Here is a 57,671-nt window from a genome sequence, read left to right as displayed (position 1 = left end):
AGCGCTTCCCCAAAGTCATGGAACGAGCAGAAGAAAACCTTTTGATCCTAGTGATTTCGTCAATTATGGCGGTGTCTTTTGGTCAGGTCATCGCTCGTTATGGGTTTAATACTGGCTGGGATGCTGCGCTCGAATTCAACATGGTGGCTTTCTCTTGGCTTATTTTATTGGGCATGAGTTACGGCATCAAAACCAATCTTCACCTTGGCGTCGACATTGTGCTGAACGCGGTTCCTAAGCGTACAGCAAAAGTGTTGTCTTTAATCGGTGCCGCGGCGGCGATGCTCTATGGTTTAATCTTGCTTGATTCAACTTGGTTGGCGATGCTTGGCGTAAATGTCAGCGGTGGCGCAATTGAATACTGGTTGAAGATGTTCAAAATTGGCATAGGTTCAGAAGAATTGCGTTATCCAGAGTTCGTACAAGAGCTGTTTGGTTTACGTCCTCGCGTGCATCGTTGGCTCGTGCTGGTTGTTCTGCCTATTAGTTTAGCGTTACTTTCCTATCGTTCTTTACAAGCGTTTATTGATATTGCTCGAGATAAACGCAGCATGCTGATCAGTGGCCATGAGGCACAAGATCTTGTTAAAGAAAATCAAAACGTCTTGAAAGACTAACGCGGGAGCTTCATTGTGGAATCACTTATTCTCTTTTTATTGGTAATCGTCCTGCTGTTTATCGGCTTGCCGGTCGGTATCTCATTGGGCTTATCGTCCATATTGTTTATTACTTTTTTCTCACATGACTCTCTGTCATCTGTCGCCATATCTCTGTTTGGGGTTGGTCAACATTATACTTTGTTGGCTATCCCGTTTTTCATCATTGCCTCGTCTTATATGTCGACGGGAGGCGTGGCTAAACGACTAATCAACTTTGCAATCGCCAGTGTCGGTCACTTCCGTGGTGGCTTAGCCATGGCGTCGGTTTTGGCGTGTATGATGTTCGCTGCTTTGTCTGGCTCTTCTCCAGCAACGGTTGTGGCCATCGGTACGATTGCGATCGCAGGCATGGTGCAAGTGGGTTATTCAAAAGACTTCGCAGCCGGCATTATCGCCAACGCTGGTACATTAGGGATTTTGATTCCGCCTTCTATCGTGATGGTGGTATACGCGGCCTCTGTAAACGTTTCAGTTGGGCGTATGTTCCTTGCTGGTGTTATTCCGGGTTTGATCGCAGGCGGCATGTTGATGCTGGCTATTTATGTGGTCGCTCGTATTAAAAACCTACCGGCAGAAGAATGGAAAGGCTTCAGTCACATTGTTAAGGGTGGTAAAGAAGCGGGCTGGGGCTTGTTCTTAGTAGTCATCATCATGGGGGGTATTTACGGTGGTGTCTTTACGCCAACGGAAGCCGCTGTGGTTGCCGCTGTTTACTCCATGTTCATCGCCTTGTTTGTTTATCGCGATATGGGACCTTTGAAAGGCAAAACCTGGACCAATGACGAAGATGCCCCTCATGCACGTGTTGGCTTTAACGGCATGGTGTACGGTGTATCTTTCTTCCTAGTGTGGGAAATCATGTCTTTCTTCGCTTTCGCAAGCAGTGAAACCGTGACTGGTGGTGATCGTGCATTGTGGGGCGCTATTATGTCCGTGATCATCGCCATTTTTTACGTCTATAAACGCTCAAGCAAATTGGAAGCGTCCGTCGGTGCTTGTTTGGCCGCTGGAACACCAATCTGGGGACGTAACTTGTCTATGATGCTGCGTGGTTTTTTCCCTTCTTTGTTTGGTGAAGAATCTCGTAAGGTTATGCTTGAAGGCACAAAAACAACCGTTATGCTGATGTTTATCATTGCCAACGCTTTGTTGTTTGCCCACACGCTATCAGCAGAACGCATTCCACAAGCTATCACTGAATGGATGCTTGATGTTGGCTTTAACTGGTTTACCTTCCTAATTGCCGTCAACATCTTGTTGTTAATTGGTGGTCAGTTCATGGAGCCTTCTGGTCTATTGGTTATCGTGGCCCCTATCGTGTTCCCTATTGCGATGGAGCTAGGCGTCGACCCTATTCATCTAGGTATCATCATGGTGGTAAACATGGAAATCGGTATGATCACGCCACCTATTGGTCTCAATTTATTTGTGACTTCCAGTATCACTGGCATGAGTTTAGCTCGCGTAGTGAAAGCTGCGATGCCATTTGTCTTGGTATTGATGGTGTTCTTAGTGATGGTCACTTATATTCCAGCACTTTCTACCGCTCTACCATACAGCATAATGGGACCAGAGATTATTCAGTAACCCTCTCTGATCTTCTCAGCGTACTCCCTACTGTACGCAAAAAGTTTATACAGTTTAGCGCCCTTCGGGGCGTTTTTTTTGCATAGGATTAGAAGGACTGAGAAAGGATATGGTAGCCACTTAACGCCGATCATTCTCTTATCAACCGCTAAGTGACTTATCTTAAGAAGGAAAAGCTTACGTTATGAATCAAAAAACACCGAAGCGTGTAAATCATTTATCCTCAAAATGACCGGCCGTCGCAAAAACGCCACCTTGATAAAGCAACACAGGATCATCTGAACGTAATAGCGGATCATTGCGCAGCACTTCTTCTTCAAACTCGGCAGAGGAATCCTGTGGTTGCCACCCAATAAAATTAGCATGACTATTATCCCACCATGACCATGGATTATTCGAAGCACCATAAATCATGGTGCAACCTAAGCGATTGACTACAAACACTCTTTTAATCAAATTCGCCAAGTCCCTTTCACTTAGCCAAGTGGCTAGCATACGACGATTCACCGGTTTAGGCAGACAACTGCCAATTCGAATCAAAGCAGACTCAATACCAAATTTATCAAAATAATATTGGGCAACTAATTCCCCAAAACCTTTTGACACACCGTATAAACTGTCTGGCCGCATTGGACTTTTATTATCTAACCGCTCTTCACGAGAATGGAAGCCTGTAAGATGGTTTGAACTCGCAAAAATAATGCGCTTCACCGACTGTTGGCGAGCCGCTTCGTAGATATGATAACCTCCTTTTAGATTACCATTCATGATGTTTTCAAAGCTTCCTTCGACAGATACACCACCTAGATGAATAATGCCATCGCAGCCTTTAACAAGCGCGACAACGGACGCTAAATCCCCCAGATCACATTTAACAAAAGACTCACCTTTGTTTAGCTCTGTGATTGGCACTATGTCTGATAAAACCAGTTCGTCGGCCCAGCCCACTAGCGCTTTTCTCATCGCTGAGCCAAGCGTACCCGCTGCGCCAGTTAATAAAATACGTTTCATTTACGCCCCCTTAACACGTTGAGCTTTAAAGACCATTGATCCAATTAGGCAGAGTCATTGATACCGCTGGAACAAATGTTACCAACATCAGCGCGGCTAAAATCGCCAAATAAAATGGCCAAATACTTTTCACTGCTTTTTGAATCGACACGCCACCTATAGCGCAGCCTACGAACAGACACCCACCAACCGGAGGCGTACAGAGTCCCAACCCTAAATTCATCATCAGCATTACGCCAAAATGGATCGGATCCATGCCTAGACTAATTGCCACTGGAAGGAAGATAGGTGTACAGATAAGAATTAACGCAGCCATGTCCATAATCATGCCCAACAAAAGCAAGATTAGGTTCATCATTAGCAAAATAACAATGGGGTTATCAGAGATGGAGGTTAAAGTCTCAGCTAATACTCTTGGCACTTCGTATAGGGCTAACATGTAACCAAATGCAGACGCACAACCCACTAAGATCATCACTAAACCTGTGGTTCGAACAGAACGTATCACCGCAATCCAAAAATCTTTTAGACTTAAAGAACGGTACACTAACCCTGTGATGATGATGGCGTATATTGCACCAATAGCACCCGACTCCGTCACTGTAAACACACCAGATAGCGCACCACCGACAACAATCACGGCGGTAATCAATCCCGGAACAGAAGCCAAAAAGGCTAAAAATACCATTTTAAATCCGGGAAACGTCTCCGTCGGAAAATGCTTTCGAATCGCAATCCAACGCGCCACTAATCCCAAGAATAAACACATAAGAATGCCAGGTACCACTCCCGCCATAAATAAACTGGCGACAGAAATACCACCACCCGCTGCCACAACGTACAAGATCATATTGTGACTAGGTGGGATCATGATACCGGCAATGGAGGACGTCACCGTTACGTTGACGGCGTAATCATCATCGTAGCCTTTCTCTTTCATCACAGGAATTAACAAGGAGCCTAATGCCGAAACATCCGCAACCGCCGATCCGGAAATCCCCCCAAATAACATGCTAGAAAACACATTTACCTGACCTAAACCACCACGCATCCAACCCACTGCAGACGAAGCAAGACGGATTAACCGTGCGGCGATACCGCCATGTAACATCAGTTCACCAGCAAAAATAAAAAAAGGAATTGCGAGAAGAGAAAACGTTGAAGTGCCCGCGACAATACGCTGAAAGCCGATCATCAAAGGCAAACCTTCGTACCAAAAAGCCGAAATGGCTGCCATCCCCAAAGCAAACGCCACAGGAACACCAATGAAAGTAAGTAATGCAAACAAACCTAATAAAATCGCCAATCCCATGTTACTGATCCCCTTTTACGCGTGAAGAAAGTGAATCAGTCGCTTCAGACTCAGGTTCTACAATAAATAACGCCATCACCCCCATTACGACCCGATAACCAGAAAACAACGACATCAACACCCCACAAGCAACCACGGGGAAATAGCGAACACCATCCGATATACCCAATAGAGAAATTGTTCGCAGCCAAGCAAAATCGACTAAGGCTTTGCCATATACCAACATCGCCACACCAAAAGCCAGTAACGTTAGATCAATCACAACATTAATGATCTGGTTAAACCGCTTTGGCACACACAATGACAAGATATCAACACTTAGATGGGTACGTTCATGTATACCAACAGCGGCGGCTAAAAAGGTGATATTCGTCACCAACAATAAAGCCATTTGCTCTACCCAAGTCGGCGTATCATTCAACACATAACGACCAAATACCAACCAGCCAAAAGAGGCAACAAGCACGACCAAAAACACCCCAGACAATGCCATAGCAAGGTAAGCAAGCGCATCTAAAAAGGTTTTGATAGGAATCTGTTTAGAGTGAAAAGAATCCATAGAGCTACTCATTCTGTCAAAATCATCAAACAAAGCTTATTGATAGACCATCATCAAATAAGCTTCGCCAAGAGAAACGCAAGACGTATAAGGTCAGCCTTACACGCCTTTAATCGCCATTACTGTGTATTTTGAATTTGCTCGATGAAGCTCTTGAGAGTGGGATTGTCTTTTACCGCTTTAGCATAAACGGGTTTCATTGCATCTTGGAAAGCAGATTTGTCTTGGATTTCGTTGAACTTAACCCCTGAGGCTAAAACTTTTTTACGGCTTTGAGCATCGCCTTCCGCCCATAACTTACGTTGTAATACGGAGCTATCACGTGCTGCTTTTTTCACAGCGACTTGATCGGCTTCAGACAAACTATTCCATGTTTTTACGTTGACACATAAACACTCCGGCAAAATTAAATGCTCGGTTAATGAATAATAAGGCGCCACTTCAAAATGGTTACTCGTGTCATACGATGGCCAGTTATTTTCAGCACCATCGACCACACCAGTTTTCAAAGATTGATAGACTTCTGAATAGGCCATAGGGGTTGCATTGCCACCTAAAGCTTCTACCATGCCAACATATAATTCATTGTTCATAACACGAAATTTTTCGCCTTTCATATCCGCTGGCGTTTGTATCGGCTTAGATGTGTTGTAGAAAGACCTAGCACCACCGTCGTACCAAGCCAAAGAAATAATGCCTTGTTTCGCCATCGCCTCACTTAATTGATCACCAACGGGGCCATCCATGACACGATGCATATGATCCAAATTTTTAAAAATGAAAGGCAAAGAAACCACGTTAACCTCAGGTACCGCCTCCCCCATTGGCCCTAAATTAAAGCCCGCAAATTGGATCGCGCCCACTTGCAACATTTGAATAGAATCGGACTGACTTCCTAGTACACCGCCGTTGTAGACACGACCACTAACACGACCATCTGTCACTTTATTGGCTTCTTTAATGAAGGATTCCATGGCTACCGTAACAGGGTAATCGGCGTTGTGGATATTCCAGCCTTTCCATTCTGCCTGAGCCAGAGCGGAAAAAGTGACAGAAGAAACAGCAGTAACAAGTGCTAAGGTCGTTCTGAGTGTTTTAGAGTGAAGCTTTATTATCATTGTTATATCTCCAAGTGCTAACGTTTAATTTTTCCCACCAAATAGTTAAGAAACAGCTTTTCAAAAAAAACGCATAAACTTAACAAATTTATTTGTAACACAATGGCTATCAAAGAAACAACAGTCATACTATGAATTTTAGACTATTTTTTACTCAACCATGGCAATCACCTATTAAGCCAACATCAAGGCATGTGTTACATTAACAACAACCTAATTTCAGCCCTACAGCAGAACACTGACACTGAGTCTTCAAAACATGCCACCGATCAAAAAAAGCAAAACAAGTTTACCTCAACAAACGGCTGAAAAAATTCGTCGTCGCATTCATACACAAGGCATGAAAGTAGGGGATAAATTACCCACCGAACCAAATCTAATGGTTGAGTTTAATGTCAGTCGTACCGTCCTTCGTGAGGCTATCGCGACATTGAAAGCAGAAGGCTTAGTTGAAGCAAAACAAGGCATTGGCGTCTTTATTGCGCAACCTAAGGCAACCCTTTCCCTGTTGCTGCAAAAAAGTACCCAGACCCTTACGGATACCATAGAGTCTCTAGAACTCAGGACTGCTGTGGAAGTAGAAGCGGTTGCATTAGCGGTGGCTCGTTGTTCCCTTGCCCAAGAAGCAGATCTTTATCGTTGCTATGATGCCTATGAGAAAAAAGCTCAAAATGGCGAAATCGCAGAACAAGAGGATTTTGAGTTCCATCTTGCGATCGCCAGAGCGACCAACAACCAACACTTTATCGACTTTTTGGAGCTATTAGGAAAACGCACTATACCGCGAGCTCGACTAAGGGAAGAAGCTGGCTTGCCACGAGACCCCGCCATCGAAAAAACGCTAAACAGCGAACATAAAGCCATTCTGGATGCCATCGTGGCACGTGATACCAAGGCCGCACAACAAGCAATACGCAAGCACCTTCACAATGGCTGCGAACGTTATCGTGCCTTAATGAGAGAAATCGAACGCAGCAAGTCATAGTATGACCTACGGCGTATTTGCATTTTTTACATCTTCATGGCATTGATTAGACTTCACTCTGTGGCGTTTTTTTGTTTTGATGGTAAGAACAATTTATATTGCATCAATAAGGATTTTTATGACGCCCAAAAAACGCTGGTTACCCCATTTCTGTTTACTGAGTTTATTCGTTACCGGACAAATGGCGTTAGCAGCGGGACAAGCTGCCGATGCGGTCGCCCCAGAAGGGGCGAGTGGCATTCAACAAAAGACGCTCGTGCAAGCAAAGGATTTCATGGTCGCCACAGCCAACCCAGAGGCAAGCAAAGCCGGTTACGATGTGCTAAAAGCAGGCGGCTCAGCAATAGACGCACTGGTTGCTGTACAAATGGTACTGGGGTTAGTCGAGCCACAATCTTCAGGTTTAGGCGGTGGCGCTTTCGTGGTGTATTACGACGCCGTCAATAAAAAGCTCACCACCTTTGATGGCCGCGAAACAGCACCACAAGAAGCAACACCAGAACTTTTTCAAGATGAAAACGGTGAACCGCTTGCCTTCTACGACGCGGTTGTTGGTGGCCGTTCTGTCGGCACGCCAGGCACAGTCAAACTCATGGGAGATCTTCACACTCGCTATGGAAAAATGCCGTGGGCAGATCTATTGGCTCCAGCGGAAAAACTCGCTCAAGAAGGCTTTATTGTCTCACCACGCTTGGCTGGTGCCATCAAAGAAAGTGCCGAACGCCTATCACGCTATCCTGAAACCAAAGCGTATTTTTTTAATCTAGATGATACACCTGTCGAAGCCGGTAGCCGTTTACAAAACACCCAGTACTACACAACCCTACGCACACTTGCCACTTATGGCGCTGACGAGTTTTACAGTGGACAAATTGCTCAAAACATTATCTCTCAGGTACGCGGTGCACTCGACAATCCAGGTGTATTATCGGAAAAAGATTTTGCCAGCTACCGGATCAAAGAACGTGCCCCTGTGTGCTTGCCTTATAAGGAATACGACATTTGTGGCATGGGACCACCGAGTTCTGGAGCCTTGACGGTTGGGCAAATATTGGGAATTACCGAACACTTTGATCTTGCTAAATTAGGGGCCAATTCACCAGAAGCTTGGCAAATTATCGGTGACGCATCTCGTCTTGCTTTTGCTGATCGTGGCCGTTACATAGCAGACACAGACTTTGTGCCTATGCCACAAGGTTTATTGGATAAAAGCTACCTCGCCGAACGGGCAAAATTAATCACACCAGGAAAAGCCTTAACCTCTGTTGCAGCAGGCGAACCAGAATGGCGACACCCAGTTAAACAAGCTGACGACATTTCCATAGAGTTACCTTCGACCAGTCATATCTCCATCGTCGACAAAGAAGGCAATGCGGTCTCGGTCACAACCACCATTGAAAACGGTTTTGGCTCCCATCTGATGACCAATGGTTTTTTGCTGAACAACGAATTGACCGATTTTTCTTTTAAAACCTATCAAGATGGCTATCCCATTGCCAATCGTTTAGAACCCGGTAAACGCCCTCGCTCTTCCATGTCTCCTACCATTGTAATGAAAAATGATAAGCCCTACTTGGTCGTCGGCTCTCCTGGCGGTTCTCGTATAATAGGTTACGTCGCTAAGACACTGATTGCACACCTTGAGTGGGGAATGGACATACAAGATGCCATTTCACTGCCTAATGTGCTTAACCAATTTGGCACCTTTAATATTGAAAAGGACACCCAAGCGACGGCTTTAGAAAAAAATCTTACAGAGATGGGCTTCAAAGTATCGATACAAGACTTAAACTCTGGCGTACAAGGAATCGTCATCGATAATAATGCCTTACTCGGTGGTGCAGACCCAAGACGAGAAGGCCTAGTACTGGGAGATTGAGCACCAGGAGATTAGCACTAAGCTCGTTACATCATTAAGGCAAAGGACTGCCAAATTAATCTTAACGCCATTAGCGTCAACACTAGGTTAAAAATACGGTGAAAATAGCGGTCGGGCATGCGTTTTAGCAATTTCAGCCCGATCCAAGTTCCCAATGCGCCACTCAAAATCATACAAACTAACAAAGGTAACCACGTACTAAGAGGAAAACCAGCCGCTTCAAACACGACGACCTTCAAAATATGCTGTAACGACATCGCCATAGCAAACGTTGCCACAGTCCGAAAGCGATCCTCGTGAATTTGTTTAACAAACGCGGCGACCAAGGGCCCTGTCGCCCCGGCAAACAGTGTAATAAAAGTCGTCACACCACCCGCAATCACGGTTCCCCATGCTCCTAAAACCATCTTAGGTAACTTAGGCCCCCAACATAGATACAAAATAAACAAGGCAATGGTCAAGTACATAATGGCAGGAGGTAAAGCCACTAACACAAAGCTACCAATAAAAGCCCCCAACAAAGCACCGGGCAAAAAAGCTCCGATCAACTTCCAATCAATATGCCGCCAACTCATGGCCGCGCGCCCAGCGTTTGACCCTAATTGCGCAACGCCATGCAGTGGAATAATCAACTGTGGCGGCAAGACCTGCGCCATTACTCCTAGCAACATCACCCCACCACCAGCACCAAAGCTCGCGGTGAAAAAAGAGGTCACTCCTGAAATAAGCACAAGAAGAAAAAAGATAGGCGGCGATACTTGCTCAAACAAAAGCGCAGATAAAGTCATACAGTCGGCAAAAAGTCAGCAAAAATGAGGCCATTAGAATACCAAAATGGGCCTTAGAAATATCATCAAGCCCATTAGTGTTGGTAATAGCGACTACACAAGAGCGTCTATTATTGTTTGTAAATATCTTTATCCAGCCCGTATTTACGCATTTTATCGTAGAGGGTTTTACGCGGTAGCCCAAGCGCATCCATGGTGTCTTTGATGGAGCCTTTTTGACGCAGCAGTTCTTGTTCTAGTAGCGTTTTTTCAAAGCGCTCTATCTGTTCTGGTAGCGTCATTACACCGGGATTGTTTTCATTGATAATGATCTGATCAAACTCAAACGAACCCGCTTCTCCCATCAGCACATAGCGCTCGGCGAGATTGCGTAACTCACGCACATTCCCAGGCCAATCATAACTTAACAAACTGTGCATACGCGCAGCAGACAGTGGTTCCGACTCACGCTTATATTGCGCAATAGCGACCAGACAAAAGTGCTGCCACAGCAAGGAAATATCATCTTTGCGTTCCCGTAGTGGCGGAATGTCAACTCGTACGACGTTGAGTCGGTAATACAAATCTTCACGAAACGTCCCACTTTCGCTCAGTTGTTTTAAATCCACTTTAGTGGCCGCCAAAATGCGCAGGTCCAGATCAATCGCTGTATTAGAGCCCAAACGCTCTAAACGGCGCTCTTCTAATACACGCAACAAACGAATTTGCATCGACATGGGCATGCTTTCAATTTCATCTAAAAAGAGTGTGCCGCCATTGGCGTGTTCCAACTTACCAATACGTTGAGCTTTGGCATCGGTAAAGGCACCTTTTTCATGGCCAAAGAGTTCAGATTCCATAATCGAATCCGGCACTGCACCACAATTAATTGCCACGAATGTACGACCTCGACGAGAACTGTGCTCATGGATATAACGCGCCACCAACTCTTTTCCTGTGCCGGTTTCTCCCTGAATCAAAATATCCGCCCCGGTGTCCGCCACATGCAATAGGGCCTGACGCAAACGATGAATCCCCGGCGTATTACCAATAATCCTTGGGCCAGGCGCATTCTGCGCAACCAATTCTAAACGTAAATTACGGTTTTCTAGGGTTAAGCGTCTTTTCTCTGAAGCACGGCGCACCACTTCAAGAAAATCTTCATTGGAAAAAGGCTTTTCAATAAAATCATAGGCGCCATCCCGAATGGCGCTCACCGCCATGCTGATATCACCGTGACCTGTGATCAGAATAAAGGGGATCTCTGCATCAATCTTTTTCACTTCTTCGAACAGTTCAAGACCACTTTTGCCTGGAAGGTTGATGTCACTCACAATCACGCCAGACCAATCTAAAGACAACCTTTCCACCACGCCTTGCGCTGATGCAAACTCAAGAACTTGAAAATCTTCAAGCTGCAAAGTCTGAGAAATGGCCATACGAACCGCTTGCTCATCATCAATTAAAAGTACTTGCTTGCTGTCCGGCATTAGATTTCCTCTTTAGACTCTTTAGAAAGAGACTGGGACGACTGGTGATTAAAACGAGGTAGCCTAACACAAAACTCGGCACCGCCAGCATCTCGATTATAGGCGCTAATTTGCCCGCCCATTGCTTCCACAATACGCTGACTAATAGACAAGCCTAGCCCCAATCCTAAACCTGACGATTTAGACGTGAAAAACGGCTCAAACAAATGTCGAATCGCATCATCACTCAAACCGTTACCCGAGTCTTGAACACAAATCACAATATGATTTTCCTCGCAAGTTTGCTCGATACACACACATTTAGGGTTATCCGATGCCTCTAATATAGCATCGGCTGCATTGGCTAAAAGATTCACCAGTACTTGCTCCAAAAAGACCATATCGCCATTCACGATAAAACCTTGATCCTCTGTCACCTGCAACTCGATGCCCACTTCTTTGTAACGTGGCCCCATGATTTTCAATGCGCCCATTATCGCGGTTTGCACAGCAATCGGCCCTTGGTGAACATCGCCTTTGCGCGCAAAGACCTTAAAGCGCGCAATAATATCGCCCATGTGGTGGCCTAATTGGCTAATGTGCTGCAAATTCGTATGGGCTTGTTCGTATTGACCGCGGTCTAAAAACTTCAAACCGTTTCCGGCAAAGGCTCGAATCGCAGTCAAAGGCTGGTTTAATTCATGGTTTAACCCCGCACTTAATTGCCCTAATACTGCCAACTTCGCGGTTTGAATCAACTCCCGTTGCGTTCCTTTATGCTCTTCTATCTCGTGACGCAATCGAATATTAGCGCCCTCTAACTCAACGGTACGTTCTTTTACTCGTGCCTCTAATTCTATTCGCGCCTGAGTAATGTCTTGCTCATAACGTTTGCGCTCGGTCATGTCATGAAAAGTGACCAGATAGCTCAACCGATTTGGTAACTGCATTTTACACAAGGTCATTTCAACTGGAACGGCCTGATTGGAATAGCATAAATGCCCTTCCCGAGTCAGCACTTTAATACCTAAATCATTGGTAGCATCCCAAAAGTCTGCATGGGAAGAGAGAGAGCTAGCGTCTTGTTCATCGGGTTGAAATAACCGCCCCAGTGGCTGCCCAACTAAAGGAGCCAAAGGTCGTCCCACCAGTCGTTCCACCGCTGGATTAAAAGATTCTATTTTGTGGTGTTCATCCAAGGTCACCAAACCCGCTTGTGTATTTTGGATGACTTCACGAATATACGCTTGGTTGTGGCGTGTCATTTCATTGGCATCGGAACGCTCTCTAAGCATTCGACGACGCAGCATAGCCAAACCGAACAACAAGGCCGTAATAGTGACACCACCCGCGAAAATGGCTCGCCATAGGGAGATCTCCTCGTTGATAATTTTTAGCGGCGCCAAAATGGATATTTGGAAATCCAACAGCCGAATAGGACGACTCATTCTTAAAAAAGAGAGCCGCTGCAATTCCTCTGTACCGTTCGTGACGGTGTTTTCCAACACATCAACAATCTGCGACTTTTCATCAAACGGCTTTTGATAAACAATCGCTAGCTTTTCAATCGACTGCCCAAAGTAGCGCTGAGAGTCGGCAATACGTTGTAACTCAATATGAGATAGCTCCCCTAACACGCGATATAACCAATGTGGCCGAGAGCTACTAAACACTATGTTATCTGGATCTAATAAAAGAAATTCATAATTTTGACTGGCAAAACGCTTTTCAAATTGTGTTAAGTCCACTTTGACGACCGCAATACCTATGATCGAACTGCCGTCATAAACAGGGTATGAAAAATAATAGCCTCGGCGGTTAGACGTGGTGCCAAGCGCATAATAACGTCCTGGCTTGCCTTGAATAGCCTCTTTAAAATAGGGACGAAAAGAAAAATTGCCACCAACAAAGCTGGCCTCTTCTCGATAATTCGAGGCGGCAATGGTTAAACCATCGGTGTTTAAAATATAACTGTCTGATGCTTCGGTGATACGGTTAATTTGTTCAAGTTCACGATTAAGCTGATTAATGTCCGACTCTAAACCATCACGCAGCGCCTTTTTTACCCTATCGTTTGAAGCTAATAGCGTCGGCATGTGCTGATACTTAGCAATGGCACTTTCAAGCACGCTAGCAAGCTGATTCAACTGCTCAAAAGAGTCAATTCGTAAAGCTTTGATTTGCTGGTTCCGTAAAGCCTCTCCGCCTTTCCAAATCAGCAATACCACCACCAAAAAGACGCCAAGATACAGCCAAATGAGCTGCCTAGACGAAAATAGCCATCTCATGTTAAAAGCGTACTTGTCTTTCAATGCGCTCATCTAAAATACCTTGTTGTTATTATCGCTCATAACTTGTCGTAACATGATTAAGCTCTAGCGTGAGCAAAGGGTAAGACCTCAGCAATATGCGACTTATGACACAATAACATCAACAACCGATCCACGCCTAACGCCACGCCCGCACAATCCGGTAAGCCATTACCTAAGGCCGTAATCAATCGTTCATCAAATTGCCGATTCGCCAAACGCATTTCTTGGCGTGTTGCCTTGTCTTCAGCAAAACGCCTTGCTTGCTCTTTGGCATCGGTCAATTCGTGGTAGCCATTTGCCAGTTCCATACCTTGCCAATACAGCTCAAAACGGGCCGCGACTTGCTGGCCTTTTTCGTCCAAATGCGTTTTAGCAAGGGCCGCTTGAGAAGCGGGATAACTGTGCACAAAACAAGGGACATATTTGCCAATAGCAGGCTCTACAACACTGGAAAAAAGCAGCTCCAGCAGTGTGTCTCTATCATTTTCTTGAAGGCCATATTCCGTATGCTCATGAGCGCATTTTTGTAACTGGAACACTGTCGCCGCAAAAGGATCCAGTCCAGTGTGGCGTAAAAATGCCATTTGATAACTGAGTCGCTCGCACGTCAACGAAGCATCCTCTAATAACACAGACAACAAAGCTTGGATCTCATCCATCAATTGCCAATGATCAAAACCCACTCGATACCATTCCAACATGGTAAATTCGATGCTATGACGACGGCCTATTTCCTCGGCTCGAAACACTTTCCCTAATTGATAGATAGAACCAGAACCCGCACACAATAAACGCTTCATAGCGAACTCTGGAGAGGTCTGAAGATAGTAAGTAAGGTCTTGGCCTTGGGAGCGCGTCTTGCTAGTTAACACTTCAATATGTGGATCAGTGATACTGCCCAGTGACAAACATTGAGTGTCCACCTCCATCACATCTCGAGTATCAAAAAAAGCGCGAATCGCTTTCAGTAACTGAGCGCGCTTTTGCAAAATAGAAAGATCTGCACTGGGTTGCCACAAAGAAGCGTCGTACATAGAAAAACACTCTGAAAAATAAAGTGCATCATAGCAAATACCGCGTTACATATTTACTTTACTCAACAATATTTTAATGCCTGCCGCGCCAAACATGAGTGCGAAGGCAGCGTCAAAGCCGCGTTTCATTTTGAAATAGCCTTGGCGCATTTTTGGATTCGAAAACAACACAGCGTAGCCCAAATTTATGCAGGCACTTTGAATCGTTAATAAGGCAATCACAGACAACAAACCTTGTGTGGAAACCGAACTCGGCATCCCCATGGCGAATAACGATCCTAGAAACAAAATCGCTTTAGGATTGGTTAAGTGGATGGCCAAACCACGAAAATACGCAGAGAGAAGAGACCTTTGTTTGGTATCCAACGTGGCCAACATTTTGCTTGCATCCGATTTATTAGCCATTGCTGAACGGCAAGATTTGTAAGCTAAGAATAATAAATAAACTGCACCAACATAACGTAAGCTTTCGAATAGCCAAACATTCGCATACAGCACAGCACCTAAACCAAAGGCTGCTGAACAAGACCAAAATAGCGAGCCTGTGAGTATACCTAATGCTAACGCCAAACCTTGCACTCTCCCCTGATTCATTGACGTAGATGCAATCGCCAATGTCGCAGGCCCAGGACTCGCCATAGCAACAAACGCCCCTATTAATATCAGGACATAGTGGATTTCTTGCATGAATCACCTCTCAGTCTTTTAAAGAAACGTAATTGCGGCAATGCCATTTGCCCGACAAACAGACCTAATAAAATCAGCACAGCAGCGATGATCTGATTCGTTTCTATTGGCTCGTTGTAAAACCAATAACCGCCTAAAATACCAAACACAGGCACCAATAACGTCATTGGCGCGACCGTCGAAACGGAATATTTCATGATCATTTTATTCCAAAACCAGTAGCCCAACAGTGTGGTCGGATAAGCTTGGAATAATGCAGAAAATAATGTCCATTGAGTAAATTGATTCGGCAACTCAGCGACAACTTGCATCCCTTCAGACATAACGGCTAATAACAACAAAGGCAAAGGAGCAAACACCATCCCCCATATATTAAACGCAAAAATAGCTTTTGTGTTCGCGCGCTTTACGATCAAACCATTGACGCTCCAAAACACAGACGCCATCAATACCAAAATTAAGCCCTTGCCAGTCACGGAACCACCTTGGGCTTGCATAATCAAAGCAAGCCCAAGTAACGCGAGTCCAGCGCCAAGCAATTTATTGCGGGTAATGGTTTCGTTTAAGCACAACCAACCTACCAATAAGCTGCTAACCACACTCATGTCCAACAACAAAGACGCCATGCCCGCCGAGACACCCGCACCTATCGATAACGTCGTTAATCCCCACACGCCGACACCAAAAGACAAGCCATAAGCGATCAAATAACGCCACGGCACGTCCGGTTTCTTAATAAAAAAAATCAAAGGAAACACCGCAAAACTAAAACGCAACGCGGTAAGCACCAAAGGATGAACACTGTTCACACCAAGCTTGATCACGCTGAAATTCAATCCCCATAATGCCATCAAAACAAACAGCAAGCCAAAGTCTCGTAGTTTCATTATTCGTTCCTAGTAAATAAAATCTGCTCTAAACAATATCGAAGGCGCTCAATTACACGCTGTGTTTCTACTCGAAACTACCGCCTACCTCTCAGAAACACCGCGTGTAACTGAACATAGCTAAGCATTTCCTTCAGAAAGAAGTATCACTAGAAAACAAAAAAGAACACAGATTCAATTTTTTATAAAAATAAGAGTACAATCCAAAGAAAGGAAATACTTTGAGGGAATGTTATGGCGCTTTACGAAACACTTGCTCAGCATTATATCGACGACATACAAGCGCAACGTCTGCCTGCGGGAAGCCGTTTGCCAGCACTACGGACAATGGCCAAGCAGCATCAAGTCAGCATGACAACAGCCACAAAAACCTATGACTATCTTCAACAGACCGGTTGGATTTATGCGCAGCCGCAGTCTGGGTACTTTGTTGCCAACCAAATTGAAGCAACCAGCTTTCCAAGCCTAAACATCAAAAGTATTGAACAGCGCGACCCAAAACGCTTTGCGCCGTTAAATGGCTATAACCCTGCCTCGGCGCTTTTTAGTCCGCTTGGCACCTCAATGATTTCTCCAGAATTACAGCCGAGCGTCGCACTGCAACGCAGCATTAAACGTGTCACTCAAAGAGCAGGAAAACACCTATTTCAATATCCAGAAACACAAGGTGACAAAGGCCTGAGAAGCGCCCTTGCGGAACATTTTCGCCATGACAATCTAGCCTTTTCAGCAGCCGACTTTGTGATTACCAATGGCTGTATTGATGCAGTAAGACTGGCGATAGAAAGCGTCACCAAAGCAGGTGACACCATTGCCATTAGTTCACCTTGTTTTAGTGGGTTACTCGATTTGCTCAGTGCCCTATCTCGCAAAGTGATTGAAATCCCTATTAGTGACAAAGGCTTGGACTTAGACCTTCTCGAAACCTTGCTGCAACAGGGTTTGATTAAAGCTTCCCTGTTCAGCACATCGAATATGAATCCAACTGGCATAACACTGCCCGTTGAACAAAAACAAGCACTCGTCACATTAACAACGCGATACAAAACACCCATGATAGAGGACGATGTGTATTTCGAGTTAAGCCATCAGAAGCAACACACGCTACCAGCGAAATATTGGGACAAAGAAGGTTACGTGATTTGGTGCGGGTCTTTTTCTAAGACGCTCGCCGCCGGACTGCGGCTGGGTTGGAGTCTTCCTGGGCGATATTTTACGCCTTATCTTAATCAACATGCCTTAACCAGCTTTGGGGTGAATGGGCTTATACAGACTTGTTTGGCTGAATTTATTAACACAGGCGAATATCGCTCTCATGTGAATAAAATACGCACCGTATTGAACCAACACATTCACAGTTATCAGCAGTTTTTGATCAAACATTTACCCAGCCATGCCAAAATCAGCGTCCCACACGGCGGCATTGTGCTTTGGGTGCAGATCCCCGATTTAAATGCGCCACAGCTTGAAAAAGAAGCCAATAAACAAGGTATCGACATCCGTAGCGGCGCGTGTTTTAGCACCCACGACTTTTATCACGACTGCTTCCGCATCAACTGCGGCTGGCCACTGGAAAATACTGGGGATAAACACAGTACTTATCAACAATTGATCCGTTTATGTCACTTAATTCACCAATTACTGCACCCAAGGACAACATCAGATTAGGACAATTGCACATTTACTCCTTCAATCCTAACCTTTAGATCAATAAAAGCGTCCCAAACTCTCTAGGCAAGCATTAAGAGAAACAGGAAGAGGAATAGTTACTATGTCTTATCGTTCAGTAAAACTGATTAAACGCCCGACGCTAGAAATCACGGAAGATGTCTTTAACATTGTCACCCAAGACATTCCAACGCCAAAAGAAGGCGAAGTACTCGTTAAGCTTTCTCATCTTTCTTTAGATCCCGCTATGCGCGGTTGGATGAGCCCTGATGAAAACAGCTACATTCCCCCCGTAAAATTAGGCGATACCATGCGCGCCAGTGGTATTGGCGAAGTTGTCGAGTCTAATAATGAGAAATTCCCTGTTGGTTCCCGTGTGATGGGTCTTATGGGGTTGACGGAATACGCCATCAGCGATGGCAATGGGCTGAACATGATTCCAAAAGAGTTGCCCGCTGAAGCGATTTTATCCGTTATTGCCCTACCCGGCATTACGGCCTACCACGGTGTGTTTGAAGTGCTTAAACCAGAAGCAGGTCAGACGCTTATCGTCACAGCGGCAGCGGGTTCAGTTGGCTCTCTTGTCGGTCAGATGGCGAAAAACCTTGGTTTAACGGTTGTTGGCGTGGCAGGTTCGGATGATAAATGCCAATGGCTCACCAAAGAGTTAGGCTTTGACCACGCAATTAATTACAAAGACGCTGATTTTGTTGAACAACTGACCAATGCCACACGGAACGGCATCGATCTGTTCTTTGAAAACACCGGTGGCGCAGCACAAGGGCCAATCTTTGATCGCATGAATCCCCATGGTCGCATTGCCGTTTGTGGTCTTATTGCCGACTATCAAAAAGAAGAAGCCTCTCCTGGCCCAAGCTGGATTGGGATTATCAAACGCCGCTTGTCTATTCAAGGCTTCACCATGCCAGACCATTTTCATCGCATTCCAGAATACGGCCAAGCATTGGGTGCTATGTTAGGTAAAGGTGAGCTACAGTACCGGACTCATGTCATTGAAGGTATCGAAAGCGCAACCAGCGGTATTAACTTATTGTTTGAAGGTAAAAATACTGGCAAGTTGATCGTTAAACTATAACGACTTGCACATGGAACGCCTTTGCACGAACCTGATGGTCGTGCAAAGGTTTCTAGCTATAAGTCAAACTGCGACGGCAACATCACTACATCTCGAATCGTCACATGACGAGGACGCGTTAACATAAAAACCAACGCTTCAGCCACATCACTGGCATCCATTAGACTGCCTTTGGCCTTGGCTTCTGCCAGTTTGTCCGCTGGCCAATCGGATAACAAAGAGGTAATCACCGGACCTGGCGATACAGAGCCAACCCGAATACCGTGCTTGCTGACTTGTCTACGCACTGTTTGCACAAAACAATTCATCGCCCATTTAGAGGATGCATAAACAGGCTCCCAAGGCGTTGGAAAATGTCCCGCTAACGAACTTGTGATTAAAATATCACCCACGCCTCGTTCAATCATATGAGGTAAAACATCACGTACGTTCTTAATGACCACGTTAATATTCAAGTTCAACATTCGGTCTATGGCGTCGTTGTCGGCATCAACTAGATCTCCGCCTACATACAAACCCGCATTAGCGTGGAAGATATCGATCGTCTTAACTTTTTCTAAAATACGCGGCACCAGCGCCGAGCAAGAAGCTGGATCTAATAAATCGACAGCAAGGGTCGTTACCGCGTCACTATATTTGTCTTGTAAGGTCTTTAGCGCCGCTTCATCGCGATCCACAATAACTACCTTGGCACCCTCTGCTATCATACCCTCAACGCTAGCAAGACCTATCCCTGATGCGCCCCCCGTCACGACGGCGACTTTTCCTATTAGTGCTTTAGACATGATTTTGTCCTACTTATTGTTATTGATAGATAATCAAACGCTACCATTCTATGAGTGTTAAATTCTGCTACTTTTTTGTCCATCACTAATCAAAATCACGCCTTACTTAGTCGTCATGCTTCTTAAGAGAAAATACAGATGAAATTAGAAAAGACATTGCATAAAAATAGCCTTCCATAAAAAAAGATAGAAAAATCATAGGAAATTATGAATGTTCAATTTTTTTGATCAATTGACTCAAAAACCTCCGTTATCTATTTGGTTTTTTTTGTATATAGTGCCTACATAGTAAATAACACCCACCCAACATTAAGGTAACTGAAAATGCAATCATCATTCATCCAAAAAATCACTCACACAACCTCTGGTATCGCTAGCACAATTTTGCGTATTCCAGTGGGTTTAATTCTAATGGCACATGGTGCACAAAAACTGTTTGGCTCATTTGGCGGTTACGGATTGGAAGGCACGGGGCAATTCATGGCGTCCCTTGGCCTCGAACCTGGCTACCTAATGGCGCTTTTAGCCGGTAGCGCAGAGTTTTTCGGTGGCTTGGCCTTAGTCATTGGCTTACTGGTTCGTCCAGCGTCTGCGGTCATCGCTTTTACTATGTTAATAGCGATCTTCTCTGTTCATTTTTCAAACGGCTTGTTCATGGCAAACAACGGTTATGAGTATGCATTGACACTGCTGATTGTCGCTATTTCTTTGGTATTCAGTGGTGCAGGTGCCTTATCGATTGATAAAGCAATTTCTGCCAAATAATGACTCACCTCGTTAAAAGCTAGATATACTGAAAACCTCGATACCTACAATATCGAGGTTTTTATATTTTATAGGCGCTTTAAGAGGATATAGGTGACACAAAACCGTCTGGTTTTAAGGCTAAAACTGAACATTGAAGCTGGGCAAGTATGGTTTCTGCTGTGTTACCAATAATCACTCCTGCAATGCCAGATCTTGCAACTGTTCCCATCACCATCAGATCCGCACTAATGTTATTGGCTAACTTGGGAAGCTCTCTATCGGGTGACCCCTGTACTATATGGGTTTGTGGAGACAAATACCGAAAGGTTTCTTCCCCCAGCATTTGCTTTAAACTATCCATCATAGTGTTCATTTGATAACGTCTATTACGATATTCGCTCTCAAATAACTGTTTTTCTACTTTCTCTGGTTGTTCCACCCACAAACCAATAAAACCCGCATGAGGAACATCATAAGCATTTACCACGTGTAATGTCGCCATCTCTGATAATGCAAGTAAACTCGATAACTCTAAGATTTTTTTATTCAATTCATAATTAATTTCTCGAGGACTAGACTCAAACTCACTGTCAAAATCTACTGCCGCAATAATGTTTTTGTATTTTGGCTTTTCATTTTTCTTCATTAACCAAACAGGACATGGACATTTACGCAACAAATGCATGTCATCACTGCCTAATAGACGATCAAACCAATCAAGATTTTTCGCCTCTTTAATCACTAAATCGAATTGTTTATCGTATACAGCGCGAATGGTTTCTATGTACTTTTTGCCAAAACGAACCTCTGCCCTTGTATTCAAAGATTGGTCTATCGATTGAATGAATGTGTTTAACCTATCACGCTCTTTTTCTAGAACTTTGTCCTTTATTTCTTCTTCCGTTATACCAGTCAAATGCACAAGCCCCGTTGATTTGATCTCAGGATGAATATGCAACAAAGTCAAGTTAGCTTGATTCGTCTTTGCTAAGTTAACCACTTGAACAAGAGAGGATGAAAATACGTCCGTATCATCCTCAAGAACGTAAACAATGTTATTAAACTTTTTCATGATTAAATTCCCTTTGTCTATTTCGATTCATCTTCGATTGCAAAACCATCAAGCAAAAGTTCTGTGGCGCGATCAGCAGCATCTTGAAAAGGCTCTAAAACAAGATCAACCCCTAAATGCTTCAACAGCTCTGTTTCTAATTTGGTTTGCGATACGGCTGCTATTTTTCCATCAAAACTCGTCGCTTTCACCAATTGCACAATGGTTCTTGTCGTATCTTCAAAAGACAGTCCTGTGTGATGATGAGGAATCGTTGACACAACCCACATGGCTTTACGTAATGGCAACTCAGCAATGAACTCTGCATCGGTTGCATCACCATATTCAGAATTAAGCCCTAATTGGTTCCATAGCTTTATCGCTGAAGGATTAAAATCCACACCCAACACTCTCACTCCTTGGTCAGACAACCGAGTGGCGATGGCAGTTCCCAAACGCCCCAAACCAAATATCACTACCTGAGGATGATTGCTCAACAATACTTCAACATTCTGTTCTCTTGTCGGATTTTCTCGTTCAAACACCCCCAATATTGGTTCAAAAAGCCTGTACAATTGATGAGAGTAAGTAATCATATAAGTTGATACAGCAATAGTAATAATGCCCACCAACGTTGCTAATCCAAGAATATCTTGCGAAACATGTCCCAAACTAATGCCCATCGCAATGAAAATAAGAGAAAACTCACTTATTTGAGCCACAGTGAGTCCCGCCAAAAATGCGGTTCTTTTTCGATAGCCCATCACCCCCATGATGGCCAACACAATCAATGGATTACCAATCAAAACAAATAGCGAAAAGATAATCGCGCCATAAATGTTTGAGCCTAGTAATGATAAATCCAGTGTTGCACCTAGTGCGATAAAGAAGAATAAAAGCAAAAAATCACGTAACGGTGCCAATCTAGCGGCGATGCTTTCTCGAAAAGGTGTAGAAGCAAGAGACACCCCAGCTAATAAGCCACCCACTTCCATGCCAAGACCAGCCATATGCCCCACAGCGGCAAATAGAGCTGCTTGTGCAATCGCATAAATGACCAATAACTCAGGAACCCGTGCCAACATGCTCGTCAAAGTGTTAGCGACATAACGAATAAACAAAATAACAAATATTAGTAGTCCTGCCGCTGAACCAGCGACATGCAATACTGATGAATCACTAGATTCTCCCTGCCCAGAACCAATACCAATCGTCGCTAAGACGATCATAGCCATAACAACGACTAGATCCTGGACAATCAAAAAACCAAGCGCTATTTGTCCATGTAGAGAATCAATCTCTCTTTTGTCAGACAAAAGTTTTACGATAATAATGGTTGAAGAGAAAGTAAGCGCAACCGCAAGATACAGGCTTGAAATAGCATCTAAGCCAATCATCAGTCCAATCAAATAACCAATAATAGAGGTAAAAGCCACTTGGCCAAGTCCGGTTAATACCGATACCCAACCAATAGACTTGATAAGCTTTATATCCAGCTTAATGCCCACAAGAAACAGTAAAACAGCAATACCTAATTCAGAAAGCAGCTTAATTTGTTCTTTTGAATGTACAATATCAAGAGCCGATGGACCTGCTATTAAACCGACAGCAATAAAGCTCACAATCAAGGGCTGCCTGAGTAATAAGCCAACTCCTCCAGCCAACGCCGCCAATACCAACAAAGCCGCAATTTCATTGAAAGATGACTGAGTGATTAATTCAAACAAAGCAAACTCCTCATATGGAAATAATAGAGAACGGCCCTAAATTCTTATGCTTATGCTTATGGCAATGAAAGGACATCTCATCTCTTGAGAGTAAAACGCTTTCTCATTTTCTACCAGTTAAGCCAGACAATTGATAGACGGACAAAAAGAAGATCAAGTTCCCTTACTAGCAGAGGCATTCACTTTCTATTGATTTAGATCATAAAAAGCCCCTGATGATGAACATCAGGGGCTTATGATTTTCTTACTTTGTTTTAAATAACGTATAATTAATAATTCATTTTGTAACCTTAATCACTCACCACGACTCGGTTACGCCCTGTGCCTTTCGCTTCATATAAGGCCGCATCGGCTCTATTGAGCACTTGTTCGTAATGATCGTCTGTCATTTTAAACAAGGCAACACCTAAGCTAGCAGTGACATATAAGCTTGTATACATTTCGGTATCGGCAACTTTTTCGCGCAGCGCTTCAGCCAAGTGTTGCGCGTTCTCAATCTGCGTATTAGGCAAGAGCACTGTGAATTCTTCGCCACCAAATCGCGCCACCATGCCCTTGCTACCAACGATACTTTCTAATACGGCGGCCATTTTCTTAAGAACCGTATCCCCAACGGTGTGACCATATTGGTCATTAACCTTTTTAAAATGATCCGCGTCTACCATGATAACTGCGTATGGATTGCCAGACTCGCGCGCTAATTCATATTCTTTTAGTAGCTCTTCATCTAACGCTAATCTATTGCATACTTGGGTCAAACGATCTTGGCGTACGATGGCTTTTAAGGATTGATTGGTGGCTTCTAATTGCGCGGTTCTTGATTGTACTTTTGCTTCTAAGGTACTGTTCAATTGCAACAGTGTCTGCTCTCGATCCAATAGTGACGACATCATGTCTTGTAATGAACGACTCAAACTGGTGACTTCATGCGACTGACTATCTTCTTGAAAGGTGACATGTCTATCACCTTGTTGTATACGATTAGCGGTTCCCGCCAGCCGCTCCAAAGGAAAACTTAGAGCCCCCGCCAATCGATACGCCAAAATCATGCAAAATAAAGTAGATATAATACCGAGCGTCAGTAATAGCTTATACAACTCGTTAACCGTTGACATGGCGATGGCAACAGGTTGGCGGACCACAATATGCCAGCCTAGATTGGTCGATTCAGGTGAGTCAACAAACGCTTTGCTGGTGAGATAATCTTTGCCATCCTGCCAAATAAGGGATTCAAATTGGCCGTCTTTGGGTAATGTCGTTGGCACATAAATATCACCAAGATGATTGTCTGGATACAAGACATCACCGTCATTATTGATAATAAACATGTCAATTTCTTTGGTTTTAGAGACGGCTGTAAAAGAAGAGGACAACACTTCTTTCGCCCAGAGCCAATTCGCATGAGTGGCCACAACGCCTTCTAATTTACCCTGTTCATTGATGACGGGCGCTGAAAAATCCACAAAGCGAATAGGAGCACCATCTTCTTGTTTGGGCAACAATGACTCGAGCAATAAAGCTTTGTGGAGGTCGCCAATAAAAGGACCAGATCGTCCATTAATAAACCAAGGTCGTTGGCTAACATCCGCCCCTTTCAACAAACCATCGCCCGACGCTAATACCACCCCTTCGGGGCTGGCAAACCCTATCCACGCATAATGTTTATAAGAGTTTTTCACCTGATCAATGGTCTGCTCTAACTCTGTCAAGTTTTGATTCTGATACAAGGAAAGCCGTTTACTCAGCAGTATAATCTCCCGTTCACGCTCTATTAAATTCGCCGTAAGCATGTTCGAAATAGACTGACTAATGCCAACCAGATACTCACCACTGGCATTGGAGAGGCGTGTCGACGCCACATAATAAGACGACGTCACTAACACTAAACTGAGAGACAGTAACAATCCTCCCGTCAATAAAGTGATACGACTCCGGAAGGTGTGAATTCCTTGCAACATCACGCAGCAGCCCCAAAATGAAATAGGTGAAAGAGGCAAAACAGTACCAGCTTATTAAGGCAAATTACATAAAAAAGCACCGCTGCGAGAGGGTTAACACTTTTGACGTATAAAAAAGCCCCGATAGTTTCCTATCGAGGCTTTCCTGTTCATGACGCTACATCCGGTATTATTTACCCGTTGCGCGAGAAACGTATTCGCCGGTGCGAGTATCAACACGTAGCACTTCACCAATGTTGATGAATAGTGGCACACGAACCATAGCACCTGTTACCAAGAAAGCAGGTTTAGAACCACCGTTCGCCGTATCGCCCTTCACACCTGGATCGGTTTCTTTTACTTCCAGTTCAATGAAATTAGGTGCAGACACCGCCAATGGGGCACCGTTGTACAAAGTAACAACGTATCTTTCTTGCTCTTTTAACCACTTAATCGTGTCACCGACCGCGGTTTCATCGGCAGCGTGCTGTTCAAATGAACCATCTACTGACATGAAGTGCCAGAATTCGCCATCCGTGTACAAATACTCCATATCGGTATCCATAACATCTGCCGTTTCTAAGCTGTCACCAGACTTAAAAGTACGTTCCCAAACGCGACCGGTTTTTAAATTACGCAGCTTGATGCGGTTAAAGGCTTGGCCCTTTCCTGGTTTAACGTGTTCGTTGTCAATGATCGCACATGGATCGCCGTCGACCATTACTTTAGAACCGCTGCGCATTTCGCTGGTAGAAATATTAGCCATACATCCTCACAGTATATTTTTAGAGAAAAAGCTCTGACTGGCGTATCATGTCAGTCCCAAGATCTCTGCGAACCTCTTTTATGTCATTTAAAGCCTTTAAATAGACCAATAAAAAGAGCGTTTGCAAAGATCTCTAAGAGCCACTGGCCGAGTAGGCCAAGATAAGTTGGCGCAATCATAACCCAAATGAACACAATTTTGCAGATATTTGACGTGATCCCGATTCAAACGAAGAACAATTTAAACTGGTCGCAACACCTGTCACAGGCGATCACCTCTTTACCAGAGCTGGTTGAGCACTTAGGTCTGCCAAAAAGTCTTGCCCTGCAAGGCGTTGAGGCGCATAACAGTTTCAAGCTCTTAGTACCTCGCCCTTATTTGTCGCGTATTGAATATGGCAATCCAAACGATCCGCTACTGTTGCAAGTTTTACCCAGCCTTGCCGAAATGCAAAAAGTGGCGGGCTATACAAAAGACCCTCTCGAAGAAGCCGATCATAATCCGCAAAAAGCCATCGTGCATAAGTACAAACGCCGCTTATTGGTGATCACCACGGGCACTTGCGCAGTGAACTGCCGTTATTGTTTCCGTCGTCATTTTCCTTACGGTGATAATCAGCTGGCGCAAGCGGAATGGGACTCGGTAATCGACTATCTAAAGGCACATCCAGAAGTCAACGAAGTGATCTTGAGTGGCGGCGATCCTTTGATGATGAAAGACGCTTTGCTCGCTGACAAAGTCCGTAAGTTGGATGCCTTGCCGCAAATAAAACGCCTGCGCATTCATTCACGTTTGCCTGTGGTGATTCCTGACCGTGTTTGTGATGACATGCTGGCGTGGATTAACGCCAGCCGATTAGACGTTGTCATGGTGTGGCATATTAATCATGCCAATGAAATGGATGAAGAACTCGCTCACGCCGCTTATAAGCTAAAAAGAGCGGGCGTTACTCTGCTCAACCAAGGTGTGTTGTTAAAAGGCGTTAACGACTCTGTAGAAGCCCAAGTCAACCTGAGCGAAGCCGTGTTTGATGCTGGCATCTTGCCTTACTACATGTTCACCTTAGACCCAGTCGAAGGGGCCGCGCACTTTGATATTTCTATTGAAGAAGCACAACAGCTGATGGGCAAAGTCGCAGCAGAACTGCCTGGTTATTTGGTGCCAAGGCTTGCCAAGGAAATCCCCGGCAAGCCTGGAAAAACGGTATTTGCGCCGACGTTTAATCTTTCCAATGAAAAACAAACACCACGTACGGATAGCTAAACTAAATGAGCGGGCAATTTGACGATCATTTGCCCGTACAAATCGCACCGCTCATCATGATTAACTTCCCAGATAACCTGAGTACATGGGATATCCTGAAATATTCAGATCTTCCGGAAACTCCACTTTTAGGATGGTTCCTGTATCTGATTCAGTGATAAACAAGGTGCGTAAACCTTTGCCACCGAAAGCACAGTTAGTCGTACCCAAACCTTGCGGAGATCGAACAATGGCAATTGGCCGCCCTAAATTATCATGAATCCAAACCAACCCCATGCCTGTTTGACAAACAACAACACCATTTTGAGCCGTGAGTGCCAAACCATCAGGACCCGCACGACCGCCATTAAATTGCAGGAACAAGCCCGCTTTGTTAACACGACCACTTTCAGATAAAGGTAAGCGCCATACAGCATTTGCGCGTGTTACCGCCAAATACAAAACATGACTGTTTACATCTAATACTAAGCCATTTGGACTGGGAGCCGTATCAATTAGGCAAGTCAGCTCACCTGTCTCAGGCTGCCAACGGTATACTCGACCAGTGGGATCATGCAGACCCGTCTGGCCTTGATCAGTAAAGTACAGAGAACCATCAGAGCCAAAGTGCAAATCATTGCAGCCTTTAAAACCTTCGGAATCACAGTCCTTCAAGACCGCTTTAACTTCCCCCGTCTTCGGATCCAGTTGCATGATGCCGTTCTGAAAATCGGCAATAAAAATGCGCCCATCTTGATGAATTTTTAAGCCGTTAGGCTGGCCATCGTATTCCGCAATTTGCGATACATTTCCTGCTGGATCCGCTCGCATAATGCGGCCAAATGGAATATCAACAAAATATAAATTTCCATCACGGTCGAACGAAGGGCCTTCAATAAAGCTATCAACCGTAGCGCCTCGTTTATTACGAGTCGCCCAATAAGAACTCGCATTTGGACGACGTAAGGATTCAGGTAACTCAGTAAAGACTTCCGCATCAAATATAGCGGGCTCTGGGAGAGGATACGTCATGTTATCAACCTGTTGTTAATGAGGGTAAATACAAAGCAATCTCAGGAAACGCCATTAATAGGAAAAGAAACCCTACTATCACAATAAAAAATGGCAGAGTTCCTAGGACAACATCTTCTACTTTAACCTTGTCAGAAGAGCTAGCAACCACAAACAAGATCACCCCCAATGGTGGCGTGAGCTGCCCCAGCTCCACCAAAATAACCACAAACACACCGAACCAAATAAGGTTAATATCCAATGCGATCAACGCAGGAAAAATCACAGGTACAATAATCGCTATCATCCCTAGGCCTTCCATAAAACAGCCCAAGATAGCAAAAATCACCATAACAATAATAAGAAACGCAATGCGTGAAACTTCAGCATCTTGTAAGTAGTTCACCAAGGTTTCACCCGCTCCAGACAAGGCCGTTGCGTAAGCAAAAATCATGGAAGTGAAAACGATAAAAAGAATATTACCGCTCATTTTGATCGTGCGGGATAACGCATTTTGCAACAGAGTAAGATTCAAACGTTTATATATGCCCGCGATTAGCATGGCACCTAAAACGCCCACTGCTCCGGCTTCTGTTGGCGTGGCAATACCACCATAAATACTGCCCAAAACCATAAAAATCAGCATTAAGAATGGCAGTACATCAAGCGCAGCAGTATACAACTCTTTAAACGTCAATTTGCTCTTATCGGCTGGCGCTAAGCTTGGATTCATAATGCACCGAATCATAATCAAGCCCATATAGAACAACGCTAACAAAATCCCCGGCAACATACCTGCCGAAAATAATTGAGCAATAGACGTCTCTGTAAAAGTTGAATAAATGATCATGGTGATCGAAGGTGGAATCAAAATACCTAACGTTCCCCCAGCCGCTAATGAACCAGAGACCAAACGAACGTTATAACCACGTGATGACAATTCTGGCAACGCTACGGTCGACATCGCTGCGGCCGTTGGCGCACTGCCCCCTGAAATAGCAGCAAAAATACCGCTTCCCGCAATATTGGTATGCAACAAACCACCAGGTAAGCGACGCACGAATGGCGATACACCCTTGTAAAGCCGAGAACTTAATCCTGACCCTAATAAGATTTCCGCCATTAGAATAAATAGTGGAATAGCCGCAAGGGTAAAGCTATTGGCAGATCCCCAGCTAACTATACCCAAGGCTTTCCAACCGGCAAAGCCCTTAATTGCGCAGAGGTATGCAAGTCCAGCACTGGCAACAGCAAACTGCACCCACATCCCACCAATAATAAGTCCTACAAGAAGACCAAATATTAAAATGCCTTCCATTAGTTATGACCTTCTTTCATACGGAACAGAATAAGTAGATGTTCCGCTAAGAACACCCCAATAACAGTAAAACCTAACGGTAAAAGCGTTTGCGGTATCCATAAAGGTGTGCGCAATACAGTTGGAGCAAACTTTCCTCGGCTAAAAGAACTGTCTACTAAGTCGAACGTCTTCAAGGCCAATACCACACAAATCACAATAGCAATCAGAGTAAATGCCATACCAAACAACCTTCTTAACTTATAGGGTAAGATATCGAACACCATTTGTACTTGGAACAAAGAGTTTGCTCGCACAGCCATTGCCGCCCCAAATAAGGTAAGCGCGACGACTAAATACCCTGTCACCTCTTCAACAAAGCCAAATGAATAACCAAACACTGATCGCAGAAAAACCTCTAGTGACACTAATGTGACCAAAGTACAAAGCATGACTGAAGAAAGTAGACTAATGTTTTTGCCCAGAAAATTAAAAACAGGTGCAGCGGGCGCCACACCTTTCAAAGTTTGCTCGGAATACATATTATTTACCAATTGCTTTTAGCACTAATGCCAGCGCTTGTTCGTATTGAGGGCCATTCTCTTTTGCCCACTCAGACCAGTATGGACGCAACAAATCACTTGCCTTTTCGGCATCTCCGTTTGCAGCCATCATAATGGTCATCCCCATCGACTGCTGAAAAGCCATTTGCGCTTTTTCATCTTCAATGAATTCGGCCGAAATTTTCTCGCCTTCTTCCGAAACAATCGTACGGAGTTTTGCTTGGTCTTCCTTGTCTAAATCTGCAAACGAATCCGTATTTGCAATGATCATGGAGTTGCCGTAATTCACAGCAAAACGGTAATTATTTGATAAGAACTCATGCCACGTCTTCGCACCACCAGCACTGGCTGTCAATACTCCATCAATCACGCCGCGCTCAAGGGCGGTAGGCACTTCACTGCCTGATAGAGTGATAGGCAAACCACCAAAAGCTTCAACAAAATGACCTTGCTCCGGTGAGGTCACACGGATTTTACGACCTTTGATATCAGTCAACTGATTAACCGGGAAAGTGGTAAAAAAGACCTGCTGTGGATAACGGTAACCTCCTAGTAACACAACATCTTGCTGCGCGAAGGCTTCTTCAAGCATGGGTTGCATCGCCGCATAGGCTTTTTGCCACTCTTGATCGTTATTAATTAACATTGGCAGATTCAGTACGCGAGCAATCGGGACGTTACCAGAAAAGAAGAAGTCTGCAGCAAAATCTACAATACCATCGCCTACTGCTTGAGTTATATCAGAGGATTTAATTTGCAGGGTTTTACCGAGATGAATTTTGATATCTAAATCACCATTAGTCTCAGCAGCAACGCGCTCACTAATGCGATTCATACCTTTCACCGCAGCCGTCGTTGATACAGAAGAATAAGTATAACCAGTCCAACTAGTAGCATGAGCTGCAACTGTACAAGCCATGATGGCACTGGCAACAATCATTTTTAAAGTCATATAAGTCTCCGTAGCATTTTCGCTCTATTTATTATTGTTAACAAAACTAGGAAAGGTGCTTGACCATTAACTAAAGCAAGGGCCACCTCACTTAGAAGCTAGCCCTTACCAACTCAATGCTTATTCCCCCTTAGATTGACGATTTTTGACAAGACGGCGCTTGATCATAGGGCCAACAACGACCGCAATAGTCATAGCAACCAACACTAAGCTCGTAGTGTTAGCAAATAATGCAGACCATTGTCCCTGACCAATCAACAGCGTTAAGCGTAGGTTTTCTTCAGCAAACCCACCTAGGATCAAACCCAATACCACAGGAGGTAATGGAAATTTAAACTTATCCATGACATAGCCAATTAAGCCAAAACCCAACATTAGGTAGACATCGAACATACGTTCGTTAATTGAATACACCCCGATAAACATCAACACAATGATGATAGATCCCAATACTGGACGAGGAAGTTTTAATAGATGGGAGAAGCTATTGGTTGCTAATGAACCACCAAGGAAAATCAACAAAATAGCACCGAACAAGAACTGCCACATAAAACCGAAAACAATATCCGGATTATCGCGGAATAACATTGGGCCTGGCTGTAAACCATGTACTAATAGACCGCCCAACATCACCGCGGCTACTGCAGTACCTGGAATACCTAGCGTCAATGCAGGGATAAGTGCCGATGCAGTATCAGCATTATTCGCCGTTTCAGCTGCGGCAACGCCTTCAGGTTCACCTTGGCCCCACTCGTTTGGATTGTTGCTTGTACGGCGCGCTTCATTGTAAGCCATGAAGGCTGCCATTGAACCGCCAGCACCTGGCAAAATACCAATCCAGATCCCAATGAAAGAGGAACGAAGCCAAGTTTTCCAGAAGCGGAACATCTTCGGCAAGCTGCGTATCAAGGATTCTGTTTTGAGCGCTTTACCCGCTTCTTTCGTTTCTAGTGGCTGCTCAAGCAAGTCGATTACCGGTGGCATGGCGTAAAGACCAACTAACAAAATAACCATGTTGATGCCATCTAGCAACTCAAGCTGTCCAAAAGTAAAACGGTCTTCACTGGTAATAGGATCAGCACCAACCATGGAGACAAAAATACCAAAGCAAGCACTAATCAAACCTTTTATTGGACTTTCACCTAGCAAGAAGATAATACTGCACAAACCAAATACAGCGATCCAAAAAACTTCTGAAGGCCCAAATAATAGCGTTACTTTTGCTAGTGGTGGCGCAAGCAACATCAAAGCTAGAGCACTAGCAATACCACCAATGGCGGAAGACACCACCGCAACCTGTAATGCAAAACCACCACGACCTTGTTGGGCCATAGGGTAACCATCAAAACTGGTTGCTACTGCAGCAGGTGTGCCCGGTATACGCAGCAATACTGCTGGAATCGCACCACCGTACATAGCACCATTGTAAATACCGGCCATCAATCCTAATGCCACCAATGGGTCTAGGCCAAACGTAAAAGGCACCAAAACAGAGATAGCCATCGTTGCACTAAGGCCCGGCATAGCTCCTACAGCAATACCAGATAGAACACCAATAACAACGGCAAAAAAATTATCAAACGTGAGTACGCTCGGAAGAGCTGAAATTAGATCCATATACATAATCTGTCACCTCTACCAAATGGAACCCATAGGAAAATCTTTAGCCATCGCCATGCCAAAGATTAAATAAATACCAGCAACAACAATCACATCAGAAGCCACCAAAACCTTTAGGCTTCGACAACCAAAAAGATACGCAGCCACTGGGACAAAAATAGCGGTAGCCAAATAAAATCCAAAAAGATCGACACTGGTGACAAATACAAAAACCGATAGTAGTGCACCAAATACACGTCCTGGGGATTGAAGAGCTGGTTTATTAGGCGTCTTATTCGTTCGAGCCTTTTTAATATCTGTTATCACTAAGATAACGGACAACACCATCAGCGCGATAAGCATAGCAACGGGTAACAAGGAAGCATTACCTGTCAGCTCTAACGCTGGGAGGAGGAACGCAGCTGATGCGATAAGAATGCAAAATGCAATTACTATCATCGGCCGCAACAATGGATTTGTATTGTTATTATTCATCACAAGCCACTACCTGTTAGGTAAATTATGGTGCGGAGGCAATCCTCCGCACTCTGTACGTTATTTCCAAGGTGTGGTTTCCCACGCTTGTTTCGCCAATTTATACAATTCATCATTTAGCAGTTTAAAATCAGGTCCGATAGACGCCTCAACAGGGTTAGCGGTTGCCTTCATTTTGGCTAATAATTCAGGATCGTTGGCCGCACGGTTAAACGCCTCTAGAAGTTTTAGCTCTACCTCTTTTGGTAAACCTGCCGGTGCAACAAAACCACGCAATGCGCCGTTATAAAACTCCACGCCTTGCTCTTTAAAGGTTTCAACATCTGGAGCAAACTCAGAACGTTTTGCCTGGGCAACACCAATGACATTCAACTCATCTTTAAAAGCCGCCACTTCAGAAATATTCAAAACGGCAGCGGCAACATGCCCACCCATTACTGCGGTACGTGCACCAGAAGAACCTTTAAAAGGAATGATGGTGTATTCTGTATTGGTGATATTTTGAAACTTAGTTAGACCAAGATGATCATCACCACCTAGGCTTGACATGCCAACGGTAATAGATTTGGGCGTTTTTTTAGCCGCTTCAATAAATTCATTGGCATTAGTAATCCCAGATTTTTTAGAAGTCACGATAACGTTTGGATCGCTAACAATGTTGGCAAGGTAAGTAAAACTGTCTGCTGAATATTTAGTATCTCTATCTAATGTGCGCGCCATCATACCAGGAAGGTTGTACGTACCAATGGTGTAGCCATCAGGATCAGAATGGGCGACTTCGGTAATACCAATCTGTCCACTAGCACCAGGAACGTTTTTAACGACTATGCTGGCATCATTACCAAGGTATTTTTCAACATATGGGGCAATATTACGTGCCATCACATCCGTACCACCACCCGCAGAAAAACCAACGATTAAAGTGATAGTTTTTTCTGGGTAATCAGCCAATGCAGCACCCGATGCGAATAACAAGGCACTCACAAGCGCAGCTTTCTTTTTATAATTGAACATGCGTCTTCTCCGAGGTTTTTAAATTTAATTAGGAGCGATCCCCCTGAATGTTTGAGTCTTTACTCAGATTCAAACACGCTAATAGCTAGCCCTTTTAACTAAAACGACCAACTAATAACTTGCTGCTTATTCTGGGAATTTGCAGCCTTTTTCTTTAAGAGCCACATCAACCCAACTACGATCATTCGTACCCGCTTTGATTGCAGCCATTTGCTTCACTTCTTTGTCTTGTTTTCCCATTGTGCTGGCTAGAATGGCTTCTGCATGCTCTAGTGGCACGGCTAAAACACCATCACAATCACCAATCACGATGTCGCCTGGGTTAATTACCATGCCATCAATACTGATCGGCACATTGATTTCACCCGGGCCATCTTTGTATGGGCCACGGTGGGTTACACCTGCTGCGAATGTCGGCAGGTTGCTTGCTACAAAGGCATCCAAATCACGGATAGCGCCGTTAAGTACAAAGCCAGCAACACCACGATTAATAGCGTGAGCCAACATAAGTTCGCCCATCAAGGCGTTGCTTAAATCACCACCCGCATCAACCACAATCACGTCGCCTGGCTCAGCCATATCAATGGCTTTATGCAGCATCAAGTTATCACCTGGGCGAGATTTCACTGTAATAGCAGAACCAATCATGGCGCCAGACGCGTGCATTGGGCGCAGTGTCGGGCCCGCAGCAAAAACACGGTTCATTGAGTCAGAAACGTTTGCCACAGGAAGACCTGTAAAGGCTTTAATCATTTCTTCTGACGCTTTACGCTCACGCTTCAATATTTGAAAACCAATAGACATTTTTATTCTCCTTGCTGCACAAACTGTGCTGGGTCTGCTAACAATTTGCGGTTAATAATGCGATGTGCAGGTAGACGCTCACCTTCAACAATCGCCATGACACCCGCAACGGCATCTTCACTGACACGAGTACTGCCTTCTGTTGTCACACCACCAATATGTGGGGTCACAACAATGGCCTCTTCTTTTAGAAATGGGTGATCAGCTGTTGGTGGCTCTACCGCAAAGGTGTCAAGTCCTGCACCAGCAAGATGACCGGATTGAATTGCGGCAACTAAGGCCGCTTCATCAATCAAACCACCACGAGCGGTATTCACGATGTAACTGCCCTTTGGCATACGGGCAATATTTTCGGCATTAATAATCTCACGAGTTTGCTCGGTTAGAGGGCAATGTAGACTTAGGACGTGGCTCTTCGCCAACAAAGCTTCGATGGTGTCACAACGAGTAACTTCATACTCTGCAAACACGGAATCACTCGCGTATGGGTCATAGCCAAATAAGTTCAAACCAAAGCCTTTCGCCATTTTGGCTGTCGCTTGAGCAATTGCTCCCATGCCGAACAAACCCATGTTTTTATTTGCCAGTTCAACACCAGAAAACCCTGGTTTTTCCCAGCGTCCAGCACGAAGACTACTATCAAGAGACAACACGCGTTTAACAGAAGAAAACATTAAGGCGATGGTATGTTCAGCTACCGATACGGCATTTGCCCCCGTTGCCACCACTACAGGAATGTTGCGTTGCGCAGCGGCATCGATATCAATGTTGTCAACACCAACACCATGTTTGGCAATGACTTTTAAGTGAGGAAGACCCGCATCGAGGGTATCAGCATCTAGTCGTCCCATCCTGGAGATAATACCGACCGCTTGCGTTTCGCGGAGTAGACCAGCAATCACTTCGCTGTTCGCATAAGGAGGAGTATGAATAGGGGTATAACCCTTTTCCTCTAAAAATTTTATCGCACTAGGCGCCAAATTAGGGCCCGTAACAAGGATATTTTTCGTTGTCATATTGTTTTTATCATCGTATAGAAAAGCTGTTAGAGAAAACGTTAGAACGTTATGTAAAAACGCTTTAAAACTTATACAAATAGACTACAAAAAAGATTTGCTTTAATATATCGAATAATTCTTTACCTTTAATAAAGGTTTTATTTACATATGAACACAAGACATCTGAAAACTTTGCTCGCTATCCACAAGTACGGCACTTTTTCTCAGGCTGCAGAGAAAGTAAATTTGACGGCCGCCGCGGTTGGCCAGCAAGTTGTTTCTTTAGAACAAGAACTTAGAACAGAGTTATTTGATCGAAGCACTCGGCCACCCACTTTCACACCACAAGGCTTGCAAGTGGTTGAAATGGCAAACAAAATCATGCGATTGGAAGAAGATACCAAGCTCTCTTTACGAGGAGATTTAATCTCTGGAACCTTGATGATTGGTTCTGTGCGCTCAAGCGCGGTCAATGTTGTACCGGGTGCCATGGTCAAGATGCGCTCAAAATACCCGGATTTAAAAACAAACCTGCGCATCGGCCTGTCTTCACAACTAGTTTCAGATGTGGCATCAGGACATTTGGACGCCGCCATCATCGCTGAGCACATTAGTATTCCTCAGCATTTAAATTGGCAGCCATTTTTAGATGAACCGCTTTGGGTGGTTTTACCAGAAGATATGGCAGTACTCCCGCTGAAAGAAATGCTCAATGAGTATCCTTTCATTCGCTTTAAAAGTGCAGTCCCCTTGGCAAATGTGATTGATACCGAGCTTTCAGCTTTGGGCGTGATTACCAATGATGTCGCAGAGATGGACACCATTAATGCGCTCATAACCTGTGTTCGCAGCGGCTTAGGCATAACCATTGTTCCGCATATGTTTCTTCAGGAGCCAGAAATGGCCAGCCTAAAAAAAATCGAATTTGGCTCACCTCAAATTTCACGAAAAATAGGCATAGTAGAACGCCTCAACAACCCTAGAAAAGTCATTATCGAAGAGTTACATAACCATCTGGCAGAACAATGCGGTCCTCAGGGGATTCCAAGAGTCAATGGGACGGCTTAAAGAAGATCTGATGTACCAAACGAGGGCATTGGGGCAAAACCCTCGTCTAGCTTTAACGGTAAATTATTTCCAAGGCGTTTCTTGCCAAATCTTTTTGGCGATTTCATTTTGCTCTTTCGCTAAAGATTCATAAGCAACACCACTATTGTATTGAACAGGCGTGCCGCGTTTTTTCATATCCTCAAGAAAAGCTGGATCCTCTGCAAGTTTATCAAGCGCTACTTTTAACTTTTTAAGGGTAGCTTCAGGCAGACCAGCAGGAGCAACCAAGCCACGATAAGCCCCCATAACGACGTCATAGCCTAGTTCCTTAGCGGTTGGAATATTTAGCGCTTGGGGTAAACGCTCATCGGATAGGACGGCTAAGACACGTAGCTCGTTATCAAAACCAACCGTTTGACTAAATGCCATGGTTCCCATATTCACATGCCCACCCATAATCGAAGTACGAGCCATGGCTGCGCCTTTAAACGGAACATGAATTAGCTTGATGTTGGCCGCTTCAGCAAATTGAATCGCCGAAAAGTGATCATTGCCACCGAGTGCTGCCAATCCTACCGTCATTGCTCCCTGCTTTTGCTGTGCGACCTGAATTAACTGCTCAACAGACGTGATACCTGATTCTTTACTGACCACCAAAGTATTAGGATCGGAGACAAAATTCGCTAACCAAGTGAAGCTGTCTGCGCTGTAGTCGGCCTTACGGTCATAGGTTAAAGCCAATGCCGCAGGCAGATTCATTGTCCCCAAGGTATAACCATCGGCATCTGCTGTCGCCACTTTTGTGAAGCCAATTTGACCACCTGCACCAGGGTAATTCTTCACCACCAATCCCGCGTCTTTGCCAAGATAATTCTCCAAATGCGTAGCAATGGTTCGTGCCATAACATCCGTTCCGCCACCGGCAGAGTAGCCCACCACCACTTCTACCGATTTTTCAGGGTACTCGCTCGCAAAACTCAAAGACGCAGACAGCGTAGTCGCCAATACCATCGCAGAGATCATCGAAGTTGGTTTCAGTTTTTTCATGTTTCACCTTTTAGATTTATTTTATGTGATTAACAAGGCAGCAAATGACATCACTTACTCCCCTTCTTACTGCATTACCTTGAAAACAAAACACGCATAAGAATTACTTGTCCCTATCGATTTGGTACAGACGACTTGCGGTGGCATGAAACACTTGATCGCGCGCTTGAACATTCCAAAGTTCAGCTACTCGACAAAACGCATTCCACAATACGCCATAGGAATAACTGCCTTTATCAACAGGGAAATTACTCTCGAACATACAGCGATCATGACCAAACAGCTCAATACAAGCATTGATATAAGGAGCGATACACTTAGCCAACTCAACAGAAGAAGGTGGACGCGATTTTGAGTGGAATTCAAACCCCATTATCGGCATACCGAACCCACCCAATTTGATGAACACATTAGGGCATGCTGCAAGTTCGGCCAGAGCTGCTCGCCAATCAGCAAAATGCTGCTCGCGATCAAATTTATACAACCCAAGACCTAATGGACCACCGGCATGGTTGATGACAATCCGTAGGTTGGGCTGGGCTTGTGCTAGCCTAGCCACTTCCGTCAATTGGGTTTGATACACCCACAAATCCAATAACAGGTCTCGCTGTACTAACTGCTCAGCCCCAGCGATGAACGCCTTTGTGAGCATAAGCCCTTCTGGCACTGGCACAGGGTTGGAACGAATAACAGGGTCAGGGTGTGCAGCAACAGGCGTTCGCACGCCTTTAAACAAGCGCCCTCCGGCTTCTTGCATGGCATCCAGTACAGACGCCACCTCTCGCCCTAATAACAAATCCGCACCACCGACAATGGCCGCAGCCACTTTTGTTTTGCCGTAATAACCACTGCGAGCTTGCGCTGCTATGCCACGGACAAACTCCACTTCTCCAACCGGCTTCATCCTCTCCGGCCCATCTTGGCGATACATGGAGCGGCATTGCACAAAAACAGAAGCCACCACATTGCGGCCACTAAAACCGATGTCATCCGCATATTCTTCCAATAAATACCGAAAACCAGAGCGATCCCATAGATGGTGATGCGCATCGACAATCGGTAATTCAGGAAGTAATGGAGCCTCTTCCACTTGTGACAGCCATTCCTTATTAGGATTAGGGTTTGGCGAGCTAACCAACATTCGTTGCTGCCAAGCTTCCAACATTTTGTCTTGATGAGTTGAATTAGAAGAATGAGACATTCGATTCCTTAAAACGCAACCACGCTTTCAGCTAACTAAAATCGATAAAGCGTGGCTGGATTACGACTGAAACAGGCAACAAATTGTTCAGTCGTCAGCACCTCTTTATAAAAATTCAGCATGTCAGTGGTTTTTGGCAAGGGTTCCGCCGTCATTACATGAGGCCAGTCACTACCCCAAAGACAACGCTCGGTATACTGTCCCGCTAAAATCTGAACGATGGAGGTTAAATCTTGGTAACGACCAACTTGCTGACTCACTCGAGTCGGCGCCAGCTTGATCCATACACGCCCCGTATCGAGCAAACGACATAGCTGAGTGCATTGTTCAAGGCTTAGAGGATCACAATGTCCAAAATGATCAAGCACGACCAATTGGCCAGCAGGAAGCGTGTTCAAAAGCGATCTTAGGCGTTCATAGCGAGCCGGTTCAGTATTAATCTCCACATGCCAATCTACTTCAGCCCCTTTTGCAGCAAGCTCTGGCAAGCGATCTAGATCATTAATACCCAGCCGTGTCCTATCTTGAATCCTCAGAGCCCGCACTCCAGCATGGGCAAGTGTTTCAAGATCACGGCTTTGCTCATCAATCATAGCGACACCACGTAACGACAATTGATCGTGATGTAACAGCGTCTCTAGCAACCTAGAATTGTCTGTTCCATCAATAGACGCTTGTATAACCACAGCTCGACCAATATCTTTTGTGGTTGACTCTACAATGAAATCAGACAGATCTTTCGCAGGTGCAACATACTTGGAAGATTGGATCACCTCATCATGACTAAAAACATGCATGTGGCTATCACATAGGATGAAATCAGAATCAGACATCAGACGATCCTTGATGACGCTTATTTTTAAATACTGAAATCGCTACACTGATTACTATACAGATTGCGGTTAAAGCAATTATTGATAAAGCAATGTGTGAATTCCAAAAAATATCCAAGTTACCATTACTGGTTAACAAAGCTTGGCGAACACTTTGCTCAAGTGGCGTACCAAGAATTAAACCAATAAGAAGCGGAGGCAATGGAAAACCACTACGACGTAAAAGAAATCCAACAAAACCCGCCCCTAGCATGACCCAAACATCCACTAAGCTATTGTTTACAGAGAAGGCCCCCAGTAACGCCAGTATGGTAATGGTTGGAAACAAATGACGTGGCTGAATGCGTATGACATGCACTGCAATTTTAAACAGCAACAACCCAAAAATAATCGTTGGGATTGAGGACAAGATCAGGGCTTCGAAGATGGCATACACTTCAATCCCATAATCACGGAATAAAAATGGTCCCGGTGCTAATCCTTGCAACATAAAAGCACCAAGAATCACAGCGGTTACTGCATCACCAGGAATACCCAAAGCCAATGTTGGTATCAGCGCACCACCCGTCACCGCATTATTAGCCGCTTCTGGAGCTGCAACACCTTCGTCCGCCCCTTCACCAAATTTATTCGGTTGCTTTGAACGAGCTCGCGCTAAGCTATAGCTCATAAACGCAGGAACGGTCGAGCCAATACCAGGCAAAATCCCCACAAAAGTGCCAATTAAAGATGACCAAAGCAGCGTCGCCCGCATGCGCCACATATCAATAAAACGCACCTTGCTTGGCAAGATTTCCGGTATGTCCATGTCCCCTTGATTTGCACTGCGACGTTCAAATAACTTCAGAAACACCTCAGACATAGCAAACAGCCCAACCAATACAGGGATGAGCTGCAAGCCGTTCTCCATCGCAAAACTATCAAAGGTAAAACGTGGTGTGCCTTCTATTGGGTCTAACCCTACGATGCCAGCAAACACGCCTAGTAACACCATCAAAGCGGCATCTAAACGAACCCCACCACCGAACAAGACAATGACAAGAAGAGCAAAAAACATCAACGCGGCCATTTCAGCTGGGCCAAAATTCAACGCCATAGAGGCAAGTGGCTCAGCCAGTACAATCAAAACAAAACAACTAAATATATTGCCCGCTACACTGGCATAAAGCGCAATACGTAAAGCACGTCCGCCCTCTCCTCTTTTGGCCATAGCGTGACCATCAATGGCTGTCGCAGCAGAAGAAGGTGTACCAGGTACATTTAATAAGATCGCAGAAATTGAACCACCGAAAATCGCACCTTGATATACACCAAGTAACAAGGTAATCGCAGGTATGGGAGGCATAGTAAAAGTAACTGGAATCAAAAGGGCTATGGCCATAGTCGGCCCAAGCCCTGGAATCGCACCAATAATAATACCTGTCACGATCCCGACTATTGCGGCAACCAATACCCAGATATCCATTAATGCATTAAAAGCATCAAGTAACATGTTAAGAAAACTCCACTTACAGGATTATGGCAAAGGAATGGTCAGCCCATATTGGGCCCCAAAGGTTACAAGTGCAGCAATAAGAAGAGGGAGACCAACATAAAGCTTAATATCTCGCTCACCAAGGATAAACGCTGTCACACTAGCAACCACAAACGAGCTAAGTAAAAAACCAACACTCGGCATAAACCATAATGCTATGCTGATCATCCCAACCACGAGAAACACCCGTGCCCATCCGGCAAGAGAGCCAATTGGTTCATCCATTTTTCGAGTTCGAGCTATGCAACACAGCAGAGCGATAACTATGATGAGGACAAGCACAATGCGCGGAAAAAACCGCGCATCGAACAAGGAGTCGCCAAAGCTAAATACTTGCACTTGCGTATCTAACAAGCAAAGCCCTAGCCCAGCAAAAACAGCTAATATCAAGAAAATAAGTGACTGAAGACCACTTTTTGCCAATAGCTTTGAAATGGACAAATTCATTACTCTTGACTCAACTCTTTAGCAACTTGACGAAAAGTCTCAAGGTTCATCTTAATAGTTTCCCCAAGTTTCTTACCCGTCATGACCCTAACTGGCTGATTTAACTTGGTCATAAATTCTTTAAATTCGTCAGAATTAGCTACTTTTGTAAAAGTCGCTTCAAGCTTGGCAACAATGTCAGGATCTGTTCCAGCAGGCGCCATCACACCAACCACAGACGGAAACTCAACATCGTATCCAGCCTCTTTCAGAGTTGGAACGGATGTAAAGTCTGGATCACGACTATCATCTAGCACGCCTAACAATCTAAGTTTTGAGTCTAAAACCAGATCACGATAAGCAGGCACAAGTGCCACATCAACATGACCACCTAACAATGCAGCTGTTGCCGATCCCGCACCACTAAAAGGTACATGTTTAAGTTTGGCTTTATTTTCACGGGCAATTAATTCAAAGGATAAATGCGGTCCGCCCATGGCGCCTGCCGTACCATAGCTAATAGATGTACCAGACTTAGCGGAGGCTATTAATTCATCAAAAGACTCATACGGGCTATCTGCTTGCACTAACACACCATGATATGGGCCTGAATAATTTAGGATTGGTGTAAAGTCTTTAACAGAATCATAGCCAACTGGACGAACAGCAGGTGTGACAAATAAAGGAGAAGAGGTCGTTGCGATCAGTGTATAACCATCTTTTTTGGCTTTAGCTACAGCACGCATAGCGTTGGTGCCACTGCCACCTGGGCGGTTCTCGACAACAATAGGTTGCCCTAGCTCAGCCTCAGCTAAACTGGAAAGCTTACGAGCAGAAATATCCGTAGTTCCACCTGCGCCGTAAGGAACAACCATCGTGATAGGATGTGTTGGATAATCAACAGCATTAGCGCCTAAGGAGACAAACATAGACGAAAAGACTGCTCCTGTGAGGACAGTTTTAAGCAATGACATAATGGTGTGGCCTTTTTGAAAATTATTTTTATAAGTTTAACAGTAAAGAGGTATATCTCTTTAAGCTGTCTTTAAGGATTAATATTAGATATCATCGATAAATACTAATCGTTAATTTTTTAAAAATGATAAATATATTTGATCAATTAGATTTACGAGACCTTTATTACTTTCAGTGTATTGCCACATTAAGTCATGTTGGCAAGGCCGCTACTCAGCTCCATAAAACACAACCCGCCTTAACGGAAAGCGTTCGTCGCTTAGAAAGAAGCCTAAATACGCAGCTATTTATTAAGAATGGCCGAAACATAAAACTCAGCCCTTCTGGGGAACTTTTGCTCCTGAGGTCCCATAAAATACTCAACAACGCCAACGATATCGTTAAGGAAATAAAGGAGTTCGATCGTAATGAGCATGGGCAAATTAGGCTTGGCGTTGTTCCTACGGCAGCTCACCACCTTATATTACCGATCACCAAAATACTGACAAAAAATTTTCCTGACGTGCAATTAAAAGCCGTGATAGGACAGACAGACGTTTTGTACGAACAACTGGAGAGGCGTGAAATTGATTTAGTCATTGGACTAAACGCTGATCTACACGAAAACTTTGAATGGATTCCTTTCTACCAAGATACCATGGTCGTCGTAGCGAATAGCTCCCACAGAGTTTTTCAGGAAGAGATTAGTTTAAATAAACTTAGTCAGCATAAATGGGTATTAGCACCGCCATCTGTTATGAGTAGACAATGGTTAGACCGAGCCTTTGAACTCAATGGCTTACCCAAACCCGAGGTACAGATTGAAACTAATTTACTCTTGATGATTCCATCCGTCATCATGCAAACAGATCTACTCAGCTTTATATCAAGGCGTAATTTAAACTTTCCAAGCGCGTCAGGACAGTATCTAAAAGAAGTTCCGATCACTGAACTGAATATGCAGAGACAATATAATGTCATTAGCCGCAAAGACAGTTACTTATCACTACCGGTAAAGAACTTAAAAAATCTGTTAGTAGAACAAGGGGCCTCTATTTTCGAAAGCCAAGGTCAGTCAGAAGCCCTTTTATAATTGCCATGATATCAGCACCAAACCTTAATCGGACTTTTACTATCTAAGCAATGCAATCCGGCCGACTTTTACCTGTTGGCGTCGAATACTCATGTTTGGCGCAAGCTGGTATAAGTCGCCATTTCGGCCAACCAGTTGATTGGGCACATGACTGAGTTTGGCGACGTCAGCGTTGGCATCCAGATGTTTTGGCTCGCCATGAACGGGAATGGCCAATTGTGGTTGCACCCAGGTATAAAGCTGTTTGAGCTCTTCGCGACAAGGATGTCCGCTCACATGAATAGTTAAGTCGGTTTCATGGGCTTGCAAGGTGCGGATTTTCCGACCTTTAAATTGCTCGGCCAGTCGATCAATCGCTTGCTCGTTGCCCGGAATACGCATGGCACTGAAAATCACCAAATCATCGGCTTCAAGACTCAAATCAAAACAATTATCCGCCGCCAGTCGATTGAGGGTTGCTCTTGGTTCGCCTTGGCTTCCAGTTGCCACGGCCAACACTTCTTCCCTTGGTAAATACCCTAGGTGCGCCGCGTCGATAATCGGCACATCCTCCGGCCAATGTCCCGTCACCCGTGCCGCACTGACCATGTTGGTAAGCGATCGTCCAATCAAAGCAAGATATCGACCCGTCTCTTTGGCGATTTGTCCTAATGCCACTAAACGCGCAACATTGCTGCTGAAACATCCCACCACAACGCGGTTTTTTTCTGCCGCTATGGTAGCTAATAACCCCTGATAGCAGTCGGTTTCGGAGGGTGAAAAACCGTCTTTGAGTGCATTGGTGGAGTCACACACCATGGCAAGAATGTTTTCTTTGGCCAAGGCTTTAAACGCGGCTGGAGAAAAAGCCTCGCCTAAAATCGGTTTTTTGTCGATTTTCCAATCCCCCGTATGAAAAATCTTACCGACAGGCGTGTCGATCGTCATCGCATAGGGCTCTGGTACGGAATGGGTTAATTCCAACCATTTGACATTGAAGACGCCAATTTTTTTGGTTTCGTTTGCTTTCACTTCAATAATCGGCACTTGGTCGGTTAAGCCGACTTGAACCAACTTTCGACGCAACACTTCTGCTGTGAAGGCGGTCGTGTAAACAGGGCATTTAAAACGTCGCCACAAAAAAGGCAAAGCACCCACATGATCTTCATGGGCGTGGGTAATAACAATGCCAGCCAAACGTTCTTTTTGTTCGGTGATGAAACGCGGATCAGCGCAAACAATTTCGGCAGTGCGCAGATCATCCGGCGTGAGCGGCTCGTTAAAGGACACACCGCAATCAACCATTAGCCATTGACCATCGTGGCCATAAAGGTTCATGTTCATGCCGATCTCGCCCGTGCCACCTAATGGCAGAAACCATAAATCCTCTTGTGAGGGAATCAAAGATGAAATAACGCACTCCTTGTGAATAAATAAAAGCTAAATTTTGTCCATGATACGCATTTTCCGATAGAATCTCGCCTAACGACAGAATGACCATCATGCATTGGTTGACTCGTTTCGCCCGTTAATTTTCAGACTGGACTATGACATTGAACACAACTTCAAAGTTTCAAACTCTTTTAGGCAAGGTCCTAACGTATTTTATCTTACTGTCTTGTTTCGCCATACTAGGACTGTATGCGGTTCAACGCTACGGTGCACAATACGCCGAACAAAAAATCCAAGAACAGTTAGAGCGCACGGGGCTGAGCCAATTTGTGCATTATCAGCAAGTCTATTTTAATCCTTTTACTCTGACACCGTCACTTGAAGGGGTAAAAATTGGCGATGAGAACTCGCCAATACTCATATTCGCGCGCATTTCCTTCAATAGCTATCTTATTAAACACCCCAATCTAGACATTGATTTCTGGATACAGGAAAGCCCCATTGATAGCTTATCAAGGGAAACGAGAGCATTAATGCGTTCAGCAGGGATGGACACACTATTGGGTAAAGGCTCTTTTTCTTCCACCATTCAAGATGAAGGCATCGTTTCTGAGCTCAAACTAGACATAAAAGATGCCGGTAAGCTGACACTAATGTCTAACATTCGTCTGTTAGATCATGAATTTACACCATCAGACCTTCGTTCTGACATACTCGCGTCCTTCGCGCTAGGTCAACCAGAAGCGCTACCGATTATTTATGGTGACGCCATTGAATTGCGATCTTTAGAGATACAATACGAAGAGTCCGGTTTAATCCATCGCTTGTTTCCGCCCTCAGGTTCTTACCAAAGCAATCCGGTAGAATTAGAGGGTGCCTTGATGTTCGCCAGTCAAGCATTGGGATTAGCGCCCGCTAACTCACCAGAAGCCAAGCAGATTGCAACGTCGGTACAAACTTTTTTAGAGACCCCTAAGCAGCTGACTTTGTCTTTGTTGCCTTCCTCACCCATTAGTGTCAAAGAGCTGACGTTGTTGGCAAGCGAAGGCTCGCTCTATAAAAACAACCGAATCACGATACAAAGTCGTTAATCAGACAGAGCCATTGATGATTCACTTCGCCTAAAAGGGGTTGAACATGTCACGGTACGACTGATTCGACGTGGCTCTGGCAATCCCTTTTACCATTCTAAAAATCGACCATACCCAGACAGCGAACAAGATGAAGTAGCCAATAAAAAATAAGGCGAGTACTACCCCAATGATCCCCCAGAAAATCCCCCACCAAAAAGTACTGATAATATTGGCGTAATGGTCTTCAAACTTTGTGCTGCGAGCGTCGCTTATTTTTACCATGGCCCAGATCGCGCCAATCAGCCAAAACACTCCTGTAAAGATACCTAACAGCATAAAAATATACGCGATCACAACATTGCTTTTGGCATTCTCTTCCCTCGGTGTAAGAGACCTAAACTGATGATCGGGTTCGAATCCTGACATAATGAGTCACTCCGTTATTCAATAAAAATGTGTCTGATGAGCATAATGGGGATATTTTAAAATTTATCGCCCTTGTCCTGTCTAGTTTTATGATTTCTTTTCAATACAAATACTTGTAACGTGTTATTTTCTTCTCTTTTTCACTCATACAACCTAGGAATACCATGACCAATGTGACCATTTTAGTCGATGTGCAAAATGTCTATTACACCACGAAACAAGCCTTTGGGCGCTCTTTCGACTACAACCGCTTTTGGCAACAAGCCACCGAAGGTCGCCATGTGGTCAAAGCCATTGCCTACGCCATAGACAGAGGCGATGAAAAACAACGTCAGTTTCAAAACATTCTCAGAGCCATCGGTTTCGAAGTAAAGCTAAAGCCCTTTATTCAACGCTCTGATGGCTCTGCCAAAGGTGATTGGGATGTGGGTATCGCCATCGATGGCATAGAACACGGTAAAGATAGCGATGTCTTGGTGCTGTTGTCGGGCGATGGCGATTTTGACATTCTTGCGTCCACTCTCAGGGAAAAATATCATACCAAAGTTGAGGTGTACGGTGTGGAATCGTTAACAGCGCAATCTTTGATTCATGCAGCCGATGACTTCACTGCGATTGATAACAAATTGTTACTAAAATAAATCTAACTCGTCTATATTTTTGAGAGAGAATATGTCGCTCAAAATCCTTTACTGATTATTTTATATGCAGAAAATGGCAATATGACGACTCAAACAAACTTTTTACTGTTGGAAACCAGAGACACTCTGCATAAATGGTTAAGTCTAACCAGTAGCGGGCTCATGTTTTTCTTTTGTTTTCTGAACATTGCCCTGTTAGACCAAATCACTATCGGTATGGTGGACGGTATGTTCGGAGCCTTGGGTCTTTATTTTTTTGCCGCTGCCCAGCAAAAAAAGATCGAAAAATGGCACCGCTTTGCTCTGATCTTTTCCCTGACCGTGACCACATTCTCCGCCTTTTACTTAGCGGATTTAAGAGCCGGCTCCATCTATTGGCTGCTACTCTTACCGCCCTTGTACTGCTTGTTGGCTGGAGCCAAACAGGGATTAGTCTTCACCATAGTCTTGTCGTTTCCCGTACTGACGATGCTGTTTCTGAAATCTGCAACCGAAAACTATCTTCCATACCGATCGGTTCTTAATTTCGTACTCGCCTATTTTTTCTCTTATGCCATTTGCTATTTGTATGAAACTCAATACGCAAAAAGTAGCCTATTGCTCTACAAAATGGCCTTCCAAGACCCTCTAACGGGGGCGCAAAATCGTCATGCATTAAAGGTTTTTTTTGACGGGTTCAACAAGCAATCAGACAACTCGTTTCAAACCGCACCAGAAGAAACACGCTTATTAATCCTTGATATCGATCATTTTAAAAGCGTAAACGATGAATTTGGGCATGATGTTGGCGACCAAGTATTGGTTGAAATTGCCGAGTTACTGCAATATTGCATTCCAAGCCACAATGTTTATCGTATTGGAGGGGAAGAGTTTCTTATTGTGCTTAACGATCATTCCGCCACACAGGCGTTCGACTTTGCCGAGTCCATCCGTAAAAGTGTGGAAAATACCGTCTTTAGAACGCACCAACAAAATATCAAAATTACGGTGAGTATTGGTATCGCTCAGCTTAAAAAGGGACAAACATTCCGAGAATTTTTACGTGCCGCCGATAAAAACCTTTACTCTGCCAAAAATAAAGGGCGTAATTTAGTTCATTATGGATCGATGAGTATTACTGAAGCCGTTTAGTGCTTTATCTATTCTATTTTTTTGAACGAGTCTATCCATGAGTGCTAGGCAGTACCCACACACCTCTGTCCCTCCAGAGGTATTACATAAATGGCTCAGTGCCCTTCTCTGCGCACTGCACAGTGTTTATTTTTTGCTCAATATGCTGTTAATGCAAAAGCTAGACCTTGGGGTTATTCAGCTTTTTGCTGCGCTATTTGGTGGTTATTGTTTTCACGCATCGTTGAAACAGCAATACCGATCTTGGCATCGATATGCCTTAATGGTGATATTAACCGTTAATATTTTACTCTCAGCGTCCATTATGGACCTGATCGCTGGCTCCATTTTTTGGTGTCTGGCACTGCCTATCTGGTATTACAGTTTATTTGGTTTAAAAAAAGGATTTTACTTCAGCGCGTTTGTGATGACGCTGTCGGCAGCAATATTGTTTACACGTGCAGACACCAACCTCTACATGCCCTATCGAACGCTGTTTAACTTTAGCTTGGTCTACATTGCCATCTGGTTGGTGTGCCATCTCTACGAAGTACAACGTCAAAAAGTCAGCTCTTTTTTACACTCTTTGGCCTTGCAAGATGCTTTAACGGGTGTGTGTAATCGTCACGCACTAAAAACCGATTTTGCTCTCATTCAAGAGCAATTTAGCAAGATACATGCGCTGCTGATCGATATTGATCGCTTCAAAAACATCAATGACAAATTTGGCCATGATATTGGTGACACCGTGCTCATCAGGGTTGCCAACCTGCTTAGCCAATCCATTCAAGTCAAAGAAGTCTACCGCCTTGGCGGCGAAGAGTTTGTTGTTTTACTAAAGGACCTTGATCACCAAAAAGCAAAAGAAGAGGCAGAGAAAATACGACAAGCGATCGAAGAAGCAATCTTCCATAGTCATCAAGAAGACATCAAACTCACGGTGAGTATTGGCATCAGTTCGCTACAGCCCGAACAAGCCTTGACTGACGTTCTTCGCGCTGCCGACGAAAAACTTTATCAAGCCAAGCGCGAAGGTCGAAACAGAGTCTGTTTTTAATGAAAGGTCTCTAGAAAAAGCGCTTCTACTTTTTCCCTAGCCCAAGGTGTTTTACGCAAAAATTTCAAGCTCGACTTCACCGATGGATCACTTTTAAAACAGTTTATGTTGATGCGCATCGCTAACGCTTCCCAGCCATAATGCGCTACTAAATCCGAGACAATTTTTTCCAGTTTCACGCCATGTAGAGGGTTATTCACTTGTGTGCCGACCATATCTGTTTATTCCTATGACTCAATTAACCATTTATCCGAGAGTATACAGCAAGCCGAAAAAAGCCGCTTACAGATATTGCCGCTCATTCCGCTTGCCTGCAGGTTTTGCCTCTCATTATGACTCTGTTAATGGAACCCAAAGACCATTGTTTTGACTCGAATACACGCTGGCAGTAATGAAACGCATTCCATGTAACCCCATTGCCATAGTAGGCAAGTCAGGATGAGGCGTTGCTGTCAGCAGCTGCTGTGCAAACTCACGATATAAGTTTGCGAACGCTTCTAAATAGCCTTCTGGATGACCCGAAGGAATACGAGAAATCGATGTTGCCGCTTCGCTTAAATAACCATTGCCACGTCGAAGGCGTTGGCTTGCTTCACCTAACACAGAATAAATCAGTTCATTAGGCGATTCCTGATGCCATTCTATTCCGGCTTTATCGCCATATATTCTAAGTGACAAGGCATTCTCATTGCCGGGTGCGACTTGACTGGCCCATAAGTGCCCTTTTGCACCGTTCTCAAAGCGCAGCAGAATATTCGCTTCATCATCCAACTGGCGTTCTTCCCCCCAACTGGACAAATCCGCCAAGACCTCTTTAGCCTGTGTATGGCCCACAAAACACGCCAATTGATACGCATGACTGCCGATGTCGCCCACACAACCGGCCAGCCCAGCTTGAGCAGGGTCCGAGCGCCAGACGGCTTGTTTATTGCCGGTTTGTTCTAAGGCATGGGTTAGCCAATCTTGTGCGTATTCCACTTGGATAGAACGAATGCGTCCAAGTTTTCCGGCTTTGACCATGGCCCGGGCTTCACGCACCATGGGATAAGCAGAATAATTATGGGTTAATAAAAACTGCGCTTGGCTTGCTTCTGCCACTTGAGACAATGCTTTTGCCTCAGCAAGCGTCGCTGTGAGAGGTTTATCGCAAATGACGTGAATGCCTCGTTGTAGAAACGCCATCGCCACCGGCGCATGCAGGTGATTGGGCGTCACAATTGACACCACGTCAATGCCGTCTTCACGCTCACTTTCCTGACGCGCCATGTCTTCAAAATCCACGTAGGACCGCGCCATACCAAGTGCCTTGGCCGACCGTTCGGCTTTGTCGTGCTGACTCGATAACGCCCCCGCGACCAGTTCGTAACAATCATCTAGACGGGCCGCAAAACGATGCACTTCGCCAATAAATGCGCCTTCACCGCCACCTACCATGCCAAGACGTAGTCGACGTTTTGTTGTTTCAGTCATTGTATTACTCCAATCCCAGCATGCGTCGATTCGCTTTTGCATCCACGCCACTGTCAGCAAAATCATCAAAGGCTTTGTCCGTCACGCGGATAATAAAATCTTGGATACGTTGCGCACCTTCACGGGCACCGTCTTCAGGGTGCTTTAAACAACACTCCCATTCCAATACCGCCCAACCCGCAAAATCGTAGGCGGTAAGCTTGGAGAAAATACCGTTGAAATCCACCTGACCATCGCCAATGGAGCGAAAACGGCCGGGGCGATCCACCCAGTTTTGAAAACCGCCATAGACGCCACATTTGCCATTTAGCGTCAGCTCTGCATCTTTGACGTGGAACATCTTGATACGTGCATGGTAATGGTCGATAAAGGCCAGATAGTCCAAATGCTGTAACACAAAGTGGCTCGGATCATAAAGAATGTTCGCCCGTGGATGATGATCTACCTCCGCAAGGAAACGCTCGAAAGTCACGCCGTCGTGTAGGTCTTCACCAGGGTGAATTTCATAACACAGATCCACACCCGCTTCGTCAAACGCATCGAGAATGGGCTTCCAGCGTCGGCCAAGTTCTGCAAACGCCTCTTCCACTAGCCCCGCTGGGCGCTGCGGCCAAGGGTAAAAATATGGCCATGCTAAGGCACCAGAAAAAGTGGCATGGGCCGTCAATCCAAGACGCTTGGAGGCTTTAGCAGCCATTTTGAGTTGTTCCACTGCCCAAGCCTGTCGCGCATCCGGATTGCTCCGCACACTCGGATCGGCAAAGCCGTCAAAGGCGGCATCATAGGCGGGATGAACCGCCACCAGCTGCCCCTGTAAATGGGTAGACAATTCCGATATCACTACACCATGTTTGGCGGCCGTTGCGATCAACTGGTCACAATAGTCTTGGCTATTGGCAGCGCGTTCTAGGTCCATCAAACGTTTGTCCCAAGTAGGCACTTGCACGCCTTTATACCCCAAAGAGGCCACCCAACCACAAATCGCATCGAAGCTATTAAAAGGGGCTTCCTCCCCCACAAACTGCGCCAAAAAAATCGCTGGTCCTTGTATCGTCTTCATAATGTCCTCCTAAAAACACGCCGCAAGCAAGGCATTAGCCGCCTCAGGATCAAGCGCACGTGGGCGATCACAGTGGGTCGTCATCTTGATGGATTGCCCACTTTCGCCTGATGCCAAAATCGCTGTCATCACTTCGACTCCATGTAAGGCTCTGTCGAGGGAACACATATGATCTCGCCCCATATGAATGGCCATTACCATTTCCGCCAAACCTGCGGTGCGATAATTTGCCTTGGCGAATTCACCATGAATTTGATTTGCTACCCCAAATGGGTGATTCCACACTTTCAATGGCGTTTCACGACCCTCTTGAATCAGCGACACTTTGCCACCAAAAAAGTTAGGGTCGGGCAAATACATAGACCCTTTGCTGCCATATAACTCCATGTGAGAATGTTGATGGGCTTGCACGTCCCAGCTAGCTCCCAAGGTAATAACCGCGCCATTTTGGAACGTCAAAATAGCGTGAATTGTTGTTGGGGTTTCTACTTCTATCAGCTCGCCAGATCGTGGCTGACTGGTGATCTTACGCTGCTTACGAGGAATCGCCGTTTTGGCCATTACGGACTCTACAGGTCCTAATAGCTGGATCAAGTTCGCAATATAGTAAGGCCCCAAATCGAGGATTGGGCCGCCACCCGCTTTAAAGAAAAAGTCTGGATTAGGGTGCCAGCTTTCCATTCCGGCGCTCATCACATGACACGTACCAGAATACACTTCACCAATCTCTCCCTTATCTAACAAGTGTCGCGCAAACTGATGAGAGCCACCCATAAAGGTATCGGGCGCACTGCCCACTTTGAGTCCTTTTTTTAGTGAAAGCGCTTTCATTTTTTGCCCTTCTTCAAGGCTTAACACCAAAGGCTTCTCTGAATAAACGTGTTTGCCTGCTTCTAATGCTTGCATACTCACAGCATAGTGCGCTGCTGGGATGGTCAAATTAACAATAATATCAATATCTTGAGAGGCCAATAAGGCATCAACACTACGCGACTCAATGCCGTATTTTTGCGCCTTCGTCGCCGCTAACTCTGCGTTGAGATCCGCACAGGCCACAATGTTAAAACCACAGAACTGCGGCGCCAAAGACAAATAGCTATCAGAAATATTGCCGCAACCAATTAGCCCTACATTCAAAATCGTTTTCATACTGTCGCTCCTTTCACTAAGGCTTGCGCCCCTGTTAGGGCACGGTTAGCGAAGCGCGATAAATCATTAGGATTATCATGCTCCATCACAAACGCATTGGCGGGCGTTGCACGCACCACGGGCCACCAGTCTTTCCAAGGTAAGGTGCCATGAGTAAAATCCGCCCAACCATCTTCATCTTGGCACTCCCCTTCAGGGGCGATGTCTTTTAAATGCACAGCACAAATACGGTCACGATATTGGGTGAGCCATGCAGCGGGATCTTGCCCACCTTTAACCACCCAAGATACGTCCATTTCCCATTTGATATTTGGACCGCCTTCTAGGATCCAAGTCATTGGCAAAGAGCCATCCGCTAAAGGCTCAAACTCAAAGTGGTGATTGTGCCAAGCAAATTCAAAACCCGCATTGATGGTTCTTTCTCTGATCGCCTCTAAACGCTGCCCAAGTTCAAACCAACCTTGAGCGCTATCAGGGCGTTGCTCCGGCAGGATGAAAGGACAAATAATGGTGTGCATATTCAAGGTTTTCGCAATGTATAAGGCTTGGGCGATGTTGTTTTCCAACATACCCAAATCAAAGTGTCCAGTTGGCATGGTCAGATCATGTTTGGCTAATAAGTGTTTCAACTCATCCAACTGCGCGTATAAACCGCCATATCCTTCTACTTGCCGATAACCTGCTCGGTGTAAAAGAGCGAACACGTCATCAAGAGACGGTGTATTGCGAGCGCTGTAAAGCTGAAATGAAAATTCGTTCATGTGTCTTCCTTTTTATTGTTATGTTTACGATTGGTGACGTTAAAGCCGTACTTCACTTTGCTTAGAGAACAGGTGGGCTTTCTTAGGATCGAGATAAATGTCGATGTCAGCGCCCCATGTCAGTTGATGATCGCCATGAACTTTGACAGACCACTTGCGGTTCATAAAATCAAACCACACGATGGTTTCATCGCCCATTGGTTCCAAGATATCTATCGTGGCCGTGGCCAATTGCACATAACCCTCACGGGGCTCAAGCGCCAAATGCTCAGGACGAATGCCTAAATACGCAGACGTGTCGTGATCGCCTTGATCGATAAATTCATAGCCCATTAAGTGAACGCGATAATCTTGATAGACAAAATTTTCGCCCACGATGCGGCCTTCCAACAAATTCATGCTTGGCGAGCCAATAAACTGTGCAACAAATAGGTTACAGGGCTTATGGTAAATATTGGCTGGTGTACTCAGTTGCTGAATCTCACCGTCTTTCATGATGGCAATACGATCCGCCAACGTAAGCGCCTCTACTTGATCATGCGTTACATACACCATGGTGTTTTTTAATTTTTGATGCAGACGCTTAATTTCTACCCGCAAATCCGCGCGCAACTTAGCGTCTAAATTCGATAAAGGCTCATCGAATAAAAACACCTCCACATCCCGTACTAACGCTCGCCCTATCGCAACACGCTGACGCTGTCCGCCAGACAGTTCGGACGGTTTACGCTGTAATAGTGGCTCTATTTGTAGAATTTTCGCCGCGCGGTCCACTCGTTGGCGAATCTCCTCTTTCGCCATGCCTTTCACTTTTAGACCAAAGGATAAATTCTTTTCCACGGTCATTTGTGGATACAAAGCATAAGACTGAAACACCATGCCAATACCGCGATCTTTGGGTTCTTCCCAGGTAACATTGCGATCGTTAATCCAAATTTGCCCCGCCGTAATGTCCAATAAACCAGCGATACAGTTAAGCAAGGTGGACTTGCCACAACCAGATGACCCCAAGAGCACCAAAAATTCGCCCTTTTGAATGTCTAGATTTAGATGCTTTAACACATGTGCATCTTGATACTTAAGATCCAATTCTTTAATTGAGACACTGTTCATCACTTACCCCTTTACCGCGCCAGCGGCGATGCCACGCACAAAATATTTACCAGACAACAAGTAAATCGCCAACGGCACGATTGCTGTTAGAATGGTCGCTGCCATGTTCACGTTGTACTCACGCACCCCAAAGGTGGTGGCCACTATGTTGTTCAACTGCACCGTCATTGGTAAATTGTCTCGACCCGCAAAAATCAGCCCCAATAAATAATCATTCCAAATCCCTGTGGTTTGCAGAATCACTGCCACCACGGTCACTGGAATGGAGAGTGGCATCATGATTTGAAAAAAGATCTGCCAAAAGTTTGCCCCATCGACTCGTGCCGCTTTGAACAATTCATCTGGCAACGAGGCGAAGTAATTGCGAAACAACAAGGTCATGATCGGCATGCCGAAAATAGTGTGGATCAAAATAATTCCCGTCAAAGAACCATACAGTCCCACTTCACGAAGAAAAATAATCAGCGGAAAAATCACCACCTGAAAAGGCACAAAAGCACCAAATAGCAGTAGACCAAACAGCAAGTTAGATCCCTTAAAACGCCAGAACGACAAGGCATAACCATTAATAGACCCAAGAATGATAGAGATGGCGACGCTCGGAATAGTGATCTTTACCGAGTTCCAAAACCCCGTTTGAATACCATTGCATTCGACGCCAGAGCACGCTTCACTCCAAGCTTTTACCCAAGCCGCGAAGCTTGGGTCGCCAGGTAACGCAAAAAGCTCTCCCAAACGAATTTCTGGCATACCTTTTAACGATGTCACCAACATCACGTACAACGGAATACAAAAGAAAATCGCCGCACTCACCAAAAAAACATACACACCCATCCGAGAAACGGAAGTCTGTTTTGGCTTAGGCCCTTGTGGGCCAGTTAACTGAATCTGTTCCATAACCGACTCCTAGTGTTTCGCTGGACGAACATATTCGCGATAAATCCAAGGACCAATCACCAAGAGCACAGGGAGCAACATCATGGTTGCCGCCGCCATCCCCAAGCCCACGTTGCCCCGGGCGGTAATGTGATCAATTACAAACTTCGCCGGCATCTCCGTCGACATACCTGGGCCACCACCGGTTTGTGCGACGATTAGGTCATAAACCCGCACCACACCCACCGCAAGCAACACCACCGACGTGATCATCACTGGACGCATCATTGGCAGCACAATAAACAGGTAGGTTTGCCATGTCGGTATGCCATCTACTCGTGCCGCTTTCCAAATTTCCCCGTCGATACCGCGTAAACCGGCCAGCATTAACGCCATAACCAAACCAGAAGACTGCCACACCGCCGCGATCAGCACCCCATAAATGGCGTATTGAGGGTCGACCAAGGGCGCGAATTCAAAGGACGACCACCCCATGCGCTGAACCACATTTTGAATCCCCAAAGAAGGTTCCATCATCCATTGCCAGACTAAGCCGGTCACCACCAAAGACATGGCATAGGGATACAGAAATAGGGTTCGAAAACCACTTTCGAAACGGACTTTCTGATCCAGAAAGACCGCCATAAAAAAGCCAGAAATCAGACACAAAACAATAAATAACACGCCGTATACTAATAAGTTCTCGACGGACACAACCCAGCGAGACGTCCCCCACAGGCGTTCATATTGATCTAACCCAACCCAGTTAAAGTTGGGAAACAGACGGGATTTTGTGAATGACAGCATCACGGAATAACCGACACACACAACGAACACACCAATCGCCACAATCGCCATCGGTGTACTGGCCAGCAAAGACGAAATTTGCACACGTTTAGCACGTCGCGGTATCGACACTTTTGTTGAAGTAGCCATATTTTTACTCCTTTTGGAACGCAAGAAGTGACCACCAGTACCACCTGCTAAGCATGGTATTGCAGAAAAAACCGGTGATCATTCATCGACGAAAAGATTACTCAGCGTCTTCGATAATGCCTTTGAAAACAGCTAGGGCATTGTCGACAGACATACTGGGCTCATTCCAAAAAGTAGAGACTAAATCTTGTATCTGCCCATTGGTATCTTCCGTAATATAGGCATTCGCTGGCGTAATAGACGCCTTAGGATCGCCCAACAGGGCTAAGCCTTTTTTCATACAGGCATCTGCGACACTTAAATCGACATCCGCACGTACGGGCAAAGAACCTTTGGTATTGTTGAATTTCGCTTGAATGTAAGGGCTTAACATCATCGAAGCCAGCTTCATTTGCGCCGCTTCGAGGTTTTTATCAGAAGATTTAGGGAAGATAAACGCATCACCCCCCAATGTAAGATAAGGGCGTTTAGA

Annotated in this window: 55 protein-coding genes (2 of these 55 cut by a window edge); 14 read left to right on the top strand and 41 right to left on the bottom strand. The window is 45.0% G+C overall.

Annotated elements, in window-relative coordinates; translation table 11 throughout:
- Positions 1–617 carry the 3' portion of a TRAP transporter small permease gene (locus tag DKT73_RS12510; RefSeq protein WP_111638887.1) on the top strand. Its footprint begins 61 nt before the window's first position, so 617 of the gene's 678 nt are visible here — the last part of the coding sequence; the start codon falls outside the window, past its left edge; the stop codon is at positions 615–617.
- A 15-nt stretch (positions 618–632) separates the two neighbouring features.
- Positions 633–2,246, top strand: a complete 1,614-nt coding sequence (locus DKT73_RS12505; protein ID WP_111638886.1) for a TRAP transporter large permease — start codon at positions 633–635, stop codon at positions 2,244–2,246.
- Between the two features lie 213 nt (positions 2,247–2,459).
- On the opposite strand, the gene DKT73_RS12500 is transcribed toward DKT73_RS12505, so the two are convergent.
- The 4 genes from DKT73_RS12500 to DKT73_RS12485 form a co-directional block, all read right to left on the bottom strand.
- A complete protein-coding gene (locus DKT73_RS12500; protein ID WP_111638885.1) occupies positions 2,460–3,257 on the bottom strand; it encodes an NAD-dependent epimerase/dehydratase family protein in 798 nt (265 codons plus the stop codon).
- 25 nt (positions 3,258–3,282) lie between these two features.
- Positions 3,283–4,569, bottom strand: a complete 1,287-nt coding sequence (locus DKT73_RS12495) for a TRAP transporter large permease (protein ID WP_111638884.1) — start codon at positions 4,567–4,569, stop codon at positions 3,283–3,285.
- Position 4,570: 1 nt separating this feature from the next.
- The gene (locus DKT73_RS12490; RefSeq protein WP_111607072.1) at positions 4,571–5,128 is read right to left on the bottom strand and encodes a TRAP transporter small permease; all 558 of its coding nucleotides are present in this window, start codon (positions 5,126–5,128) and stop codon (positions 4,571–4,573) included.
- A gap of 119 nt (positions 5,129–5,247) precedes the next feature.
- Positions 5,248–6,246: a TRAP transporter substrate-binding protein gene (locus DKT73_RS12485; RefSeq protein WP_111638883.1), complete on the bottom strand. Its 999-nt coding sequence runs from the start codon at positions 6,244–6,246 to the stop codon at positions 5,248–5,250.
- A gap of 259 nt (positions 6,247–6,505) precedes the next feature.
- On the opposite strand from DKT73_RS12485, the gene DKT73_RS12480 reads away from it, so the two are divergent.
- Together DKT73_RS12480 and ggt are read left to right on the top strand one after the other, a co-directional pair.
- On the top strand, positions 6,506–7,231 hold the full coding sequence (locus tag DKT73_RS12480; RefSeq protein ID WP_111638882.1) for a FadR/GntR family transcriptional regulator: 726 nt from the start codon (positions 6,506–6,508) through the stop codon (positions 7,229–7,231).
- Positions 7,232–7,349: 118 nt separating this feature from the next.
- The gene (gene ggt, locus DKT73_RS12475; protein WP_111638881.1) at positions 7,350–9,110 is read left to right on the top strand and encodes a gamma-glutamyltransferase; all 1,761 of its coding nucleotides are present in this window, start codon (positions 7,350–7,352) and stop codon (positions 9,108–9,110) included.
- Between the two features lie 26 nt (positions 9,111–9,136).
- On the opposite strand, the gene DKT73_RS12470 is transcribed toward ggt, so the two are convergent.
- From DKT73_RS12470 to DKT73_RS12445, 6 genes are all read right to left on the bottom strand, one after another.
- Positions 9,137–9,898, bottom strand: coding sequence for a sulfite exporter TauE/SafE family protein (locus tag DKT73_RS12470; protein ID WP_111638880.1), 762 nt, complete (start codon positions 9,896–9,898; stop codon positions 9,137–9,139).
- Positions 9,899–10,008: 110 nt separating this feature from the next.
- Positions 10,009–11,367 carry a sigma-54-dependent transcriptional regulator gene (locus DKT73_RS12465; protein ID WP_111638879.1) on the bottom strand — a complete coding sequence of 453 codons (1,359 nt, stop codon included), beginning with the start codon at positions 11,365–11,367 and terminating at the stop codon, positions 10,009–10,011.
- Positions 11,367–13,667: an ATP-binding protein gene (locus DKT73_RS12460; RefSeq protein WP_111638878.1), complete on the bottom strand. Its 2,301-nt coding sequence runs from the start codon at positions 13,665–13,667 to the stop codon at positions 11,367–11,369. Before DKT73_RS12460 ends, DKT73_RS12465 begins: the two co-directional genes overlap by 1 nt.
- A 47-nt stretch (positions 13,668–13,714) precedes the next feature.
- Positions 13,715–14,692 (bottom strand): EF-P lysine aminoacylase EpmA, encoded by a 978-nt coding sequence (gene epmA, locus DKT73_RS12455; RefSeq protein ID WP_111638877.1) that lies wholly within the window; start codon positions 14,690–14,692, stop codon positions 13,715–13,717.
- 45 nt (positions 14,693–14,737) lie between these two features.
- Positions 14,738–15,379: a LysE family translocator gene (locus DKT73_RS12450; RefSeq protein ID WP_111638876.1), complete on the bottom strand. Its 642-nt coding sequence runs from the start codon at positions 15,377–15,379 to the stop codon at positions 14,738–14,740.
- Positions 15,355–16,266: an EamA family transporter gene (locus tag DKT73_RS12445; protein ID WP_111638875.1), complete on the bottom strand. Its 912-nt coding sequence runs from the start codon at positions 16,264–16,266 to the stop codon at positions 15,355–15,357. Before DKT73_RS12445 ends, DKT73_RS12450 begins: the two co-directional genes overlap by 25 nt.
- A gap of 234 nt (positions 16,267–16,500) precedes the next feature.
- Here DKT73_RS12445 and DKT73_RS12440 point away from each other — a divergent pair, with 234 nt between their 5' ends.
- Positions 16,501–17,934, top strand: a complete 1,434-nt coding sequence (locus DKT73_RS12440; RefSeq protein ID WP_111638874.1) for an aminotransferase-like domain-containing protein — start codon at positions 16,501–16,503, stop codon at positions 17,932–17,934.
- Between the two features lie 103 nt (positions 17,935–18,037).
- Positions 18,038–19,030, top strand: coding sequence for an NADP-dependent oxidoreductase (locus DKT73_RS12435; RefSeq protein WP_111638873.1), 993 nt, complete (start codon positions 18,038–18,040; stop codon positions 19,028–19,030).
- A 56-nt stretch (positions 19,031–19,086) separates the two neighbouring features.
- On the opposite strand, the gene DKT73_RS12430 is transcribed toward DKT73_RS12435, so the two are convergent.
- Positions 19,087–19,815 (bottom strand): SDR family oxidoreductase, encoded by a 729-nt coding sequence (locus DKT73_RS12430; protein WP_111638872.1) that lies wholly within the window; start codon positions 19,813–19,815, stop codon positions 19,087–19,089.
- 324 nt (positions 19,816–20,139) lie between these two features.
- On the opposite strand from DKT73_RS12430, the gene DKT73_RS12425 reads away from it, so the two are divergent.
- The gene (locus DKT73_RS12425) at positions 20,140–20,580 is read left to right on the top strand and encodes a DoxX family protein (RefSeq protein ID WP_111638871.1); all 441 of its coding nucleotides are present in this window, start codon (positions 20,140–20,142) and stop codon (positions 20,578–20,580) included.
- A gap of 79 nt (positions 20,581–20,659) precedes the next feature.
- Here DKT73_RS12425 and DKT73_RS12420 read toward each other — a convergent pair whose 3' ends face one another.
- The 4 genes from DKT73_RS12420 to efp all read right to left on the bottom strand — a co-directional run bounded on the left by DKT73_RS12420 (position 20,660) and on the right by efp (position 26,043).
- On the bottom strand, positions 20,660–21,634 hold the full coding sequence (locus DKT73_RS12420) for a universal stress protein (RefSeq protein ID WP_111638870.1): 975 nt from the start codon (positions 21,632–21,634) through the stop codon (positions 20,660–20,662).
- Positions 21,635–21,651: 17 nt separating this feature from the next.
- Complete coding sequence (locus DKT73_RS12415) at positions 21,652–23,340, bottom strand: cation:proton antiporter (RefSeq protein ID WP_111638869.1); 1,689 nt, start codon at positions 23,338–23,340, stop codon at positions 21,652–21,654.
- A 290-nt stretch (positions 23,341–23,630) separates the two neighbouring features.
- On the bottom strand, positions 23,631–25,298 hold the full coding sequence (locus tag DKT73_RS12410; protein ID WP_111638868.1) for a sensor domain-containing diguanylate cyclase: 1,668 nt from the start codon (positions 25,296–25,298) through the stop codon (positions 23,631–23,633).
- Between the two features lie 169 nt (positions 25,299–25,467).
- Positions 25,468–26,043 (bottom strand): elongation factor P, encoded by a 576-nt coding sequence (gene efp / locus DKT73_RS12405; RefSeq protein WP_111638867.1) that lies wholly within the window; start codon positions 26,041–26,043, stop codon positions 25,468–25,470.
- Between the two features lie 213 nt (positions 26,044–26,256).
- Here efp and epmB point away from each other — a divergent pair, with 213 nt between their 5' ends.
- Positions 26,257–27,306, top strand: coding sequence for an EF-P beta-lysylation protein EpmB (gene epmB / locus DKT73_RS12400; RefSeq protein WP_111638913.1), 1,050 nt, complete (start codon positions 26,257–26,259; stop codon positions 27,304–27,306).
- 60 nt (positions 27,307–27,366) lie between these two features.
- On the opposite strand, the gene DKT73_RS12395 is transcribed toward epmB, so the two are convergent.
- The 9 genes from DKT73_RS12395 to DKT73_RS12355 all read right to left on the bottom strand — a co-directional run bounded on the left by DKT73_RS12395 (position 27,367) and on the right by DKT73_RS12355 (position 36,036).
- Positions 27,367–28,317, bottom strand: coding sequence for an SMP-30/gluconolactonase/LRE family protein (locus tag DKT73_RS12395; protein ID WP_111638866.1), 951 nt, complete (start codon positions 28,315–28,317; stop codon positions 27,367–27,369).
- Positions 28,318–28,321: 4 nt separating this feature from the next.
- Entirely contained in the window at positions 28,322–29,614 is a 1,293-nt protein-coding gene (locus DKT73_RS12390) for a TRAP transporter large permease (protein ID WP_111638865.1), read from the bottom strand.
- Positions 29,614–30,135, bottom strand: a complete 522-nt coding sequence (locus DKT73_RS12385) for a TRAP transporter small permease (RefSeq protein ID WP_111638864.1) — start codon at positions 30,133–30,135, stop codon at positions 29,614–29,616. The genes DKT73_RS12390 and DKT73_RS12385 overlap by 1 nt, the downstream gene beginning before the upstream one ends.
- Before the next feature lies 1 nt (position 30,136).
- On the bottom strand, positions 30,137–31,108 hold the full coding sequence (gene dctP / locus DKT73_RS12380; RefSeq protein WP_111638863.1) for a TRAP transporter substrate-binding protein DctP: 972 nt from the start codon (positions 31,106–31,108) through the stop codon (positions 30,137–30,139).
- 120 nt (positions 31,109–31,228) lie between these two features.
- Positions 31,229–32,731: a tripartite tricarboxylate transporter permease gene (locus tag DKT73_RS12375; protein ID WP_111638862.1), complete on the bottom strand. Its 1,503-nt coding sequence runs from the start codon at positions 32,729–32,731 to the stop codon at positions 31,229–31,231.
- Positions 32,732–32,743: 12 nt separating this feature from the next.
- Positions 32,744–33,202, bottom strand: coding sequence for a tripartite tricarboxylate transporter TctB family protein (locus DKT73_RS12370; protein WP_111638861.1), 459 nt, complete (start codon positions 33,200–33,202; stop codon positions 32,744–32,746).
- Positions 33,203–33,262: 60 nt separating this feature from the next.
- Positions 33,263–34,216 carry a Bug family tripartite tricarboxylate transporter substrate binding protein gene (locus DKT73_RS12365; protein ID WP_111638860.1) on the bottom strand — a complete coding sequence of 318 codons (954 nt, stop codon included), beginning with the start codon at positions 34,214–34,216 and terminating at the stop codon, positions 33,263–33,265.
- A 126-nt stretch (positions 34,217–34,342) separates the two neighbouring features.
- Positions 34,343–35,020, bottom strand: coding sequence for an RraA family protein (locus DKT73_RS12360; RefSeq protein WP_198666617.1), 678 nt, complete (start codon positions 35,018–35,020; stop codon positions 34,343–34,345).
- Between the two features lie 2 nt (positions 35,021–35,022).
- Complete coding sequence (locus tag DKT73_RS12355) at positions 35,023–36,036, bottom strand: hydroxyacid dehydrogenase (protein ID WP_111638858.1); 1,014 nt, start codon at positions 36,034–36,036, stop codon at positions 35,023–35,025.
- 150 nt (positions 36,037–36,186) lie between these two features.
- Between DKT73_RS12355 and DKT73_RS12350 the strand changes: the two genes are divergently transcribed.
- Positions 36,187–37,086, top strand: coding sequence for a LysR family transcriptional regulator (locus tag DKT73_RS12350; RefSeq protein WP_111638857.1), 900 nt, complete (start codon positions 36,187–36,189; stop codon positions 37,084–37,086).
- 63 nt (positions 37,087–37,149) lie between these two features.
- Here the strand turns inward: DKT73_RS12350 and DKT73_RS12345 are convergent, their stop codons facing one another.
- The 6 genes from DKT73_RS12345 to DKT73_RS12320 form a co-directional block, all read right to left on the bottom strand.
- Positions 37,150–38,115 carry a Bug family tripartite tricarboxylate transporter substrate binding protein gene (locus tag DKT73_RS12345; protein WP_198666616.1) on the bottom strand — a complete coding sequence of 322 codons (966 nt, stop codon included), beginning with the start codon at positions 38,113–38,115 and terminating at the stop codon, positions 37,150–37,152.
- Between the two features lie 103 nt (positions 38,116–38,218).
- Complete coding sequence (locus DKT73_RS12340; RefSeq protein WP_111638856.1) at positions 38,219–39,316, bottom strand: amidohydrolase family protein; 1,098 nt, start codon at positions 39,314–39,316, stop codon at positions 38,219–38,221.
- A gap of 35 nt (positions 39,317–39,351) precedes the next feature.
- Positions 39,352–40,149: an amidohydrolase family protein gene (locus tag DKT73_RS12335; protein WP_198666615.1), complete on the bottom strand. Its 798-nt coding sequence runs from the start codon at positions 40,147–40,149 to the stop codon at positions 39,352–39,354.
- The gene (locus DKT73_RS12330; protein WP_111638855.1) at positions 40,142–41,641 is read right to left on the bottom strand and encodes a tripartite tricarboxylate transporter permease; all 1,500 of its coding nucleotides are present in this window, start codon (positions 41,639–41,641) and stop codon (positions 40,142–40,144) included. The genes DKT73_RS12335 and DKT73_RS12330 overlap by 8 nt, the downstream gene beginning before the upstream one ends.
- Before the next feature lie 24 nt (positions 41,642–41,665).
- On the bottom strand, positions 41,666–42,130 hold the full coding sequence (locus DKT73_RS12325; protein ID WP_111638854.1) for a tripartite tricarboxylate transporter TctB family protein: 465 nt from the start codon (positions 42,128–42,130) through the stop codon (positions 41,666–41,668).
- Positions 42,130–43,083, bottom strand: a complete 954-nt coding sequence (locus DKT73_RS12320) for a tripartite tricarboxylate transporter substrate binding protein (protein ID WP_198666614.1) — start codon at positions 43,081–43,083, stop codon at positions 42,130–42,132. Before DKT73_RS12320 ends, DKT73_RS12325 begins: the two co-directional genes overlap by 1 nt.
- A gap of 125 nt (positions 43,084–43,208) precedes the next feature.
- Between DKT73_RS12320 and DKT73_RS12315 the strand changes: the two genes are divergently transcribed.
- Positions 43,209–44,156: a LysR family transcriptional regulator gene (locus DKT73_RS12315; RefSeq protein WP_111638852.1), complete on the top strand. Its 948-nt coding sequence runs from the start codon at positions 43,209–43,211 to the stop codon at positions 44,154–44,156.
- Between the two features lie 39 nt (positions 44,157–44,195).
- On the opposite strand, the gene DKT73_RS12310 is transcribed toward DKT73_RS12315, so the two are convergent.
- A complete protein-coding gene (locus tag DKT73_RS12310; RefSeq protein WP_232827862.1) occupies positions 44,196–45,479 on the bottom strand; it encodes a ribonuclease J in 1,284 nt (427 codons plus the stop codon).
- A gap of 203 nt (positions 45,480–45,682) precedes the next feature.
- On the opposite strand from DKT73_RS12310, the gene DKT73_RS12305 reads away from it, so the two are divergent.
- Positions 45,683–46,618, top strand: coding sequence for an aq_1923 C-terminal domain (locus tag DKT73_RS12305; RefSeq protein ID WP_111638851.1), 936 nt, complete (start codon positions 45,683–45,685; stop codon positions 46,616–46,618).
- A gap of 30 nt (positions 46,619–46,648) precedes the next feature.
- Here the strand turns inward: DKT73_RS12305 and DKT73_RS12300 are convergent, their stop codons facing one another.
- Entirely contained in the window at positions 46,649–47,026 is a 378-nt protein-coding gene (locus tag DKT73_RS12300) for a DUF4870 family protein (protein WP_111638850.1), read from the bottom strand.
- Positions 47,027–47,190: 164 nt separating this feature from the next.
- On the opposite strand from DKT73_RS12300, the gene DKT73_RS12295 reads away from it, so the two are divergent.
- The 3 genes from DKT73_RS12295 to DKT73_RS12285 all read left to right on the top strand — a co-directional run bounded on the left by DKT73_RS12295 (position 47,191) and on the right by DKT73_RS12285 (position 49,834).
- Positions 47,191–47,667, top strand: coding sequence for an NYN domain-containing protein (locus tag DKT73_RS12295; RefSeq protein WP_111638849.1), 477 nt, complete (start codon positions 47,191–47,193; stop codon positions 47,665–47,667).
- Positions 47,668–47,748: 81 nt separating this feature from the next.
- The gene (locus tag DKT73_RS12290; RefSeq protein WP_232827861.1) at positions 47,749–48,798 is read left to right on the top strand and encodes a GGDEF domain-containing protein; all 1,050 of its coding nucleotides are present in this window, start codon (positions 47,749–47,751) and stop codon (positions 48,796–48,798) included.
- A 37-nt stretch (positions 48,799–48,835) separates the two neighbouring features.
- Entirely contained in the window at positions 48,836–49,834 is a 999-nt protein-coding gene (locus DKT73_RS12285; RefSeq protein ID WP_111638848.1) for a GGDEF domain-containing protein, read from the top strand.
- Here the strand turns inward: DKT73_RS12285 and DKT73_RS12280 are convergent.
- The 9 genes from DKT73_RS12280 to DKT73_RS12240 all read right to left on the bottom strand — a co-directional run.
- Positions 49,831–50,049, bottom strand: a complete 219-nt coding sequence (locus tag DKT73_RS12280; protein ID WP_111638847.1) for a VF530 family protein — start codon at positions 50,047–50,049, stop codon at positions 49,831–49,833. The two genes, DKT73_RS12285 and DKT73_RS12280, sit on opposite strands and share 4 nt — an antisense overlap.
- A 115-nt stretch (positions 50,050–50,164) precedes the next feature.
- The gene (locus DKT73_RS12275; protein WP_111638846.1) at positions 50,165–51,304 is read right to left on the bottom strand and encodes a Gfo/Idh/MocA family protein; all 1,140 of its coding nucleotides are present in this window, start codon (positions 51,302–51,304) and stop codon (positions 50,165–50,167) included.
- A gap of 4 nt (positions 51,305–51,308) precedes the next feature.
- Positions 51,309–52,364, bottom strand: a complete 1,056-nt coding sequence (locus tag DKT73_RS12270) for a sugar phosphate isomerase/epimerase family protein (RefSeq protein WP_111638845.1) — start codon at positions 52,362–52,364, stop codon at positions 51,309–51,311.
- 9 nt (positions 52,365–52,373) lie between these two features.
- Positions 52,374–53,513 carry a Gfo/Idh/MocA family protein gene (locus DKT73_RS12265; protein WP_111638844.1) on the bottom strand — a complete coding sequence of 380 codons (1,140 nt, stop codon included), beginning with the start codon at positions 53,511–53,513 and terminating at the stop codon, positions 52,374–52,376.
- Positions 53,510–54,274 (bottom strand): sugar phosphate isomerase/epimerase family protein, encoded by a 765-nt coding sequence (locus DKT73_RS12260; RefSeq protein ID WP_111638843.1) that lies wholly within the window; start codon positions 54,272–54,274, stop codon positions 53,510–53,512. Before DKT73_RS12260 ends, DKT73_RS12265 begins: the two co-directional genes overlap by 4 nt.
- 39 nt (positions 54,275–54,313) lie before the next feature.
- A complete protein-coding gene (locus tag DKT73_RS12255) occupies positions 54,314–55,387 on the bottom strand; it encodes an ABC transporter ATP-binding protein (RefSeq protein WP_111638842.1) in 1,074 nt (357 codons plus the stop codon).
- 3 nt (positions 55,388–55,390) lie between these two features.
- Entirely contained in the window at positions 55,391–56,284 is an 894-nt protein-coding gene (locus DKT73_RS12250; RefSeq protein ID WP_111638841.1) for a carbohydrate ABC transporter permease, read from the bottom strand.
- 9 nt (positions 56,285–56,293) lie between these two features.
- Entirely contained in the window at positions 56,294–57,199 is a 906-nt protein-coding gene (locus DKT73_RS12245) for a carbohydrate ABC transporter permease (protein ID WP_111638840.1), read from the bottom strand.
- 97 nt (positions 57,200–57,296) lie between these two features.
- Positions 57,297–57,671, bottom strand: the 3' portion of a protein-coding gene (locus DKT73_RS12240) for an ABC transporter substrate-binding protein (protein ID WP_198666612.1). It continues 864 nt past the right edge of the window; only the last 375 of its 1,239 coding nucleotides appear in the window; its start codon lies beyond the right edge, outside the window; it ends in the stop codon at positions 57,297–57,299.

It is taken from the genome of Marinomonas shanghaiensis (assembly GCF_003259175.1).
GTDB lineage: Bacteria > Pseudomonadota > Gammaproteobacteria > Pseudomonadales > Marinomonadaceae > Marinomonas > Marinomonas shanghaiensis.
This window is presented reverse-complemented; position numbering and strand designations above follow the sequence as displayed.

What these genes read in the sequence shown, in the direction of transcription:
- DKT73_RS12500 (WP_111638885.1), bottom strand. Translation starts at nt 3,257, where the DNA reads ATGAAACGTATTTTATTAACTGGCGCAGCGGGTACGCTTGGCTCAGCG.
- DKT73_RS12495 (WP_111638884.1), bottom strand. Translation starts at nt 4,569, where the DNA reads ATGGGATTGGCGATTTTATTAGGTTTGTTTGCATTACTTACTTTCATT.
- DKT73_RS12490 (WP_111607072.1), bottom strand. Translation starts at nt 5,128, where the DNA reads ATGGATTCTTTTCACTCTAAACAGATTCCTATCAAAACCTTTTTAGAT.
- DKT73_RS12485 (WP_111638883.1), bottom strand. Translation starts at nt 6,246, where the DNA reads ATGATAATAAAGCTTCACTCTAAAACACTCAGAACGACCTTAGCACTT.
- DKT73_RS12480 (WP_111638882.1), top strand. Translation starts at nt 6,506, where the DNA reads ATGCCACCGATCAAAAAAAGCAAAACAAGTTTACCTCAACAAACGGCT.
- ggt (WP_111638881.1), top strand. Translation starts at nt 7,350, where the DNA reads ATGACGCCCAAAAAACGCTGGTTACCCCATTTCTGTTTACTGAGTTTA.
- DKT73_RS12470 (WP_111638880.1), bottom strand. Translation starts at nt 9,898, where the DNA reads ATGACTTTATCTGCGCTTTTGTTTGAGCAAGTATCGCCGCCTATCTTT.
- DKT73_RS12465 (WP_111638879.1), bottom strand. Translation starts at nt 11,367, where the DNA reads ATGCCGGACAGCAAGCAAGTACTTTTAATTGATGATGAGCAAGCGGTT.
- DKT73_RS12460 (WP_111638878.1), bottom strand. Translation starts at nt 13,667, where the DNA reads ATGAGCGCATTGAAAGACAAGTACGCTTTTAACATGAGATGGCTATTT.
- epmA (WP_111638877.1), bottom strand. Translation starts at nt 14,692, where the DNA reads ATGTACGACGCTTCTTTGTGGCAACCCAGTGCAGATCTTTCTATTTTG.
- DKT73_RS12450 (WP_111638876.1), bottom strand. Translation starts at nt 15,379, where the DNA reads ATGCAAGAAATCCACTATGTCCTGATATTAATAGGGGCGTTTGTTGCT.
- DKT73_RS12445 (WP_111638875.1), bottom strand. Translation starts at nt 16,266, where the DNA reads ATGAAACTACGAGACTTTGGCTTGCTGTTTGTTTTGATGGCATTATGG.
- DKT73_RS12440 (WP_111638874.1), top strand. Translation starts at nt 16,501, where the DNA reads ATGGCGCTTTACGAAACACTTGCTCAGCATTATATCGACGACATACAA.
- DKT73_RS12435 (WP_111638873.1), top strand. Translation starts at nt 18,038, where the DNA reads ATGTCTTATCGTTCAGTAAAACTGATTAAACGCCCGACGCTAGAAATC.
- DKT73_RS12430 (WP_111638872.1), bottom strand. Translation starts at nt 19,815, where the DNA reads ATGTCTAAAGCACTAATAGGAAAAGTCGCCGTCGTGACGGGGGGCGCA.
- DKT73_RS12425 (WP_111638871.1), top strand. Translation starts at nt 20,140, where the DNA reads ATGCAATCATCATTCATCCAAAAAATCACTCACACAACCTCTGGTATC.
- DKT73_RS12420 (WP_111638870.1), bottom strand. Translation starts at nt 21,634, where the DNA reads ATGAAAAAGTTTAATAACATTGTTTACGTTCTTGAGGATGATACGGAC.
- DKT73_RS12410 (WP_111638868.1), bottom strand. Translation starts at nt 25,298, where the DNA reads ATGTTGCAAGGAATTCACACCTTCCGGAGTCGTATCACTTTATTGACG.
- efp (WP_111638867.1), bottom strand. Translation starts at nt 26,043, where the DNA reads ATGGCTAATATTTCTACCAGCGAAATGCGCAGCGGTTCTAAAGTAATG.
- DKT73_RS12395 (WP_111638866.1), bottom strand. Translation starts at nt 28,317, where the DNA reads ATGACGTATCCTCTCCCAGAGCCCGCTATATTTGATGCGGAAGTCTTT.
- DKT73_RS12390 (WP_111638865.1), bottom strand. Translation starts at nt 29,614, where the DNA reads ATGGAAGGCATTTTAATATTTGGTCTTCTTGTAGGACTTATTATTGGT.
- DKT73_RS12385 (WP_111638864.1), bottom strand. Translation starts at nt 30,135, where the DNA reads ATGTATTCCGAGCAAACTTTGAAAGGTGTGGCGCCCGCTGCACCTGTT.
- dctP (WP_111638863.1), bottom strand. Translation starts at nt 31,108, where the DNA reads ATGACTTTAAAAATGATTGTTGCCAGTGCCATCATGGCTTGTACAGTT.
- DKT73_RS12375 (WP_111638862.1), bottom strand. Translation starts at nt 32,731, where the DNA reads ATGTATATGGATCTAATTTCAGCTCTTCCGAGCGTACTCACGTTTGAT.
- DKT73_RS12370 (WP_111638861.1), bottom strand. Translation starts at nt 33,202, where the DNA reads ATGAATAATAACAATACAAATCCATTGTTGCGGCCGATGATAGTAATT.
- DKT73_RS12365 (WP_111638860.1), bottom strand. Translation starts at nt 34,216, where the DNA reads ATGTTCAATTATAAAAAGAAAGCTGCGCTTGTGAGTGCCTTGTTATTC.
- DKT73_RS12360 (WP_198666617.1), bottom strand. Translation starts at nt 35,020, where the DNA reads ATGTCTATTGGTTTTCAAATATTGAAGCGTGAGCGTAAAGCGTCAGAA.
- DKT73_RS12355 (WP_111638858.1), bottom strand. Translation starts at nt 36,036, where the DNA reads ATGACAACGAAAAATATCCTTGTTACGGGCCCTAATTTGGCGCCTAGT.
- DKT73_RS12350 (WP_111638857.1), top strand. Translation starts at nt 36,187, where the DNA reads ATGAACACAAGACATCTGAAAACTTTGCTCGCTATCCACAAGTACGGC.
- DKT73_RS12345 (WP_198666616.1), bottom strand. Translation starts at nt 38,115, where the DNA reads ATGAAAAAACTGAAACCAACTTCGATGATCTCTGCGATGGTATTGGCG.
- DKT73_RS12340 (WP_111638856.1), bottom strand. Translation starts at nt 39,316, where the DNA reads ATGTCTCATTCTTCTAATTCAACTCATCAAGACAAAATGTTGGAAGCT.
- DKT73_RS12335 (WP_198666615.1), bottom strand. Translation starts at nt 40,149, where the DNA reads ATGTCTGATTCTGATTTCATCCTATGTGATAGCCACATGCATGTTTTT.
- DKT73_RS12330 (WP_111638855.1), bottom strand. Translation starts at nt 41,641, where the DNA reads ATGTTACTTGATGCTTTTAATGCATTAATGGATATCTGGGTATTGGTT.
- DKT73_RS12325 (WP_111638854.1), bottom strand. Translation starts at nt 42,130, where the DNA reads ATGAATTTGTCCATTTCAAAGCTATTGGCAAAAAGTGGTCTTCAGTCA.
- DKT73_RS12320 (WP_198666614.1), bottom strand. Translation starts at nt 43,083, where the DNA reads ATGTCATTGCTTAAAACTGTCCTCACAGGAGCAGTCTTTTCGTCTATG.
- DKT73_RS12315 (WP_111638852.1), top strand. Translation starts at nt 43,209, where the DNA reads ATGATAAATATATTTGATCAATTAGATTTACGAGACCTTTATTACTTT.
- DKT73_RS12310 (WP_232827862.1), bottom strand. Translation starts at nt 45,479, where the DNA reads ATGAACATGAACCTTTATGGCCACGATGGTCAATGGCTAATGGTTGAT.
- DKT73_RS12305 (WP_111638851.1), top strand. Translation starts at nt 45,683, where the DNA reads ATGACATTGAACACAACTTCAAAGTTTCAAACTCTTTTAGGCAAGGTC.
- DKT73_RS12300 (WP_111638850.1), bottom strand. Translation starts at nt 47,026, where the DNA reads ATGTCAGGATTCGAACCCGATCATCAGTTTAGGTCTCTTACACCGAGG.
- DKT73_RS12295 (WP_111638849.1), top strand. Translation starts at nt 47,191, where the DNA reads ATGACCAATGTGACCATTTTAGTCGATGTGCAAAATGTCTATTACACC.
- DKT73_RS12290 (WP_232827861.1), top strand. Translation starts at nt 47,749, where the DNA reads ATGACGACTCAAACAAACTTTTTACTGTTGGAAACCAGAGACACTCTG.
- DKT73_RS12285 (WP_111638848.1), top strand. Translation starts at nt 48,836, where the DNA reads ATGAGTGCTAGGCAGTACCCACACACCTCTGTCCCTCCAGAGGTATTA.
- DKT73_RS12280 (WP_111638847.1), bottom strand. Translation starts at nt 50,049, where the DNA reads ATGGTCGGCACACAAGTGAATAACCCTCTACATGGCGTGAAACTGGAA.
- DKT73_RS12275 (WP_111638846.1), bottom strand. Translation starts at nt 51,304, where the DNA reads ATGACTGAAACAACAAAACGTCGACTACGTCTTGGCATGGTAGGTGGC.
- DKT73_RS12270 (WP_111638845.1), bottom strand. Translation starts at nt 52,364, where the DNA reads ATGAAGACGATACAAGGACCAGCGATTTTTTTGGCGCAGTTTGTGGGG.
- DKT73_RS12265 (WP_111638844.1), bottom strand. Translation starts at nt 53,513, where the DNA reads ATGAAAACGATTTTGAATGTAGGGCTAATTGGTTGCGGCAATATTTCT.
- DKT73_RS12260 (WP_111638843.1), bottom strand. Translation starts at nt 54,274, where the DNA reads ATGAACGAATTTTCATTTCAGCTTTACAGCGCTCGCAATACACCGTCT.
- DKT73_RS12255 (WP_111638842.1), bottom strand. Translation starts at nt 55,387, where the DNA reads ATGAACAGTGTCTCAATTAAAGAATTGGATCTTAAGTATCAAGATGCA.
- DKT73_RS12250 (WP_111638841.1), bottom strand. Translation starts at nt 56,284, where the DNA reads ATGGAACAGATTCAGTTAACTGGCCCACAAGGGCCTAAGCCAAAACAG.
- DKT73_RS12245 (WP_111638840.1), bottom strand. Translation starts at nt 57,199, where the DNA reads ATGGCTACTTCAACAAAAGTGTCGATACCGCGACGTGCTAAACGTGTG.